At 52.0% G+C, this 57671-nt stretch carries 43 protein-coding genes, 2 tRNA genes and 1 other RNA gene (2 of these 46 cut by a window edge); 38 read left to right on the top strand and 8 right to left on the bottom strand.

The features are described 5' to 3' along the window. The 4 genes from RIN67_RS09430 to RIN67_RS13395 form a co-directional block, all read left to right on the top strand. Positions 1-75: the 3' portion of a family 43 glycosylhydrolase gene (locus RIN67_RS09430; protein ID WP_264999364.1), read on the top strand. Its footprint begins 1731 nt before the window's first position; 75 of the gene's 1806 nt are visible here — the last part of the coding sequence; the start codon falls outside the window, past its left edge; it ends in the stop codon at positions 73-75. Between the two features lie 48 nt (positions 76-123). Further along, positions 124-978 (top strand): alpha/beta hydrolase, encoded by an 855-nt coding sequence (locus RIN67_RS09425; RefSeq protein ID WP_264999363.1) that lies wholly within the window; start codon positions 124-126, stop codon positions 976-978. Between the two features lie 108 nt (positions 979-1086). Continuing rightward, the gene (locus RIN67_RS09420) at positions 1087-1800 is read left to right on the top strand and encodes an alpha/beta hydrolase family protein (protein ID WP_313872920.1); all 714 of its coding nucleotides are present in this window, start codon (positions 1087-1089) and stop codon (positions 1798-1800) included. Between the two features lie 248 nt (positions 1801-2048). Then, positions 2049-2135 (top strand): type I toxin-antitoxin system Fst family toxin, encoded by an 87-nt coding sequence (locus RIN67_RS13395; RefSeq protein WP_156153279.1) that lies wholly within the window; start codon positions 2049-2051, stop codon positions 2133-2135. 386 nt (positions 2136-2521) lie between these two features. On the opposite strand, the gene ssrA is transcribed toward RIN67_RS13395, so the two are convergent. Then, positions 2522-2893: a transfer-messenger RNA gene (gene ssrA / locus RIN67_RS09415) on the bottom strand. A gap of 263 nt (positions 2894-3156) precedes the next feature. Between ssrA and RIN67_RS09410 the strand changes: the two genes are divergently transcribed. The 6 genes from RIN67_RS09410 to RIN67_RS09385 all read left to right on the top strand — a co-directional run bounded on the left by RIN67_RS09410 (position 3157) and on the right by RIN67_RS09385 (position 11970). Next, entirely contained in the window at positions 3157-3891 is a 735-nt protein-coding gene (locus tag RIN67_RS09410) for a response regulator transcription factor (protein WP_264999361.1), read from the top strand. Then, entirely contained in the window at positions 3888-5354 is a 1467-nt protein-coding gene (locus RIN67_RS09405; protein ID WP_024747735.1) for a sensor histidine kinase, read from the top strand. The genes RIN67_RS09410 and RIN67_RS09405 overlap by 4 nt, the downstream gene beginning before the upstream one ends. Positions 5355-5397: 43 nt before the next feature. Continuing rightward, positions 5398-6546, top strand: a complete 1149-nt coding sequence (locus RIN67_RS09400) for a class I SAM-dependent methyltransferase (protein WP_264999359.1) — start codon at positions 5398-5400, stop codon at positions 6544-6546. A 192-nt stretch (positions 6547-6738) separates the two neighbouring features. Beyond that, the gene (locus RIN67_RS09395; protein ID WP_056943919.1) at positions 6739-7608 is read left to right on the top strand and encodes a GRP family sugar transporter; all 870 of its coding nucleotides are present in this window, start codon (positions 6739-6741) and stop codon (positions 7606-7608) included. Positions 7609-7741: 133 nt separating this feature from the next. Beyond that, the gene (locus tag RIN67_RS09390; RefSeq protein ID WP_264999358.1) at positions 7742-9088 is read left to right on the top strand and encodes a glucose-6-phosphate isomerase; all 1347 of its coding nucleotides are present in this window, start codon (positions 7742-7744) and stop codon (positions 9086-9088) included. Positions 9089-9489: 401 nt separating this feature from the next. Then, on the top strand, positions 9490-11970 hold the full coding sequence (locus RIN67_RS09385; RefSeq protein ID WP_313825905.1) for a mucin-binding protein: 2481 nt from the start codon (positions 9490-9492) through the stop codon (positions 11968-11970). 146 nt (positions 11971-12116) lie between these two features. Here RIN67_RS09385 and RIN67_RS09380 read toward each other — a convergent pair. Beyond that, positions 12117-12189, bottom strand: a tRNA-Glu gene (locus RIN67_RS09380). 170 nt (positions 12190-12359) lie between these two features. On the opposite strand from RIN67_RS09380, the gene RIN67_RS09375 reads away from it, so the two are divergent. The 11 genes from RIN67_RS09375 (at position 12360) to RIN67_RS09325 (ending at position 29484) form a co-directional block, all read left to right on the top strand. After that, a tRNA-Gln gene (locus RIN67_RS09375) sits at positions 12360-12431 on the top strand. Between the two features lie 589 nt (positions 12432-13020). After that, on the top strand, positions 13021-13464 hold the full coding sequence (locus RIN67_RS09370; RefSeq protein ID WP_264999356.1) for a hypothetical protein: 444 nt from the start codon (positions 13021-13023) through the stop codon (positions 13462-13464). A gap of 22 nt (positions 13465-13486) precedes the next feature. Beyond that, positions 13487-18922 (top strand): MBG domain-containing protein, encoded by a 5436-nt coding sequence (locus RIN67_RS09365; RefSeq protein WP_264999355.1) that lies wholly within the window; start codon positions 13487-13489, stop codon positions 18920-18922. Positions 18923-19149: 227 nt separating this feature from the next. Continuing rightward, positions 19150-19956 (top strand): aldo/keto reductase, encoded by an 807-nt coding sequence (locus RIN67_RS09360; protein ID WP_264999354.1) that lies wholly within the window; start codon positions 19150-19152, stop codon positions 19954-19956. 294 nt (positions 19957-20250) lie between these two features. Beyond that, positions 20251-21576, top strand: a complete 1326-nt coding sequence (locus tag RIN67_RS09355; protein WP_264999353.1) for an AAA family ATPase — start codon at positions 20251-20253, stop codon at positions 21574-21576. 148 nt (positions 21577-21724) lie between these two features. Next, complete coding sequence (locus tag RIN67_RS09350; RefSeq protein WP_264999352.1) at positions 21725-22183, top strand: RloB family protein; 459 nt, start codon at positions 21725-21727, stop codon at positions 22181-22183. Between the two features lie 185 nt (positions 22184-22368). Further along, positions 22369-23031 (top strand): TetR/AcrR family transcriptional regulator, encoded by a 663-nt coding sequence (locus RIN67_RS09345; RefSeq protein WP_313825907.1) that lies wholly within the window; start codon positions 22369-22371, stop codon positions 23029-23031. Further along, positions 23028-24815, top strand: a complete 1788-nt coding sequence (gene lepA / locus RIN67_RS09340) for a translation elongation factor 4 (protein WP_264999350.1) — start codon at positions 23028-23030, stop codon at positions 24813-24815. The genes RIN67_RS09345 and lepA overlap by 4 nt, the downstream gene beginning before the upstream one ends. A 479-nt stretch (positions 24816-25294) precedes the next feature. Next, positions 25295-26023, top strand: coding sequence for a GntR family transcriptional regulator (locus RIN67_RS09335; protein ID WP_264999349.1), 729 nt, complete (start codon positions 25295-25297; stop codon positions 26021-26023). 234 nt (positions 26024-26257) lie between these two features. Then, on the top strand, positions 26258-28717 hold the full coding sequence (locus RIN67_RS09330) for a phosphoketolase family protein (RefSeq protein ID WP_264999348.1): 2460 nt from the start codon (positions 26258-26260) through the stop codon (positions 28715-28717). Between the two features lie 215 nt (positions 28718-28932). Further along, positions 28933-29484 carry an NADPH-dependent FMN reductase gene (locus tag RIN67_RS09325; RefSeq protein ID WP_264999347.1) on the top strand — a complete coding sequence of 184 codons (552 nt, stop codon included), beginning with the start codon at positions 28933-28935 and terminating at the stop codon, positions 29482-29484. Between the two features lie 54 nt (positions 29485-29538). Here RIN67_RS09325 and RIN67_RS09320 read toward each other — a convergent pair whose 3' ends face one another. After that, entirely contained in the window at positions 29539-30096 is a 558-nt protein-coding gene (locus RIN67_RS09320; RefSeq protein WP_264999346.1) for a TetR/AcrR family transcriptional regulator, read from the bottom strand. Between the two features lie 157 nt (positions 30097-30253). Between RIN67_RS09320 and RIN67_RS09315 the strand changes: the two genes are divergently transcribed. After that, positions 30254-32236, top strand: a complete 1983-nt coding sequence (locus RIN67_RS09315) for an ABC transporter ATP-binding protein/permease (protein WP_313825908.1) — start codon at positions 30254-30256, stop codon at positions 32234-32236. Positions 32237-32335: 99 nt separating this feature from the next. On the opposite strand, the gene RIN67_RS09310 is transcribed toward RIN67_RS09315, so the two are convergent. Further along, positions 32336-32800: a MarR family winged helix-turn-helix transcriptional regulator gene (locus RIN67_RS09310; protein ID WP_264999344.1), complete on the bottom strand. Its 465-nt coding sequence runs from the start codon at positions 32798-32800 to the stop codon at positions 32336-32338. Positions 32801-32970: 170 nt separating this feature from the next. Here RIN67_RS09310 and RIN67_RS09305 point away from each other — a divergent pair, with 170 nt between their 5' ends. From RIN67_RS09305 to RIN67_RS09275, 7 genes are all read left to right on the top strand, one after another. After that, entirely contained in the window at positions 32971-33684 is a 714-nt protein-coding gene (locus RIN67_RS09305) for an MFS transporter (RefSeq protein ID WP_264999343.1), read from the top strand. A gap of 30 nt (positions 33685-33714) precedes the next feature. After that, a complete protein-coding gene (locus RIN67_RS09300; protein WP_264999403.1) occupies positions 33715-34380 on the top strand; it encodes an MFS transporter in 666 nt (221 codons plus the stop codon). A 73-nt stretch (positions 34381-34453) separates the two neighbouring features. Then, positions 34454-35845, top strand: coding sequence for a DUF2252 domain-containing protein (locus tag RIN67_RS09295; RefSeq protein WP_056943940.1), 1392 nt, complete (start codon positions 34454-34456; stop codon positions 35843-35845). A 348-nt stretch (positions 35846-36193) separates the two neighbouring features. Then, positions 36194-36727 (top strand): hypothetical protein, encoded by a 534-nt coding sequence (locus RIN67_RS09290; RefSeq protein ID WP_264999342.1) that lies wholly within the window; start codon positions 36194-36196, stop codon positions 36725-36727. Positions 36728-36812: 85 nt separating this feature from the next. After that, positions 36813-37439: a sugar O-acetyltransferase gene (locus RIN67_RS09285; RefSeq protein ID WP_264999341.1), complete on the top strand. Its 627-nt coding sequence runs from the start codon at positions 36813-36815 to the stop codon at positions 37437-37439. Further along, positions 37423-39636: an alpha-galactosidase gene (locus RIN67_RS09280; RefSeq protein WP_264999340.1), complete on the top strand. Its 2214-nt coding sequence runs from the start codon at positions 37423-37425 to the stop codon at positions 39634-39636. The genes RIN67_RS09285 and RIN67_RS09280 overlap by 17 nt, the downstream gene beginning before the upstream one ends. Before the next feature lie 389 nt (positions 39637-40025). After that, positions 40026-41975, top strand: a complete 1950-nt coding sequence (locus RIN67_RS09275) for a glycoside-pentoside-hexuronide (GPH):cation symporter (RefSeq protein ID WP_264999339.1) — start codon at positions 40026-40028, stop codon at positions 41973-41975. Between the two features lie 527 nt (positions 41976-42502). On the opposite strand, the gene RIN67_RS09270 is transcribed toward RIN67_RS09275, so the two are convergent. Further along, positions 42503-42817: a hypothetical protein gene (locus RIN67_RS09270; protein ID WP_024747769.1), complete on the bottom strand. Its 315-nt coding sequence runs from the start codon at positions 42815-42817 to the stop codon at positions 42503-42505. A gap of 221 nt (positions 42818-43038) precedes the next feature. Next, positions 43039-43986: an NAD(P)-dependent oxidoreductase gene (locus tag RIN67_RS09265; RefSeq protein WP_264999338.1), complete on the bottom strand. Its 948-nt coding sequence runs from the start codon at positions 43984-43986 to the stop codon at positions 43039-43041. A gap of 751 nt (positions 43987-44737) precedes the next feature. Between RIN67_RS09265 and RIN67_RS09260 the strand changes: the two genes are divergently transcribed. Both RIN67_RS09260 and cydB read left to right on the top strand, forming a co-directional pair. Next, the gene (locus RIN67_RS09260; RefSeq protein WP_264999337.1) at positions 44738-46189 is read left to right on the top strand and encodes a cytochrome ubiquinol oxidase subunit I; all 1452 of its coding nucleotides are present in this window, start codon (positions 44738-44740) and stop codon (positions 46187-46189) included. Continuing rightward, positions 46182-47192 (top strand): cytochrome d ubiquinol oxidase subunit II, encoded by a 1011-nt coding sequence (gene cydB / locus RIN67_RS09255; RefSeq protein ID WP_264999336.1) that lies wholly within the window; start codon positions 46182-46184, stop codon positions 47190-47192. Before RIN67_RS09260 ends, cydB begins: the two co-directional genes overlap by 8 nt. A gap of 147 nt (positions 47193-47339) precedes the next feature. Here the strand turns inward: cydB and RIN67_RS09250 are convergent, their stop codons facing one another. Both RIN67_RS09250 and RIN67_RS09245 read right to left on the bottom strand, forming a co-directional pair. Further along, complete coding sequence (locus RIN67_RS09250) at positions 47340-47840, bottom strand: DUF4411 family protein (RefSeq protein WP_264999335.1); 501 nt, start codon at positions 47838-47840, stop codon at positions 47340-47342. A 4-nt stretch (positions 47841-47844) separates the two neighbouring features. Then, positions 47845-48990, bottom strand: a complete 1146-nt coding sequence (locus RIN67_RS09245) for an ImmA/IrrE family metallo-endopeptidase (RefSeq protein WP_264999334.1) — start codon at positions 48988-48990, stop codon at positions 47845-47847. Between the two features lie 546 nt (positions 48991-49536). On the opposite strand from RIN67_RS09245, the gene RIN67_RS09240 reads away from it, so the two are divergent. The 7 genes from RIN67_RS09240 to RIN67_RS09210 form a co-directional block, all read left to right on the top strand. Then, a complete protein-coding gene (locus tag RIN67_RS09240) occupies positions 49537-50343 on the top strand; it encodes a homoserine O-acetyltransferase/O-succinyltransferase family protein (RefSeq protein WP_313825909.1) in 807 nt (268 codons plus the stop codon). Positions 50344-50364: 21 nt separating this feature from the next. After that, entirely contained in the window at positions 50365-51282 is a 918-nt protein-coding gene (gene cysK, locus RIN67_RS09235; RefSeq protein ID WP_024747774.1) for a cysteine synthase A, read from the top strand. 174 nt (positions 51283-51456) lie between these two features. Beyond that, positions 51457-53193, top strand: coding sequence for a thiol reductant ABC exporter subunit CydD (gene cydD / locus RIN67_RS09230; protein WP_313825910.1), 1737 nt, complete (start codon positions 51457-51459; stop codon positions 53191-53193). Further along, entirely contained in the window at positions 53190-54935 is a 1746-nt protein-coding gene (gene cydC, locus RIN67_RS09225; RefSeq protein ID WP_264999331.1) for a thiol reductant ABC exporter subunit CydC, read from the top strand. The genes cydD and cydC overlap by 4 nt, the downstream gene beginning before the upstream one ends. Positions 54936-55204: 269 nt before the next feature. Continuing rightward, positions 55205-56209 (top strand): dTDP-glucose 4,6-dehydratase, encoded by a 1005-nt coding sequence (gene rfbB, locus RIN67_RS09220; RefSeq protein WP_264999330.1) that lies wholly within the window; start codon positions 55205-55207, stop codon positions 56207-56209. A 19-nt stretch (positions 56210-56228) separates the two neighbouring features. Next, entirely contained in the window at positions 56229-56966 is a 738-nt protein-coding gene (locus RIN67_RS09215) for a hypothetical protein (protein ID WP_264999329.1), read from the top strand. A 447-nt stretch (positions 56967-57413) separates the two neighbouring features. Beyond that, positions 57414-57671, top strand: partial view of a YveK family protein gene (locus RIN67_RS09210; RefSeq protein WP_264999328.1) — the beginning only. 543 nt of this gene lie beyond the right edge of the window; the window shows 258 of its 801 coding nt (coding positions 1-258); its start codon is at positions 57414-57416; the stop codon falls past the right edge of the window.

Below are 57671 nucleotides of genomic sequence, written 5' to 3'. Positions count from 1 at the left end.
GGGCTGACAGAAGCGTTGGATTTAGCACCAGAACTCGTTAACGTAAATACGCAAGTGCGGATTGATTCCCGATAGAGTGGTAAGAAGTAGTTTGTCGAAGATGTGAAAAAAGAGGGTAGTTCAATGCTTAAAAGTCAGTTACCGATGAATGAACATTATGCGGGGTTATATTCTGTGATGCAAGATATTCCCTACTGCCACGATAGTAAAGGGCCTGAGCAAACGCTAGATTTAATTGTTCCTTGGCAGGTGTCGCTGGAAGATCCCACGGATAAGACTTATCCATTGATCGTCTTTGTCCAGGGAAGTGGGTGGCAACTAGCGGATAATGGTTTTGAGGTCGTTCAGTTGGCAGAAATGGCTAAGAAGGGATACATTGTGGCCATGGTTAGACACCGCAACGCCTTTAAAAACAATCCTTTTCCGGATTACCTAATGGATGTTAAATGTGCCATTCGTTTCTTAAGGGCTCACGCCAAGAAGTACTGTATTAATCCGGAACAAGTAATCGGGTTAGGTACCTCTTCTGGTGGTAATGCCGTACAATTGGTTGGTTTAACGGCGGATGACCCGCAATATGAAACATCTGATTATTCTGATTTTTCGGATAAGGTTGATGTGGTCATTAGTTGCTTTGGCGTGTCGAACGTAGTGGCAATTAAGGATCAAGATGAATTTGTTGAAGTCACGCAGAAACTAGAAAATAGTCGCTATTCCAATACGCTAGAACAGATGAGTCCCTTCTTTCAAGTTCGGCCTGGGCGAAATTATCCACCATTTTTACTGATGCATGGGTCTGAGGATACGCTGGTACCCTACAACCAGATGCCAGAAATGGCTTTGCGTTTGGACAGTGATGGTTATGAAGTTGAGACAGTGACGGTCGTGGGTGCCGATCATGAGAGTAACTTTTGGAGTCAGCAGGTCTGGGACAAGATTTTAAACTTTATAACGACACATCTACCTGTTAAGCAGTGATGGCATTATGATAGAAGGTCGAAAACGATGATTAAATGGGTGTCGACTGAAATTGATGGACTGACATTACGGGGAACGGCTTATATCCCGGAAAATGGGCAGTAACCGTTGCCGACTGTACTGATGTTCCATGGCTTTTCGTCGAATCGGGATGAAGCGTTTGGTTCCTTTGTTCAAATGAGCCGTAAGCTGAATCATCATGGCATTGCAGCGGTGGCCTTTGATTATGGATGTCACGGTGAAAGTGATGGCGAGTTTATTGATTTCACATTTACGCAAGAGCTTAGAGAAAGTATGAAGCTGGTAAGCTTTGTTGAATCGTTAGATTTTGTGGATGAAAACCGGCTGGCGTTGCTAGGAATGAGTTTAGGAGGCGTCGCCGCTAGTATGACGGCCGGAAAGCTTCCTCAGGATATTAGGGCCCTGTGCATGTGGTCGCCTGCTGCAGTTTTTGTTGATGAGATTGTAAAGCAGCATGTTTTACAAGGACGATCGACTGAACGGGTCGCTCGGTCGGGGTATTTCGACTTTAATAGTTTGAAATTGAGTCCCGCATTCTTTGATGACTTAAAGAATATCCACATTTACCAAACAGCGGCGCAGTACTCAGGACCAGTGGCGATTATTCACGGTGATGCGGATAGTATTGCACCGATTGCATATTCGGAGAAGTATCAGAGAATCTATCGGCAAGGGGCAAATTTAGTGGAAGTTCCGGGTGCCACTCATGCTTGGAACTCCGTACCGGTCAAAACGATGCTTCTTGAGGAAACACTACGATTCTTTTCGAAGACGTTATTGGCGGATGACAGGATAGATTAGTGTGTACAATGAACGGCTATTTTTGGTGATTTTGGTAATCATCAGAAGTAGCCGTTTGTACTGTGTTTAAAGAAGACTCCTGCAAAGAGGTTACGCCTTAGACCAATCATCAAATGGCGCAAACTTTTCTTGTCGCTTTTGAATCGAAAGCGTAAAGAGGAGCCACTCTGATTGTCCGGGATAAACTTTTTAAGCATAATTGAAGGGTTGCCTAACCCACACTAGCAACAGTGGGGAGGTGAATCCTTATGATACAATCTTTTTTTGCGCCACTTGTTGTTGGCATCCTGATTGCTTTATTTACGGACTGGTTAGACCGTAGGCGACACAGGTAGTCTTAGGCACAGCTAACCCACCCGTTTATAGCAATTACATAGACGTATAAAAAAGCCCCTGGCTACTGGGATAGTCAGGGGCTTTGGTGAATCCAATGGTACAATCTTTTCTTGTACCTTTAGTATATCACAACTGATATATATATCAATTGTGATAGGTCCTAATGGGGGGATGTTGCTGTAGTCAGAATAGTGCCTAAATAAAAACTGCTAGCCGTTAAGCTAACAGTTCGTTATCCCTACCACCGTTGGTTAATTTGTTGTTTCGTGAATGCCATTTTGAATGTCATTGAATGCCATTTAAAATGATTATGTGAAACCCGCCAAAATTATCAACGTTGATTTATCAGTGTTTTGAAGCCCCCTGCAGGAGCCTAAAACCTTATCAATGGAGCTGGCGGGGATTGAACCCGCGTCCTAGCATATCGCCACCCCAGCCTCTACACTCATAGGCAGACTACTTAAGTTTTCACCCAACAACCTGCCGCCTGTCAGGGCCAACATGCTGAGCTAACCTGATTCATCTCTTTTGAACAGCTTCAGGTGGGAGCCAGTCAACGTAACCCGTTAAATTTAGGACCCAGATCTAACCCGCGGGTAAGGCTAGGAGGATCTACGTTAAGCGCCTATTAAGCAGCTAAAGCGTAAGAATTGTTATTATTTTTTGCAGTTATAATTAAACTGGACCTTTTAACGTAGATGCCGCTACGGAGTGCAACCAAGGCTCGACCTATACCAGTCGAATCCAGAACAGCCCCAAAACGATACTAATCTAGTCTACCATATCTCAGCCACCCTGCAAAATATTTCGCATTTTCCGGCCTAAATAAAAGAAATTCCACCCCAAGCAGTATAGTATAATAGGTAACTACGGAGCCTATAGCAATAATGCAGCAAAAGTTACAGAAACTTCATGGTTCTATCACGGAGCTTTCTGATTCACCTGTTAACTTCAGGACAATATGACTCACGAACTTTTGGCTGGCTCCGAATACCGGTGAGGTCACTTTGGAGGTCACACATGAAGTTATTAATGATTGAGGATAACCACTCAGTATCGCAAATGATGTCGATGTTTTTTAAGAAGGAACAGTGGGACGTCTCGTTCGCCTACGATGGCAACGAGGCCGTTGAGATGTTCGCCGCGATGCCGAACGACTGGGACATGGTCACCTTAGACCTGAACCTGCCCGGCTTGGACGGGATGCAGGTCAGTGCCGAGATTCGAAAGCTCTCACCGACCGTGCCCATCATCATGTTGACGGCGCGCGATTCGGAAAGCGACCAGGTCTTGGGACTAGAGATGGGGGCTGACGACTACGTTACCAAACCATTCAGTCCAATCACGCTGATTGCGCGCATCAAGGCCTTACACCGGCGGGCGGAATTGGCCCCCGTATCGAAGGTCCAAGAGCCCCAATCCCTGGATGACACGGAGTCCTTTGACGTGGTCACGGAGCACTTCAAGTTAAACACCAAGACGCGTGAAGCGTACTTAAACGATCGCCAGATCGAGGACCTGACGCCTAAGGAATTCGACTTGTTGAAGACGTTGGCCCAGAAGCCCCGTCAGGTATTCTCCCGGGAACAGCTCCTCCAGTTGGTCTGGGATTACGAGTACTACGGCGATGAGCGGACGGTCGACGCCCACATCAAGAAGTTGCGACAGAAAATCGAGAAAGTGGGGCCACAGATTATCCAAACCGTTTGGGGCGTGGGTTATAAATTCGATGATAGTGGAGCCGATTCCAAATGAAACTAATGTATCAACAGATGTTGGGCTTTTTTGCCGCCATTACCATCATCTTGGTGTTATTAGGCGTGTCCTACACCCAGATGACCCGGCACATGGTCTACAGCAACACCTGGAACACCCTGGAGAAGTACTCCAACAGTCTGATTGAACAGTCCTTGCGAATCAGCGCGGAGAATCCCAAACAAGTCAATTTTGATACCACGGCGCTAGAAAACAGCGAACAATTGCTACAAAATCAGGCCGTCAGCGTCACCATTTATAGTGCCAAGAACCAGATTGTCTTTCCGGACAACGTCTATCAGCAGTCCATTAACCAGAAGGACTGGAACAAGATGAAGAATAACCGGATCATCCACAAGGTGGTCGACCGCCGAATGCGGAACAAGAACGGGCGGGTGACGCCAGCCGTGACCGAAGTCATGAAACCTTACTTCTATAACCATAAGCTGGTAGCGGTGGTGGTCATGGGGGCCTTTGTCTCGGATATCAATACCAACATCAACCAGATTAACCGGAACCTGATTCGGGCGTTGTTCGTCTCGATTCTGGTGGCCATCGTGGCCAGCTACATCCTGGCTCGGTATTACACCTCGCGGATCAATCGGCTGCGGAAGGCCACGAACCAGGTCGCCCAGGGGGACTATGACGTCCAGATGGCCAGTCGCAATCGGGACGAAATTGATGATTTGATCAACGATTTCAACGGGATGACCCATTCACTGAAGGATTCCCAAGAGGAGATTCAGCGGCAAGAACAGCGCCGGCGGGAGTTCATGGCCAACGCGTCCCACGAGATGCGTACGCCGTTGACCACCATCAACGGGCTACTAGAGGGCCTGGCTTACGACGCGATTCCGGAAGAAAGTAAGGAAGAGAGTATCGACCTAATGCGTAGCGAGACCAGCCGGTTGATTCGTCTGGTCAACGAGAACCTGGACTACGAGAAGATTCGCTCGAACCAGATTTCGTTGAATTTACATGAGTTTAACGCCGTCGATGCCCTGCATAACATTGTGGAGCAGTTGAAGCAAAAGGCCGATGACAGTCAGGATACGCTGGAGCTGCAGGCACCGGAAGAAATTGCCGTGTATGCCGACTATGACCGGTTTGTCCAGATCATGTTCAACATCACCCAGAACGCCATTCAGTTCACCCAGCAAGGGCACATCACGATTACCGCCCAGCGTGGGTATGAGGAGGCCATCATCAAGGTCGCCGACACCGGGATGGGGATGAGTGACGAGCAACTCCAGAACATCTGGGAACGCTACTACAAGGCCGATCCGTCACGGAAGAACACCAAGTACGGCGAGTCCGGTCTGGGCTTATCGATCGTCCACCAGCTGGTTCAGCTACACCACGGGAAGATTAGCGTGGACAGCAAGCAGGGCGTGGGGACCACGTTTACCGTGATTTTCCCCGACCAACACCAGACAAATGTCGACCGCGCCAAGACGGACTAGCATGAACATGGTACAATAGGGAGCACAATTAAGGAGGATTCACTTGAAACGTATACAAATTACCGGGAAATCTGTCCGGAAGTTCGAAGACGGGTATCCCGTCGTCAACATCACTGATTTAGAGAATCGCCAGGACTTTGAGGATGGCGCGTGGGTACAACTAGAGAACCACGGCCATTTCGTGGCGACCGCTTATTTTGCCAAACAACACCGGGGGGCCGGCTACGTGCTGAGCCTACGGGAAAATGAACCCATCGACGAACGGTTCTTCGCCAGCAAGTTCCGCGCGGCCCAAGCCAAGCGTGCTGCCATTAACGTTGGGGAAGCCTACCGCTTCTTTAACGACGTGGGGGATGGCCTAGGTGGTCTGATCATCGACGTCTATCAAGGTATCTACGTCTTCCGCTGGCAAAACGCGGCGTTGAAGCGTCAAGCGCGGTTGATTTACGCGGGCTTCCAGCGGGTCATGGGGCAAAACCTGACCGTCTTAGCCGCAACGCCTGGTCAAGAGGCCTTGCAAGTGGTCACAGGGAAGCTGCCTCAGGATCCTGTCACCATTACCGAAGCGGGGGTGGCCTATCCGGTCGACCTGACCGTTAGTCGCCAACAGTTGGCCTTAGAGTTCCGGGACGAACGGGCTTGGGCTCGCGAGAACAGCGCTCAGCAGCGCATCTTGAACCTGTACAGTGCGGAGACGGGGGTCGTGACCGCGGCCATGGCCGGCGACGCCACGGAAGCCGTCACGGTCGACCCGACCAACCGGGCTACCACGGCCTTACAGGCGCAATTGGCGGCCAATAACCTGGACCAAGCGGCGGTCGAGATGCGGACTATGGACGTGGCCAACTACTTGGATTACGCCATTAAGCACGAGTTGACTTTCGACACGGTCTTTGTGAATCCGCCAGCGTTCATTCGCGGGAAGAAGCACCGCTTCGACCTAGACCAAGATCTGGGGGCCTTATTGACCCAAGTCCTTCAGGTGACGCATCCGGGCTCACAGGTACTGGTCACCACGACGGCACCGGGCTACTCATTAAAGAAACTCCGGACGACTGTTAGTGAAGTTGCCCAAAATTATACCGGTCATGTAAATGTTTCCATGGACTTTCACTCCCCAGCCGACTTTATGACCAATTCGGCCGACCGGCAGAGTGAAGCACTCAAGGGGTTACATTTGGTTATCGGGTAATTGTTTGTGAATGAAAGCGTGTGAAAACAACCTAATGAACAGTGAACAAGTGGCTAGACCATTGATAGTTCACTGTTTTTTTTATCAGAAATAGTTTACTTTTAGAACCAGAACCCTTAAACTTATTCTTGTAAACAAAAAGCGTTTACAAAAACAAACGGCATAATTAAAATGAGAGTAGAGGGATTTACAATGGGAATTTTACTAGCTTTGATTCCAGCACTTTGCTGGGGAAGCATCGGGTTGATCAGTGGCCGCTTGGGCGGAACGTCGTATCAACAAACGTTAGGAATGACGGCCGGAGCCGTTTTATTCGGGATTTTTTCGCTGGTATATTTCCACGTTCAACTATCGGGTATCGCAATGCTGGTTGGGATTGCGTCTGGTCTCTGCTGGGCCGTGGGGCAATTTGAACAGTTCCAATCCATGAAGTTCATCGGCATCTCCCGGACGGTCCCGATTTCGACCGGGTTACAGTTGGCCGGGACCGCGTTAGCCGGGGTCTTGCTCTTCCACGAATGGAAAACCAGTACCATGGTGATGACGGGGACCATCGCGGTCATCATCTTGATTGCCGGGGCCGCTTTGACGTCCTTGCGCGATAAAAGTGCGGGCGTCAATAGTGAGCACATTGAAGCGGGTCGCGGGGCTACGGCCATCGCCATCTCGACGGTAGGTTACATCCTGTACACGGTGATTGTGAACATGTCGGGATTGGACTCCAAGTTGATCCTGTTCCCCCAATCCATTGGGATGATTCTGGGGGCGTTGATCTTCATCCTGTTGTCGAAGGAGAACCGGAAGAAGGTTTGGCACGTGGCCACAGCCAAGAACGTGCTGACCGGTCTGGTCTGGGGCATTGGGAACTTCTTCATGTTCATGGCGATTCCGTCCGTGGGGTTGGCAATCAGCTACTCACTGGCCCAATGTGGGATCGTGATTTCCACCTTCGGGAGCATCTGGCTCTTGGGTGAAAAGAAGACAAATCGCGAAATGGTCTACACGGTAATTGGCTCACTTTTAGTCATTGCAGGTGGGGTCACTTTAGGATTGATGAAATAGGATAAACGGGCTGATGACGGGCGTTGTCGGCCTTTTTATTATCACATTTTTTATGGACTAGACCATTTACATTTAAGAGAATTGCGTTATAATGGACTAGTCGAATAATATTAAAAAGTGAGGTTTTCTAACTATGGCACATATCGCCTTTGATCGTTCAAAGTTAGGTCCATTTGTTCATGATAATGAACTGGGAGAAATGCAGGCTATGGTGACTGCTGCGGATACTGAATTGCGGCAAGGCACCGGGGCCGGCAGTGATTTCCGGGACTGGTTAACGTTGCCCCATGACTATGACAAGGCTGAATTTGCCCGGATCAAGGCTGCGGCCAAGAAGATTCGGGAAGACTCCGAAGTCTTAGTGGTCATCGGTATCGGTGGCTCCTACTTAGGTGCCAAGATGGCGGTGGACTTCTTACACAGTACCTTCTTCAACAGTCTGCCAGCTGACCAACGGAAGGGTCCCCAGATTCTGTTCGCTGGGAACTCCATTAGTGCCGACTACGTCCACGATCTCTTGAACTTCGTGGGTGACCGGGACTTCTCCATCAACATCATCTCGAAGTCCGGGACGACGACGGAACCTTCCATCGCCTTCCGGGTCTTCAAGGAGAAGCTGATCAAGAAGTATGGTGAAGCCGAAGCCAACAAGCGGATCTACGCCACCACGGATGCCAAGCGCGGTGCGTTGAAGACCGAAGCTGACGCTGCCGGCTACGAGACCTTCGTGATTCCCGATGGTGTGGGTGGCCGTTACTCCGTTCTGTGTCCAGTGGGTCTGTTGCCCATCGCTGCTTCTGGTGCCGACATTGACCAGTTGATGCAGGGGGCTGCTGATGCTGCTGATGAATACACCAACCCAGATTTGACGAAGAACGAAGCTTACCAATACGCCGCTTTACGGAACATCTTGTACCGTAAGGGCTACGGGGTTGAATTGTTAGAAAACTACGAGCCACGGTTAGCCGCCTTCGCCGAATGGTGGAAGCAATTGACCGGTGAGTCCGAAGGGAAAGACGGTAAGGGGATCTATCCATCATCCGCTAACTTCAGTACGGACTTGCACTCCTTTGGCCAATACATCCAAGAGGGACAACGGAAGCTGATGGAAACGGTTGTGATGGTGGACAAGCCAGAACATGACGTGGACATTCCTAAGGAAGCCGATAACTTAGACGGGTTAGGTTACTTGGAAGGCCGGACCATGGGCTTTGCCAACACCAAGGCCTTTGAAGGGGTCATCTTAGCCCACACGGACGGCGGTGTGCCGAACATGAGCGTGCACATTCCTAATCAAAGCGAATACACGTTAGGCTACTTGATTTACTTCTTCGAAGTGGCTATCGCCATTTCTGGTTACCTGAACGGCATCAACCCGTTCAACCAACCAGGGGTTGAAGCTTACAAGACCAACATGTTTGCGCTATTAGGCAAGCCTGGTTTTGAAGACCTGGGTAAGCAATTAAACGAACGGCTATAAGCCAAAATGATTATCAGAGGGTTCGGAGCGTGAGTTCCGAACCTTTTTTTTGGTTAAATTAGCTAGTATCGGTTTTGCACAGATTGACGAAAGTGTTCTGGACCAATTTGGCTTTCGCCATCTTTAAAGGGAGAATCAGGTGGCGTTGGTTGGGATGGGCAACGGACTAACTTCTTGATTAGTAAGGTGTTTGACGTAACTGGAGGAGATTGATGGAAAAACTAATCGAAAGATGATTTTGCGATTAAAAAGGCTGGCTTTTTAGGTTATATAGTGTATAATTTCAGATGAACAAGGGTTTAACTACTAAATGTTGAATCAAACTTGTTTTTATGATTAAAGATGTAAGGGCTTACTTAGCGGTAGTGATTGCGGTACAGGTGAATGAGGAGGACGCGACCATGACGATGACTAAACGCACAACGCATAAGTGGTGGCTTTATTCGGGAACGGCTTTAGCGCTTTTGAGCTGGTCACTGGGGGAGACTTCGGCCCAGGCTGACACACAGGAGCCGACAGCCACGGCTGAATCGGTGACGACAACGGATAATTCGTTACAGGAATCCACGGCAACGCTAAGCCAACCGACCACGGCGACGGATGACACGGTAGCGGGGACGGATCAGACGCCGACTAACGGTGCCAACCAAGCCTCAGAGTCAACGGACTCTACCTTGCCGGTGACGGATACAGACACGGATTTAGAGACGGAAACGCCACCGGTGACGGACCAGTCGACGACGCAAGGAACGGCTGAAACGGTTCCGCCAGTTGAGCCGGATGCCGACCAAACAAAGGATGACTCTGAGGTAGAGAAGACTGAATCTACGCTGGAAACGGAGTCGACCACGTCATCGGTCACCACCGATGACCAGTTAACGGAGACTAAAACGGATGCGGGCCATCAGGCGGCGCCGGCGACGGTATCAGCGACCACGCCGCAAAAGCGGAGCGCATCACCGGAAATTGATCCTGACGCAGATTTGAGTGACCAGTTTAAGGATGCCAACTTGCTGGCGGCGGTTCGCAAGAGTTTGAATTTGACGGCTGATCAGGTCCTGACGTTAAAGGATATTCAGAATTTTTGGGGAGTGGCCCAAGTCAAAGCAAACGGTTTTGGCAAAGTGACGGATTTGAGTGGTTTAGAACTGCTGGGGAATTTAACGGAAAAAGCGACGGTCTCGGTGGAGATGACGCTGGGAAATTCGCTGGCGGAGATTCCTAATTTAGATTTAACCCCGCTATTGGCACTGAAGGATCTAACCCACTTATCGATTAAGACCAATTACTGGGGTGCCATGACGGATGACCAGCTCCACGTCCTGGCACAGGTGGATGCCCACTATATGCAAAACTTGGACTTCTCTTCGGAAGATAACGCACAAAAGAACCTAACCGGGATGACAAGTCATCAGTTAGGCATCTTGGCGCCGATGATTGCTACGGTTGTGGATAGTGATTATAAATACCCACATGCGATTACGCTAGACGGCAACTCAATCGATGACTGGAGTTCATTAGGGATCATTAAGCACGTTTCGCGGTACGGCGCTGTAATTACGGGGTGGTTGCAGTACGTTCAAGTCGATAACCCCGTAGCGGTGGGGCCGGACGGAACGGTCCAGACTAACCATCCCACGATTGATATGTGGGGACGGCCCATCCTAGATAAGATTGCTTACCGTGATGCGGACGGGAAGATTCAGTTTGCTCAGGACCAAAAATTAGTAAATCCGGATTTGACTGGTGACCAAGTAGTTTACGGTCAGCTGGGTTGGCAGTCTCAGTACGTTTACCGGTTTGCCGGGACGGTGGACCCGAACGGTGTTGATTTAGGCGGTAATTTGACCTTTATCGCTGGAACCACGATGTATCAAAAAATCGGGGCGACCCAGGGACAGACCGTCACCGTTCATTATCAAGACGATACGACCGGCGACCTGCTGGCGAGCACCGAGCTGAATGGGGACCTCGGAACGACTAGCGACTACCAGACGGGGACCACGATTCAATCGTATCTGGATCAGGGCTACGAACTGGTCAGCGACGAGTATCCGACCGCAGGAGCGGTCTTTGGGGATACGGCGCAAAGCTTTACCGTGCACCTCAAACACGCCATCACGGCGCTGGATAACCGGAAAACGGTGACGCAGTGGATCCATTACCAATACGCGGATGGCACGGAAGCAGCCCCAACTTATACGGCTTGGGTCACCTTTATTCGGCAGGGTCAACGCGATGCGGTGACGGGGGAGACCCAGTGGCAAGACTGGCACCCGATTAGTACCACCACGACGTTGCCTGACCGGACCTCACCCGTAATTGATGGGTACACGGCCGACCAGTTGACGGTCACCGGTTTAACAGCAACCCCGAGTGGGGAAGACCAGACTACGTGGGTCACCTACGCGGCCACACCGGTTGATCCAGAGCCGGAGCCAGAGCCGGAACCAGAACCAGAGCCGGAACCAGAGCCGGAGCCAGAACCAGAACCGGAGCCAGAGCCGGAACCAGAACCAGAACCAGAACCAGAACCAACGCCGGAGCCGACCCCAGCACCAACGCCGGGACCGGACACTTCGGGGAGTGGTGACTTGGAATCTGGCATGACGAACGTCGTAAAACCTGCTCAGCCAGGCGTAGCTGGTCCAATTGTTACGCAGGGCGGCGCTGCGGCACAGGGGATTGCGACGGGGAAGACACCACTGGGCCAATCAGTGGCACAACCCCAATCGCAGTCGGCGACCTTGAAGACTAACGCGGATGAGACGACGTTGCCGCAAACCGACGAACAGACCACTCACGGTTGGTTACTTGGCGGCTTAGGCTTACTCCTGGCGAGTTTAGGTGGCTTCCAATGGCGTAAACGTGATCGGCAATAGTTTAGAGAGAATTTGTCACTTGAACCAAACCAGATAGAATAGCGCAAAGAGCTCGTAACCGTTGGGGTTGCGGGCTTTTTACGTGTTGATTGGACAGAAAAAAACCACCACGTTTTTAAACGTGGTGGTTAACCGTTAATCGTTGATAGCCCATACGGGGCTCGAACCCGTAGCTCCGCCTTGAGAGGGCGACGTCTTAAACCAGTTTGACCAATGGGCAATAATGGTAACTAGCAATATCTAATTTACCCTTTTACCTGATAATTGTCAACAGCTCTTTAGCAAATAATTTCGATAAGTTTTTACAGGAAATTTTTGCTAGAAAACCGGTTGACACCAAAACGCAAACAGGGTAATATGAAATAGTTGCTTACGAGCGATAGAATCATTGGGCATTCGCCAAATGGTAAGGCACCGGACTCTGAATCCGTAATTTACTGGTTCGATCCCAGTATGCCCAATCATGGTAAAGCGGGAGTCGCCACTCAGATGCGTTAGTATCTGGGGGCGACTTTTTTGTTGAGTTGGACCAAGTTGGCTAGAAGAAGGGCAGAAGCTACAAGCGAAAAAAGTTGCGGATTCCCGTAACCCCTTGAGCCTTACGGGAACCTGCTGGTTTTAAGAAACGATTCTCGCCACTGATAGTTTATTAATTAGAGAATCCACTAATTTTTAGGATGACAAGATTGACTGAAAAGCAAGCCTTTTCAGTCAATTTTTTGATTGGCGCATTTTTCTGAGAAAGTTAAGGGTTACTTGGCAAGTTAACATGGCTGTCGATGCTCAAGGGTAGCTTGAGGGAAAAGGTCGGCAATCAGGGGCTTAAGATCACGGTAAATTTCGGGAAGAAGGGTGACAAACTAAGTGATTCGTTACATAAATCGTTGAAACACTAGTCCTATTGATTGCGTTTTTTATTAACATTATACTAAAAATATCCGAGATGGATTAGGCGCTGATTCTCAGTACGGTGGAGCCTTTAATGAAAGCGAATTCTTAAAAGTGGCTGGGGATGGCGCCTGTCAACGCAAGGTTGAGGAGGTGGTTAACGTGCATGATCCTTATCAAGTGGCATATGCGCAGACGGTGGCGACGATTGCGACCCGTATTCAGGATCTGCAAAAGACCCTGTTGGCGCTACAAAAAACCTGTGATTTACCAGAGAAATGGTGGTCGAGAGTCTATATGAAACGCCAGGCCATCCCAACAGATAGGACGGCGAAAAATGAGCTGTACGTCGAGTCGCAGTGGCGGCTCAATTATTTAATTGATTTAACCCTGTACTTAGAACGGGACCAAGTGAACGCGCTCCCCGAAGAACTTAACGCGTTTTTTCGTAAGCGGGACCTCTATTGGTGGCAAAGTGCCCTCAGTCTGATGGGGAGCTTGCCCTACCTTGAACGGGAATTGGTGGCGCCAGCTTACTATGAGTTGGCCGAACAAGTCGAGTCAACCCCTGTGCGCCACCGGCACCCAGCCACACCAAATACATAACAAACCGAAGAAGGTTGTAAACATGAAACAACGAGTGAGAAACCAAACCACTAAGAAGGCGTTTATCCTGTACAAGGGACGTACGGGATGGCGACTTAAAACCCGAATTTTTGGCGGTCTGATGGTCGGGTTAGCCGCCTTTACCCTGGCAGATAGTGGACAATTGACTACCGGTCATGCGGCAACGACCGTTGAGGAGACTCCAGCGACCGGGACAACGGTCATCCCGGCAAAGACTTCGCAAAGTCCCAACGCCAGGTTGGCGACGACCGAAGCTACAACAACGGGACAGACGGAGACTGTCAATCCAGCACCAGTGACGGCAGCATCGCCGAATCCGGCGGCAACCCCCGAATCAGCTCCGGTTACCGAATCAACGCCGGTTACGGAAACGACCCCGACGACCCCAACGACGTACCCGGTCTTGTCCCAGGACCAGAGCGTCAACATCGGGGTCGACCAATCACAGGTATCCTTGACGGCGCAACAGATTGCGGACCACTTTACGGCGAAGGTCGAGAATCGTGGGGGAAGCGATCAGGATGACAACCCGACCCAGAATACGGTGACGCAGAAGATTGGGGCGGACGGGACGATCGACCTAACCAGTAACGCGGCGCACGACTACTACGGCGCGTACGGTAAGACCACGATTCAGGGGCATCAGGCGGCTCACGTGTCGTTTGAACACGAAATTGACTTTAGTCATAACTTCTCGATGTCGGGGGCGCTGGGAATCGGGAGTAAGACTTCTGGCGGGGCCGATAGTGTGGGCTTTATTTTCGCGCCGGGTGACCCGGCCAAGGCCACCCAGGGGGGCTCAGGGGGTCAACTGGGCTTAGGCGGTCTGAGTAATGCCTTCGGGTTCGTCTTTGACGAGTACAACAATGTCTCCGAATACCACGACCCCAGTTCGCAGCCCTACATTGGCTGGCGGACCACGGATAGTAACGGGAACCTTCAGTCGGCAGCTTCAACGGATTGGAAAGCGGCTAGCCAGGTGGAGTTGAACGACCGACGGACGAACACCTTGAACGACTTTACCATGGACTATGATGCGAAGTCCCAGTTATTGACGGTGGTGTTGAAGAACGGCATCTTTTCGCGGCATATTGAGGATGTTAGCACGGGGTATTCGATTTCGGTAGCTGCTTCGACGGGGGGCAGCTGGAATGACTATTCCGCTAGGATTGATAAATTCAGTTACACCCCCAAAACGATTCCACTGACCGTGCACATGGTCGATTCGGCGGATCAAGGCGCGTTATTGGATAACGCGAACGTGGAAGCCATTGCCAACATTGGGGATACCGTTTCGGTCTTCTCCACGCAAGCCGCGGCCCAACGCGCGGTCGCCGCCGGGGAAGTCGACCCGACCCTGGTGTCGATCCTTCCTACGGATTCAGCGGGCAACGTCTACGTTATCGATGGGAGCCAAGTGGTGGCTAATCAAAATGGGACGGCGCATTCTGTGGGGGGAAGTGCCTATCAAGACGTCGCGGATGATACATACTACACCTATGTGGTGACCGACGATGACAGTCAACAGGTCACGGTTCCGGTCCGGTTAGCGTACACGGCTGAAGTCACGCCGGTCGATGCCCAGACCCAGCAACCGATTGCGGGCTTACAACCCGTGACGGTCACCACAGTGGCGGGGGAACCGGCTTTGGTCCAGATCCCGGGATATACGCCAACCAAAGTGGTTTTGGCGGCGCCTAAGGATGGGCAAAGTGTGGCCCATGATCAACTGGCGGTCGATCAGACCACCACTGCAGCGACGGACGAAACCACGGATACGCAGGCCCAAGCTTTAGGGCACTACTACACCAGTCAGGGAACCACGGTGGACGGCCAAACGGTGGTCGGGACTGCGACCGTGGGGACGGGGCAGGCCATTGACCAGGCGTTGAACCAACAGCCGTTGGTCGATGCCAACCAGCAGCCGGTCATTAGTGGGACGGCGACGACAGGGATTACTAACCAAGACTATTACTGGTCAGCGACGGGGAGCGCCCAGGCGACGGATTCGACGGACGCCCAAGCGCCGCAAAAAGCAACTAACTTACTGGTGCCAACCACGCAGACCTTAAAGTCTTGGGCGGATAAGGCTAGTGCCAATCAGCAGCAAGCCGATGATTATCAGAAACAGGCTCGGGAGATTTACAACCAGTTCAGTGCCCTCAACGGTTTATCTCAGGCCCAACAGGCCGATGCTGCGACCTTGTATAACAATATTTCGGACATCTATCAAGACGTTTACGACAGTAACGCGGTGGCCATCACCGATTTTGGGACGGCACAAACGGTTACGGTAGCCGCCGACATCGTGCAGGACGGACAAGCGGGTTATGCGGCCTTGAAAAAAGCCCAAGACCTGCTGGGTGATTTTGAGGTGAGTCTGGGTAAGTTGACCACCACTAACAATCACGCACAAGACAGTTTGGCGACGATTGTGACGCAGCCCGTGACGTATGGTCAGCCCGTTAAACGGCCCACGGTCCATCTGGGGGATGGTTTCGGGAAGGTTCAAGCGGATCAGCTTCAGGACGATGACTTTGTCTACTATAGCGATCAGGACCTGAAAACACCGGTCACCCCAGTTAACGCGGGGACGTACGTGGTGAAGTTGACGGATAAGGGACGGGCCTACATGAAGAGTTTGGCCCCGGATAACCCGTATGCGGGCCTGTTTGTGTCGAGCATCTTAACGATCAATCCCAAAACGGTAACGGCTCAGGCTAACCCTAGCACCATTGTTTATGGGGATGCCCCGGTCTTAAGCGGGACGTATGGACAAGTCACGGACACTACGTCAGGAGACTTTGAAGTCGTTGATCCGGATACCCAGCAGGTGGTCACCGACCTAACCCAGCTACAAGTTGGCCCGACCTATCAGGTGCGATACACGGCTCAAGCTCAAGCTAAGCTGGCACAGGCGGGCAATTATGCCGTGACGGGCTTTACGCCAGGAACCCTGACGGTCACGCCCCGGGCAATCACGGTCTCGGCGAATAATCATACCAAGACTTACGGTACCGCCGATGATCCGGAATTGGACTGGGCCATCACCGACGGCCAACTGCAGAATGGCGATCAACTTGAGAATTTAGGCGTGACGCTCACGCGAACCCCGGGTGAAGCAGCGGGCGAGTACCAGATTGAGGCTCAGAAAGCAGCGACTAACCAGAATTACACGGTCAGAGTAACGCCCGGGACGTTTACGATTGCCAAACGCAACGTAACCCTGACGATTCAAACGCAACACAAGTTTTATGGGGACGCGGACCCGACACCCGACCTTGAATTGGCTGCGGGAACGTCCTTAGCACCGGGCGACCAGCTGGCAGACTTAAACCTCCAGTTCCAGCGAGACCAAGGTGAAGCCGCGCGGCAAAAGTACACCATTATCGGGAATGCGGACAATAAAAATTACAACATCACCATTCAGTGGGGAGGCTTGATCATTGATCCGCGACCAGTGATTGTCGCCGCTGCGCCCCAAGAAAAAGTATACGGTGATACGGACCCGACCCCCGTAATTCAGCTGGATGGCGATTCGACCTTGGTTGCGGGGGACACCCTGGCGGACTTAGGCGTGCAGGTCACCCGCGCTTCTGGCGAGGATGTCGGGACTTATCAGCTGAGCGATCAGAGCACGAATCATAATCCAAATTATGACCTGACGGTGACGCCGGGGACACTAAAGATTCTACCCCGACTGGTGACCGTCATTGCGGCGGATGCGGAAAAAAACTACGGTGACGCTGACCCAGTGTTGACCCTAACGCCGGAAGCCACCAAAGAGCTGGTCAACCAAGATACCTTGGATGCGTTGCACGTGACGCTGAAACGTGACCAGGGAGAGACGGTACAGCCGAATGGGTACACGATTCGTGGGACCAGTACTAGCCAGAATTATCAGGTCACGATTCAGGATGGGAAATTTAGTATTTTGCCGCGTAAGGTTACGGTTTACGTAGCAGATCATCAAAGCAAGGTTTACGGCACAGCTGACCCCGTCTTGAAGCTGCGGGATGACGCGCATCAAGTCCTAGTGGGCCAAGATACCCTGAAGGACCTAGGCGTTACTTTGACTCGGCAGGCTGGCGAGGATGTCACCGCGGCAGGTTACCAGATTACCAATTCGCGAACGGAGAAGTCGCAGAATTACAAGGTCGACGTGATACCAGGTTACTTCCAGATTACGCCTAGGGTGGCCACGGCAACAATTACGTCGTTAAAGGCAGTTTACGGAAATCCCGTGACGTTACAGGGAACCAGTAGTTTACCCGGTAAGTTTGCGCATTTCCAGCCCACTGACCTGGAGCTAGTTGATCAAGCAGGGCAGGTGGTGCTGCCAACCAAGCTTAACGCAGGCACCTACACCATCCGGTTAACCGCCACAGCTAAACAACGCTTGCAAGACCAGGCCAACTATTATCTGGATAAATTTCCGGTGGGACAGTTAGTGGTGACCCCGCGGCCGGTAACTTTGCAGATTGAGAATCAACAAAAATTCGTCGGTGAAGCTGACCCGCAAGAACAAGCACGGGTAACGGCTGGCAATTTAGCGGAGACGGATACGATTAATGATTTAGGGTTAATGTTTGCGCTACCGGAACATGTGGCGGTGGGAACCTACCCCATCACTGCGACCGCTAAAACCCCGAACTACTTGATCCGGGTAGTGCCGGGACAACTAAAGGTCTTGGGACGAACGGTTGACGCGTTGGGTGACGTGACCACCACGGAGAAGGCGGCTAGTGGTGAAGTCGTCAACGTCACGGAGCAGTGGCCCGACCACAGCGTGACAGTTTATACGTATGATCCAGCGACTCGGCAAGCTACAGTAAGTGAACTTGTCCAGGGGAAAGTCGTAAAGACCCAGCCAGTTAACTTGCAGGGAGAAACGATTGTGAACGATGGCACGGGAGCTTTGACGGTGTTGGACATTCATGATTTGACCCAGCCAGTGATTGCCCATTACCCGGCACAGGTCTGGCAACCCGCGACGCCGGACCAGTTGGCGGGAACGACTGGTCAACCTACGGGAACGGAGACTAGTACACCACCGATGATGTCCGAAGTTGGTGCGCCAAGCGTTGATGAGACACCAGCGCCGGCTGCTGAGCCGGTGGTTACGCCGAAAGCCACGGCACCAACGAAAACGCAGAAATCAACGGACCATTCGCGAGTAACGGTAACGCCAATGGCAGTGACCGGTACACCCGTGACGTCAACGGGGAAACAGTCGTCAGAAACGGTGGCAGCGGATCAGTCAGCGCAGGTACCTGCGAGAACGCGTTCGACGGCGACTGCCACGACCGCGACGAACCATATGGCCACGGCGCAGTTACCGCAGACCGATGAACAGCCGACTAACTGGTTAACGATTCTAGGTGGGGTGCTCCTCGCCGCTATCGTTTGGCCGATTGGGTGGTTGCGACGCCATTAACCAAGGTGCTTAGAATTTAGTGGTAAGTGAAAAGGAGTACTCATGAGCTGGATTGGCTCAGGAGCGCTCCTTTTTGGGGTGAACGAGGGGGGAGGATTGGTTAAGGAGAGACTAAGAGTCAGCGATGACCAGAATTGAGAGAATGTATGCTAAACTAAATAAATATAACGGTTATGGATCATGTTAGTGCCGTAACCGCACAACGCTTAAAATTTGGAGGCTATCACATGCAAACGAAAACGTTAAGCAACGGTGTAACGATTCCCATGTTAGGTTTTGGCACCTATCAGATTAAGAACAGTGACGTAAGCGAGGCCATCAAGGGGGCCATGGCTGCCGGCTACCGGCACTACGACTGTGCCCACATCTACGGCAACGAAGCCGCCATTGGTGAGGCGTTTCAAGCATCCGGCGTTAAGCGCGAAGACTTGTTCATCACCTCGAAGGTCTGGAACGCTGACCAAGGTTACGACAAGACGTTAGCGGCCTTTGAACAGACGGCCAAGGACCTGCAGACGGACTACTTGGACCTGTACCTAATTCACTGGCCGAACGAAAAGAACTTCGACCTGACGTTGGATACTTGGCGGGCCCTGGAAACCCTCTACAAGCAAAAGAAGGTCCGGGCCATCGGGGTCTCCAACTTCTCCGAAGACCAATTGAACCAGGTCTTTGATATGGCCGAAGTTCGGCCAATGGTCAACCAGATTGAACGGCACCCGTACAAGGTCCAAGCAGAACTGGGCCAGTTCGATGTCGATCACGATATTGTCAATGAAGGCTACTCCCCAATTGGGCACGGCCACATGATTTTGGAAGATCCTAAGATTAACCAGATTGCCCAAGCTCACGGTAAGACGCCGGCGCAAGTCGTCTTACGGTGGCAAATCGACACGGGCTTTGTGATCTTCCCGAAGTCTTCTAAGGTCGCCCGGGTTCAAGAAAACTTTGACATCTTTGATTTCGAGTTGAGTGCCGATGAGATCAAGACCATCAACGCTTTGGACCAAGATAAGCACTTGAACTACGATTAAGCGAGACCAATCGGCCACCTAGGCGTTTGACCTAGGAACTAAATCGAAAATAAAGCTTGGGAATCCGGCAAAGCTATGCTATACTACTTGGCATGGCGTTACCTACATTCCAAAGATCCAAGGTAATTCCTGTCGCCGCGAGTGCTTGCCAGCCTCGCGGTTTTTTTTGGCTTAAAATAGGTTAAAACGATTGATAAATTGCCGATATTGATAGTTGCCAACACTTTTCCGTTGTTAAGTGAGCTTAAATTCGTTAAACTGAAATCACTAAATGACGGATGGGTAGGTGGTAAGATGCTGGTCAGCTTCAGTCTTGAGAATTACCGTTCTTATCGTAAAAAGGCTGTTTTATCCATGGAGCCTGGTGAACGCCTGAGAAAGTACGCTAAAGAGAACACGTTGGGAATCGCAGGAACGACCGAGAAGTTTCTAAAAAGTGTTGCGCTGTTTGGGGCTAACGGGTCCGGTAAGAGTACCGTGGTTAAGGGACTAGAATTAATGCGGGAAATGGTCTTGCGACCGACTCAAGATATTGGTCAGCCGCTACCCTTTGAACCGTTTCGATTGGATGAGGTTTCTGAGAGACAACCAACACGCTTTGAAGCCGTCTTTGTCAAAGCGGACGTTAAATACATCTATTGCTTTGCGTATACTGAGAGTCGGGTGGTCGCGGAAACGCTGCAAGAACGTCGTTTATCAGGAACAAGGTCTAAAACGAAAACCATTTTTCAACGGACCGCTGATGGGGTGCGACCAGTTCCAAAAGGTCAGGGTAAAGCAGTGAAGGGAACCCGTCCAAATAGTTTGCTGCTCTATTCGCTGCAGGCCAACAACTTTACACCCGCAGTTCAAGTCTTCGACTGGTTTCGCAATGACCTGATTGTTTTTGATCAGCAAGTGGACTTTACAATTTTTGACAATGGCTTGTTGAACGACGAACGTGTCAAAAAAGAGTTGAATAATTTCTTACGTGCTGCGGATATTAATATTGTGGGGCTAGGTTATCGAGAGGTTGCGGTTCCGAAAACGACGACACAGCTTCTAGAGAAGTTTTGGCAGTTGTATGGTGCGACGGAGATTCCAGCGAAGCAACCAATTGAAACCAGTCAACGCTTTCTATACACGATTCGTAAACGATACGATGAGCAGGGAAGACGAATTAGTGACGCTGAGATTCCATTGAGCGCGGAATCAACCGGAACGCAGCGCGTCGTATTGATTGCCTTGGCAATGATTAGTTCGCAGATCCAGGGAAATCAGAAAACGGTGGTCTTTGATGAATTTGAAGAGGGATTGCATGTTGAGATGGCAGTTGGGCTGTTGAATCTGTTTAATTCCGTTAAAAATCAGAATCAATTTATCTTGGCTACGCATCAGTTGGAGTTGTTGGATGCTCGAATTCGAACGGATCAAATCTATTTCACTGAGAAAAACTATCGTGGGGAAAGCGACTTGTACGCACTCTTTGATTATGGGGCTTCAGTAGCTCGCTCAGACGTTGCCTTTTCCAAGCGATACATTAAGGGGCAGTTTGGTGCGATTCCGGTCATCAATTTAGAAAACTTTCACGCTGATTTGAACCAGTTCAAAGACGAAGGGAATTTGGGGGAATATGAGTAGACGCCAGTCGCGCCAACGGCAATTGAAGAGGGAAAAGATTATTTTCGTTGAAGGTGACACCGAAGAATATTACTTTAATATGCTGAGGCAACGTTATCATGGTGGCAACGTTAAAGTGAAAATCTAAAATAAGAGCGGTCTAAAGGCGGTGACCTTAGTTGATGAGGCCATTTCATGGTTAGCGAATCATCGGGCGTTTACCGGTGATGCCTATGTCTGTTTTGATAATGATGATCAGTCTGAGGAATTACTGATTAAAAGTTTTAATCGGGCTAGAAAAAACAATATTCACATGATTTATTCGGATATCTGTATAGAGGATTGGCTATTGATGCACTTTACGCCAGTTCAAGGAGGCCCTAGCAATTGGCGACAGAAGTCTTGGCTTTTTCGTCAATTAGAGAAGCATTTAAACATCACGGATTATCCAGGTCATAAGGGGAGCGATTTGACGGCCTGGTATGAGGACCGGATTCTTGATGCGGATCGATACTGCCGGCAGTTGACGGGAAATCGACCGTTGGATGGAGTAGTTCTTGGGAAAAAACAGGTTTACACCAATTTTAATCAGGCTATTCGGGGGATTTTTGAACTTGAGACCTTTTAATCATTAGTGGCGGTCGTACTCTGGTTGAAAGGGGAGTACCGTTATCGGTTGGTCGAATATGGCCTGTCGCCGCGAGTGCTTGCCAGCCTCGCGGTTTTTATTTGGCTTAAAATTGACCACTGGTTATTTTTGCAGTATGCTATTTAAAAATAACCAGTGGTCAGTTTTGACAGAAAGGAATCCTCATGGCGAATATCTATACACCAGATCAGAAGCATGCCAAGCGTCAAGCCATCATGCAGGCGGCGGTCGAATTGTTTGCTCACCAGAGCTATCCCGAGATCACCATGCAACAAATTGCGGAAGTGGTCGGGTGCTCCAAGGGGACGACCTTCCGGTACTTTGCAACTAAGGAAGACCTGTTCATGAGCATTCTTTTAGAGGACTATCGCGATTACTTTGAACGGCTTTTGACGAAGCTAACCCCCACGACGCGCCTCACAGCAGCAGACTACGTTGACTGGATGACGGCCCAGACCAAAGAGCTGATCTTGCACCACAGCGTCTTGGTTCGTTTGAACGCGATTCGTGGACCGATTCTGGAGGGAAAAGCCAACATGGCGGAGACCGTCGCGCGGCGGAACGCTCTGTACGCGGTCAGTCGACAACTAGGGGAGCGACTGGAGACCTGTACCCAACAGTTGTTGACCCAGTCACAGTTTAGCCACCTCTTCATTGTCCAAAGTGCAATGATCAGCGGGTTGATGAACATGGCGTCGTTGGCCAGCTTTAACCATGCGACGTTAGCGGTCAGTTATCCGGACTTTGAGATTGATCTGGTTCCGGAAGCCCAGCAACAGACCCGGTTTTACCTCACTCAGTATTTAAAGGAGTTTTCTCAAAAATGAAGCAAGCAAACATTCGAAACTTTGCCATTATTGCCCACATTGATCATGGGAAGTCGACCCTGGCGGACCAGATTATGGCGCTCACGCAAACCGTGAGTGAACGGGAGCAACACGCCCAACTGTTAGATGACATGGCCGTCGAGCAGGCCCACGGGGTCACCGTTAAAGCGCGGACCGTCCGGAATTTTTACCACGCTGAGGACGGACAGGAGTACGAGTATAACCTGATTGATACACCCGGACACGTCGACTTTAGTTACGAGGTCGCTAAGAGCCTGGCGGCGACGGAGGGAGCACTGCTCTTAGTCGATGCCACCCAGGGGGTGCAGGCCCAGACGATTGCGAATTACCGAATCGCTAAGGAACGGCACTTACCCTTGATTCCGGTGCTCAATAAGGTCGATATGGCCGCAGCGGATATCGACGCCGCTTTAGCACAGCTACACGACTTGGACGCGGCCTTTACTCCGGAGGCCACGTTATTGATCTCGGCCAAGACCGGGCAGGGGGTCCCCGCGGTGTTAGAGGCCATCAAAGATCGGTTACCGGCGCCTAGTGGGGCGACCCAGGCACCATTGAAGGCCTTGGTGTTTGACTCGTTGTACGACCCTTACCAGGGCGTGATCGCGTACGTGCGCCTGATGGATGGCCAGCTTAAGGACCAGGAAAACTTACGGTTGATGCAGGCGGACCAGGCCTTTAAGGCTAAGGCAATCGGGATCTTCACGCCGAACATGCATCCCCAGTCGCAGCTGACGACGGGGGATGTGGGGTACGTGGTCACGGGGATTAAAGACCCCAAGCAGGTGCGGGTCGGGGAGACGTTGACCGCCCAAGACCAGCCGACCTCAACCCCCTTGGCAGGCTACCAACCGGCAAGACCCATGGTGTTTGCGGGCCTGTATCCCCAAAATAATGATTACCCGGCCCTGAAAGAGGCCATTCAGAAGTTGGGGTTGAACGATCCGTCGTTTTCCTACACCGAAGAGCGGTCGGAGGCGTTGGGAGTCGGGTTCCGGTGCGGCTTTTTGGGCGCCTTTCACCTGCAGATTATTCGCGAACGGTTGCACGACGAATACGGGGTGGACGTGTTGACCACGGCCCCGAACGTGACCTATCACGTGCAGCTTAAGAATGGCCAGCAGATGGTGGTCAATAATCCCGTTCAGTTTCCGGCGTTTAGCTTGATTGAGTCGGTCGCGGAGCCTTTCGTACAGGCGGCCATCACTATGCCTAGTGAGAGCTTGAATGCCGTGCTCAAGTTAACGGAACAACACAAGGGAATGCTGACGGACCTAGGAAATCAGGGTGACTTGGTGGTGGCGACCGTCAAGATGCCGTTATCGGAGGTGGCTTACCACTTCTTCTCGGAACTGAAGTCGGTCTCGCACGGGTTCGCCAGCTTGAGTACCAGGTTCTTGGACGATGAGATCAGTGACTTGGTGAAGATTGAAGTTGACATGAACTATGCGCCAGTCGATGCGTTAGCGTTTGTGGTCCACCGCGAGGATGCGCCGATGATGACCCAGAAATTAGTGGGTCAGCTGAAGGTCACGGTTCCCCGGCAGCTTTACCCGACACCGGTCCAGGCACGCGTCGAGGGTAAGGTCTTAGCCCGTGTCGACGTGCCACCCCTGCGAAAGAACGCGGCGGTTAACGGGGAAGCTCACAGTGTGTCCAAAAAAGCGGCATTATTGCGACGCCAGAGTGCCAATAAGCGCCGGGCCACGCAGAACGCGGTGAAGTTACCCCAGAGCGTGTTTAATGCGGTTTTGGAGTTGTAAATCAAAACAAGGATTAACAAATAGACGAAGCTCAAAGTATCTACTAACAATGGGTAGTTATTTTGAGCTTTTTGTCTAGTCTTGCGGTAAAGCTGAGTTCCTAAGCGCTATTGCACCATTCCCAAGCCCCTTTCCTTGAATCCCGCCGCAGTTTGTGATAAGTTTACACCGTAAATTGTGTTTAGCAATAAACAAATTTATAACGGAACGGCCCCGGCATCAACTATAGGGTGCGGGTCCGTTTTAGGGCGGTCTGGTTGGTAGGCAATCTCAGGGAGCTGGGTGAGGACCTTCAAAGATAAGCAGCAGGTTGTGGCGCAAATTGAAGTCAGTTTGAACGGTCGCGCGGATAAAAAGTGGTTATAGTGAGGAATTTTTGCAAATTGGTGCGGTCCACATTATAAAAAAGTCCCGCTTAGCGTGTTTTTCTGGTATACTGTCACAATTGTTAGTATTGCTAAGCCTTTAGGAGTGTGCCGATGGCAGATTTAGTCTATCAACATGTGATGCGTGACTTAAAGACGCGCATTCGGCATGGAGAGTTTAAAACCAAAAAATTACCAGATGAACGCAGCCTCAGCGAGAGCTACCAGGTGAGCCGTAGCACAATCAAGCGGGCCATGGGCGTCCTCGTGGACCAAGGCATCATCTTCAAGAAGCGGGGGTCCGGGACCTTCATCAACCCGTTGTACCTGAAGGACCAGTCGGCCTTTCGGTATGAGGGGAAGAACCTGGGGATTACGGATAGCTTTCAGATCGATGGGGAGCGGCCTAAGATTAAATTGTTAGACTACCAAGTCATCCGAGCGACCCCCGAACTGCAGCAGGACCTCTTCTTAAAGGAAGACGAGTTCGTGTACCAGATCAAGCGGCTGCGTTCGGTCGACGACCAGCCGGTGATTATCGAGACGGGGTATATTCCCATCAAGATCGTCCCCACGTTGACGGCCGAAGTCGTGCAGAGATCCATTTTCAATTACATTCAGGAAGCCCAGGGGCGGGCCGTCAACAAGTCCTTCTTGTCGATCCGGGCCCAACCTTCGAACGCCGAAGACCAGGATCTCCTGGCACTGGCGCCTAACGAACCGGTCGGGGTCATGGAAGGGATTTTCTTCCTCGACGACGGCACGCCGTTTGAAGTTTCCAACATGCACCTTCATTACAAGTACCTCAAATATGGCACGTTTGTGAATTTAAATGAGGATTAGGGCATTTTTTTCTGGAACCCGTTTCAGGAAAAGCCGTATCCTATCAGACCGCGGATGGTGTCAGGTCAATTTTAAAATTTTGGGATAAGTTTTTTTAAAATTGGACCGTATCAATTTACAAAGTAGTTGACTTTTCTCAAAAAGTCCGTATTATTAGAGAAAGTAAATTGATCTTATGTGATTTACGAACGCATTGTAACGATGTTAGTTACCCAACGAAGGAGTGTAAAATTCATGGCAGTAGATTTCGATTCCAAATCCTACTTGGAAAAAGTTGACGCCTGGTGGCGCGCAACGACCTACCTTTCTGGTGGGATGATTTTCCTGAAGGACAACCCACTGTTCTCAGTTACCAACACACCAATTAAAAAAGACGACGTTAAGGTTAAGCCTATCGGGCACTGGGGAACTATCTCCGGTCAAACCTTCTTATACGCTCACGCAAACCGTCTGATCAACAAGTACGGTTTGAACATGTTCTACATCGGTGGCCCTGGTCACGGTGGCCAAGTTATGGTAACCAACTCCTACTTGGACGGAACTTACACGGATGCATTCCCAGAAATCACCCAAGACCTTGAAGGTATGGCTCGCTTGTACAAGCGCTTCTCCTTCCCAGGCGGGATCGGTTCTCACATGACCGCTCAAACGCCAGGTTCTCTGCATGAAGGTGGAGAATTAGGTTACTCTCTGTCTCACGCGGTTGGTGCCGTGTTAGACAACCCAGACCAAGTGGCCTTCACGGTCGTTGGTGATGGGGAAGAAGAAACTGGTCCAGCCATGACGGCTTGGAACTCCATCAAGTTCTTGAACCCTAAGAACGACGGTGCCGTATTACCAATCCTTGACTTGAACGGGTTCAAGATTTCTAACCCAACGATCTTCTCACGGATGAGTGACGACAAGATCGCTAAGTTCTTCGAAGGTTTAGGTTGGTCACCACGGTTCATCGAAAACGATGATATCCATGACTACATGACTTACCATGAAAAGGCCGCTGCTGTCTTTGACCAAGCAGTTGCTGATATTCAACAAATCCAAAAAGATGCTCGCGAAAACGGCAAGTACGAAGATGGCGAAATTGCACCATGGCCAGTCGTTATTGCACGTTTACCAAAGGGTTGGGGTGGTCCTAAGCAAAACCCAGCCGGCGAACCAATTGAAAACTCATTCCGTGCGCACCAAGTTCCGCTTGGTCTGTCACAAAACAACTTCGACGAACTTCCAGAATTCGAAGCTTGGATGAAGTCATACAAGCCAGAAGAATTATTCAACACGGATGGAACGTTGAAGGCAGAAGTTGCCGACTTTGCACCTAAGGGTGACAAGCGGATGGCAGCGAACCCAATTGCCAACGGTGGCCGTCGTCGTGGCGAAAAGCCAGCAATGTTAGACTTACCAGACTGGAAGTCCTTTGCTAACGACATCAACGCTGACAACCGTGGGACGAACTTACCAGATGGTAAGCAAAACATGGACATGAACGTGTTATCACAATTCTTCGCCGGTGTTGCGACGAAGAACCCAACGTCATTCCGGATCTTCGGACCTGACGAAACCATGTCCAACCGTCTCTGGGACATGTTCAAGATCACGAACCGTCAATGGATGAGTAAGGTCAAGGAACCAAATGACCAATACGAAGCACCAGAAGGCCGGATCTTGGATGCTCAATTATCCGAACATCAAGCTGAAGGTTGGTTGGAAGCTTACACGTTAACTGGTCGTCAAGGGGTCTTCACTTCTTACGAATCATTCTTACGTGTTGTAGATTCCATGATTACCCAACACTTCAAGTGGATCCGTCAAGCTGCCGCTGAAGACTGGCGCAATGATTACCCATCATTGAACTTGATCTCCACGTCAACTGTGTTCCAACAAGACCACAACGGTTACACCCACCAAGATCCAGGTATCTTGACTCACTTGGCTGAAAAGAAGTCTGACTTCATTCGCCAATACCTGCCAGCTGATGGGAACACCTTGTTAGCTGTCTTCAGCCGTGCTTTCCAAGACCGTCAAAAGGTTAACCACATCGTGGCTTCTAAGCAACCACGTCAACAATGGTTCTCCGTTGATGAAGCTGAAGAATTGGCTACTAAGGGAATCAAGGCTATCGACTGGGCTTCCACTGTTGCTGAAGGTGAAGATGCTGATATCGTCTTCGCTTCTGCCGGTGTTGAACCAACCATCGAAACCTTGGCTGCTGTTGACTTGATCAACGATGCCTTCCCAGCTGTTAAGATGCGTTACGTCAACGTTGTCGAATTAGGTCGTCTTCAAAAGAAGAATGGCCCTCTGAACGCAGAACGTGCTTTGTCTGATGACGAATTCAGTTCTCTGTTCGGTGAATCCGGCACGCCAGTTGTCTTTGGCTTCCACGGCTACGAAGACTTAGTAGAATCAATCTTCTACGAACGTCAACACTTAGGCTTACACGTCCACGGTTACCGTGAAGATGGTGACATCACCACGGCCTACGACATGCGGGTCTACTCCGAACTTGACCGCTTCCACCAAGCTAAGGATGCTGTTAGCGTCTTAGTGAACAAGGGTGTGGTTGACGAAGCTGCTGCTAAGGCCTTCGACAAGAAGATGGATGACATCTTAGCTAAGCACTTCAAGGTTACCCGTGACGAAGGTCATGATATTGAAGAATTCACGAAGTGGCAATGGACGCCATTGAAGAAGTAATCTTCGATTAACCTTTAATGAATTAAACGAAAAAAGCTCGAGACTGCGGTCTCGGGCTTTTTTTGCATAACTAAGCGGTGGGACGTCATTAAGTAAAATGCGGTCGTTAAGCTCAAAAAAATGAACTTATCCATCAAATACGTTGACGGCAACATAAACTTGCCCTATACTCTTTTATGTTGTTGGCAACATAAAAATAAAAAGATGGTGAAGTTATGAAAAAAGTATTAATGATGGTCGGTTCACTCCGAAAAGAATCCTTCAATCGGAGCGTGGCAAATGTAATTGTCCGGGAATTGCAGCGACGTGACTGGCAAACGGAATTTGCGGTACTCGATGATCTGCCGTTAATGAATCAGGATATTGAATTTCCAACACCGACTAACGTCATGCGGTTACGGGAGCAAGTTAAGACAGCTGATGCGTTGTGGATCGTTAGTCCTGAGTATAACGAAATGATTCCCGGTGTTCTGAAGAATGCATTAGATTGGTTATCGCGGCCAACGAAGGCGGGTGTCTTTGGTGCTCCCGACTTCATTCAAGACTTCCCAGTTGTTCTCAGTGGTGCGGGAGGCCGTAAGGGAGCTAAGGTGGGGTTGGCACATCTGATGACCCTGACTAAGTTTATGGGGATGCGGCCATTACCCGATTCAGTTGGACTACGAGTTCCCATGGCAGCCTTTCAGACGAATCGTTTTGACCTAGACGGTGACCAAAAAGCAGCTATCATAGCGCAAATTGCGCAACTGCAGTCCGCAGTAAAATAAGCAAATGCCCCCTACCAGAGTGACGAATAGTCAACCTGGTAGGGGGCATTTAGATTAATGGGTTGTAAGTTCTGGTGGATCTGGAATATCAGTGGGTCCTTGATGCATGATGGTCATGATTAACCGAGCTAGTTCGGCAGGGGATTCTGGCATTCCTAAGTCTAGCCAGTGACGACAAATGCTACTGATGCCATTGGAGTAAAAGGTGAGTTCGTATTGTTCCTGATGACTAGCGGCATCCGGAAGTGCTTGTCGGTGTTGGAAAAATTTTTCGAGTAAACTTGAATTTTGGCGCATAAGTAAGGCCCGCATTAATGGCGCGTTTTTCTGAAAAGTGGTCAAGATTGCGGTTAAAAATTGGGTTGGTTTTTGGCGATCAAAAAGTGGAAGGTTATCCAGCATTTGCTGAAAAAAGGCATCCTGAATTTGATTAAAACAGTCGAAGGGGTCTTGAAAGTAACGGTAGAAAGTTCCGCGGTTCACGTCCGCAGCTTCACAGATTGCGGTGACTGTAATTTTTTCCAATGGGTGATGTTGTAGTAGTGCGATTAAAGATTCTTCAATCACGTGGATTGTGTATTGGGTACGACGATTATTTTTAATACCAGCCATTTGAGGTCCTCCTGACATAAAAACAACACTTTAGCGGTGAACTGTTGTATTCATCCCAAATTTGGTTGAATTGTGGATTGCATGCAGTTGTACGCTTCGTTATTATTTAAACACGTTGTACGATAAATGTCACGATAAATAAAGGAAGTGCCAGTAAATGAGTTTTTTAAGTCTAACTGATATTCACAAATCATACTATCTAGAGAAGCAAGAGTTTCCGGTAATCAAGGGCGTTACATTGGACTTTGAACTGGGAGAATTTGTTTCGATACTAGGCGAATCAGGTGGTGGTAAATCGACATTGATGAACATTATTGGTGGATTAGATCGTAACTTTACAGGACAAGTGACCTTGCAAGGCCAGCCAATGGATCATCATGATGAGGCGGCCATGAACCGGTATCGGCGAGACACTGTGGGGTACATCTATCAATCATATAATTTAATCAGTCATTTAACGGTATTAGACAATGTTTTGGTCCCCTTAGACATGAGCACGTTGTCTAAGGCGGACAGGCGAGAACGCGCACAACAATTACTGGCGCGAGTGGGATTGGCACAACAAGGACATAAGTATCCTAGTCAACTCTCAGGTGGTCAGAAACAGCGGGTGGCGATTGCACGAGCATTAGCCAGTGATCCACAGGTCATCATTGCCGATGAACCAACTGGGGCTTTGGACTCAGAGAATACGGCGGCGGTATTGAAGATTTTGGATGAGATTGCGGCTGAGGGAAAGTTGGTTATTGCGGTGACCCATTCGCAAGCCGTAGCGGATGCGGGAACTCGGATTGTTCACCTGGCAGATGGCCAAATTGACCGGGATACGCAAGTGCGACCGGCTTATCAAGCGACCGTTGCATCGCAACCTAAGTCACGTAAACTACCATTCTGGGCTAACGTTAAGAATGCACTTAAACATCTGCGATATTCTTGGAAAACGAGTAGTTTGATTACAATTGGTACAGCAATCGGATTATTCGCGGTGATTCTTTTCTCTGGATTAGGTAATGGTATTGGTGGATACATTAATAAACAGATTACGGACGTTGCCAATCCACGGGTCGTCACGGTCTCTAAGAAGCAAAAAACGACAACCCAATTGCCTGGTGGTAGTTCCAATCCGATGGCCACGGTTTTAGCATCCATGTCGACGACGAAGCCAACTATTACGACGGCCGAACAAGCGCGAGTTGCTCGAATGGACCATGTTCAGCGGGTTCAACCTACCTATACACTCTCTAATGTTAAGGTCAACTATGGGCGACACCAAACAACTATCGCTTCACTCGGTAATTGGACAGATGCGTCAACGGCGTCGTCGGTTAAGGTGGGCCATACACCGAAGCAAGGTGAAATTGTCTTAGATGAAACGGCAGTGGCCAAAAAATTGCAAAAGAAAAACTGGCGGCAATTAGTTGGCAAGAAGGTACGGTTGACTTACACGACTACGGAACATCAGCAGAAGAAAACCATGAAAATTCGGGTAAAGGTCGCGGGAATTGGTAAAAGTACTACTCAGGCTGCAGTAACTGGCGTGAATACTCAGACATTGATTGCGGGATTGAAAACTGCCGGTATGACAACTAAACCAACGAGTCTGACGGTTAAGGTCGATCAGATGACGAATGTAAAGGCTGTCCAAAATAAGATCAAGGCGTTACAAGTGCAACGAAAGAAGGTCTTTACGACAACTTCGATTGCTAGCATGATTACGACGTTACAGACGTATGTCCATCTGGCTTCATCTTTACTTTCGGTAATTGCGGCAATTTCGTTGCTTGTTTCGGCCATGATGATCATTGTTACGATGTATATGGCAGTTAGTGCGCGAACTAAGGAGATTGGAATTTTACGGGCTTTAGGTGAAAGTCGTCATGACATCCGACTATTGTTTCTAAGTGAATCGTTAGTGATTGGATTGCTGAGTGCGGTCGTGGCCACCGGATTAGCGTTTGGCCTGGGAGCGGTGGCCAATCACCTATTACTTGGCCTAGCCAGTTACAAGTTTGTCCAAATTAGTGGCGGAAATGTTGCGCTAATTTTTGGCCTGGCCATTATTATTTCGTTACTGGCGGCAATTTGGCCGGCGCGCCACGCCGCTCGGTTGAATCCAATTGAGGCGTTGAGTGCGGAATGATTTAAGATAGAAAAAAATAGGCGTATAAGTGATCAAGAAAAAGCATCCAGGAAGAATTCGTTTTGATGAAAAACGAGTCTGCTTGGATGCTTTTTGAGGTTAAGATTTAGGCGCGGAGTCAGCTGGAGCCTGGTCCGCTTGATTAAAGGTGGCGGTGATGTGGTGCATAAGTTGCAGATAACTGGTTTGTTCTGCGGGGGTCAATGTCTGGAAGCCTAATTGTTCAACTGAAGTCCAAATTTCGCTGACTTGTTGGGCAAGATGACGACCCTTGGATGTAAGAGAGACCAGCGTTGCCCGGCGATCGACCGTTGATTTATGGGTGGTGACAATCGCATTGCGTTGAAGACGAGAGACGGATTTGGTGACCGTCGAGTGATCAATCCCTAGGGCGTTGACCAGATCATTTTGGAGACAATCATCGTGGTCTAACAATTCAAGCAAGATAACGTCCTGTCCTGGGTATAGACCGAGCGCACGTATTCGCTTAGTCGTGATGGAGCGATGACTGAGAACGAGGTTGATAATGGCGGATTCTAATGGAAACTTTTCTTCAATGGACACAAGGTTACCCCCTTAAGGTGCATGTTAGGTTGTCGACCACTTAATTATAGGCAGTCACTCCCCAAAAGGCAATCGTCTTTTTGAGAATATAAGTTGCCGGCAACGTAAAAATGTGTTAACTTTTATGTTGCCGGTAACGTAAATGCAGAATTGAAAGAGAAGGCGATTAAATGACAACGAAATTAGGAATTGATGTTAACGGAAAGCCGTATCATCGGTGGTTTTTAATTTTATCTGTATTATTGGGTGGATTTATGACGGTATTGACAGAAACTCTGTTAAATAATGGATTACCGACGATTAGTCGTAGCCTCCATGTTGGTATGTCAACGGTTCAGTGGCTATCTACGGGCTACCTGCTAGCGATTGGGATTATGGTGCCCATCTCAGCTTTACTGCTGTATAAGTTTAGCTCGAAGGCGCTCTATCTAAGTGCTTTAGGCATCTTCTTGGTGGGGACGGTCTTGGCCTACCTGGCGCCCAACTTCAGCTTACTATTAGTGGGACGGATCATTCAGGCCATTAGTGTGGGTATTATCATGCCCTTTATGCAAAACATTATGGTCATGATCTTTCCGGCCAATCAACGAGGTATGGCTATGGGACTGACAGGAATCGTAGTGGGATTGGCACCCGCAATTAGACCAACTTTATCTGGTTGGATCGTTGATCATGCGTCGTGGCGTGACCTGTTCGGCATCTTGATTCCCGTCACGGTCATAGTCATCGTCTTGGCGGCTTTGGGGATGCGTAAGCTGATTGTGACAACTTCCCCCAAGTTGGATGTTCGGTCGGTCCTCTATTCAACAGTTGGTTTCGGTGGTATCTTGTATGGCTTTTCAACACTGAGTGATCAACAGTTGGGCGTGAGTTTGACGGCCTGATTAGTTGGAATTCTGGGTGTTTATGGGTTGGTGAAACGTCAGCTTAAGATGGCCGCTCCGCTGTTGGACGTCCGGGTCTTCCAGTCGAAAATCTTTACGCGGACCACGTGGCTTAGTAGTTTAAGTAATATGTCGTTACTTGGAATGCAACTATTGGTACCATTGTACCTTCAAAGCGTTTTCCGAGTGTCCGCGTTGACTTCTGGACTCATGATGCTACCCGGAGCCTTGATGATGGCAATTATGAATCCCATTGCAGGAAAGTTATTTGACCGTTTTGGGATTCGTAAGCTGGCAATTGCTGGTTTTGCGCTCTTTACCCTGGCAACGGTCCCGTTTGTTTGCTTTACGCCGAAGACTTCGCTTGTATTGGTCACCATAACTTATGCGATTTGGATGGCGGGGATTTCTTTAGTGGTCATGCAGGTTGCTACGGCGGGAATTAATGATTTGAAAACGAGTCAGATTGCCCATGGTAATGCCATCAACACGATGGCCCGACAGGTAGCCGCCGCCATTGCAACGGCACTGCTGATCTCGATTTCAACACTAGGTACGCAATGGTCGCAGGCTACCTCACCCGTTTTGCAGCAATTGCTGGGGTACCGTCTGGCATTTGGCACAGTAGTTCTGATCTCTATCATTGCTTGGGTGATGACGTTTGGATTACGGAGTCGGTCAGCTACTAAGCACTAAACGCGAATTTATCCCTGTCACGATACCCTTCGTGGAGTAGAATAGGGGGTAACGAACACGAGGAGGTGGCGTCATGACGCCAGCAAAATTCAGTACGGGACGGGTCCAGGTCGATAAGACGGTCTCGGAATTGCGGGCAATGGGGAAAGCCGCCCGCGCAAAGGTCTCCTTCGAGGACCTGGGGCGGTTCCAGCCCACCGGACGCGATAGTCGGCCCATGATGGACCAGGTCCGGCGGATGTTGATTCCCGAACTATTACCCGAACGGACCCGCCGGATGGGGGCTTCACCCTTTGCCTTCTTCCGGGGGACGGCCGAACTGATGGAGGCGGACTTGGATACCCAGCTGAACACGGGGATCCTCACGTTTACCTGCGGGGATGCGCACATTGGGAACTTCGGGTTCTACGCGTCACCCGAACGGCGCTTGTTGTTCGACCTGAATGACTTTGACGAAGCCGGCATTGCGCCTTGGGAGTGGGACCTCAAGCGCCTGTTAGTCAGCGTGGTCTTAGCCGGTCGGGCGAACGGGTTCAAGGAAAAGAAGCTCAAGGAGTGCTTGCCCGAGGTCGCCAATAGTTACCGCAAGAGCATCAAGAAGATGTTCGACCAGACCACGCTGGACCGCTTCTACCCGTTGAACGACGTGGAGAAGCTGGTTCAGGCCAGTGCCTTGGATCAGGATAATTACCAATTGTTGATGAACATCATTAACCACGCCAACAAACGCGATTCGGAACAGGTGGTCCGTAAGTTCACCACCCTGGATCAGCGTGGGGGCCTGTGTTTCCGGGAAAACGCACCGCGCACCACCCACGTGAGTGACGACTTCACCCAAAACGTGAGTGCCTACTTCGGCGCTTACCGGGCCACCCTGCGGCCGGATGTGAACTTGCTGTTGTCGCAGTACCACATCACCGACGTGGTCCGCCACAGTGTCGGCGTGGGGAGCTTCGGGTCACGTTGCTATTTGATCCTACTGACCGCTATCGATGGGTCGCATCTAGTGCTGCAGGTCAAAGAAGCCTTGCCGACTCGCCGGCGGGGAAGTCAACGCAGTACCCGCTTGACCGCAGCCTTCGAACAGACAGAAGGGCAACGAATCGTGGATTCCCAAAAGATCCTGCAGTCGGCCTCGGATTCCTTCCTGGGGTACTTCAGCGGGAAGCAACGCAGCTTCTACGTGCGTCAGTTCCGCGACATGAAAGAGTCCGTGGACCTGACCCAACTGGATTGGGACCAGTTCCAGACCTACGCGCGGACCTGCGCGTGGACACTGGCCATCGCCCACGCCCAGAGCCCAACCGCGGCCATGATCCGCGGCTACATTGGGGGCGGGGGAAAGACCCTCGACGCTCAGCTGGCCAACTTTGCCTTCGCTTATGCGGACCAAGTCGCCGCAGACTACACCGCGTTTTGCGACTACCGCTTAAGCGACCAGGATCAACCCGTGACCACCAATTAAACCATAACCGTCAGGAGATACTGTGATATTCCTGGCGGTTTTTTGTTGCGCTGAGAGGCTGAAAGCCCAGCCTGAAAACTTTCTTAAAATGAAAATTTACTAAAATTAGAAGGAATTCGGCAAAACGACCGACTAAGCTTACGAAAAACCAATTAATTTATGAAAACGGATGGTAGCAATTCTGATCGCCATCGATGGTGCGGACAAAGGGTGGTTTCCCGAAACTCTTTTCATTTTCTTTCAATTTCTAGCCGCTAATTAAGTTTAAAATTAAGCCTTTTCATTTCAAAACTAATTGGTATACTTATCACGTAATGAATTGCGTCAGGATGTTTGGGGGTCAACGAGATGACAGCGTACACCAGTGAAGACTTTCAGATTGATCAGTTTTGGTTGGCGGCTTTCAGCGCCCAAGCGGAGCCACGGCCGACTACGGTAGTCGACGCTTCCGGCCAACGGTATTTCCGGGACCGGTTTGAGAGTTCAGCCGAATATAACTATTTTTATAACGAGTCGCTAATCGCCTATTATCATCACCAATTGCGGTTAGCCAAACGGGCAGAATGTCTGGTAAAACGTCAATTGGTCTACCTGAAGAATTTACATTCGGGGACCCTAATTGTTGAACCGGCTTCGGTGATGCCTCGATCCCAGGGGCGGGGCGTGATGGTCACCCGCCGGCCAGTCTCGGCCACCCAGCGCCAGCAGTTATGCACGACGCTGGCGGAACAATTACAGGAGATCCAGGCGACTCAAGCGCAGGAACAGGCGGCCTTGGCGCACCAAATCGATGAGATGCGTTGCCTTTTAGCCCAACTGTACGCGCAGGGGATCGACCCGGGTGACTTCGTCCCATTGGTGGCCCGGGAGCCCAGTGTTTAGATTCATACATAATTAATCGAGGAGATGTTGACTTATCACGTTACGACACTTAACCGACATCACCCCGGCGGAGAACCGCCAGCGGATGTTAGCCGGTCAGCTCTACGACCCCAGCGAGGCCAGTCTGATGGCCGAACAGACCCGCTACCAGGCGGCTCTGGCCGAGTATAACCAGTTACCCTTTACCGATATCGCCGGTCGGAGTCGGTGGCTCCAAGCACACCTCGCAACGGTGGGGCCGGACTGTTACTTAGAACAACCATTTTATGCCAACTGGGGTGGCCACCACGTCCATCTGGGGGCGGGGGTCTACGCCAACTTTCATTTAACGCTGGTCGACGACGGTGATATCTTCATCGGCGACCACACCATGTTGGGGCCCAACGTGACGTTAGCCACGGCGGGTCACCCGGTCGAGCCCCAGCTGCGCCGGCGCGCCTACCAGTATAATCGCCCGATTCATTTAGGCGAAAATGTCTGGTTGGGGGCCAACGTTACGGTCTTGCCCGGCGTCACCATTGGCGAGAATACCGTGGTGGGCGCCGGCAGCCTGGTCACTAAGGACCTGCCGGCCAACGTGGTCGCTTATGGGACCCCCGCCACCGTGCAGCGGCCCATCGATGATCGCGACCGGCGCACCTATTATCAACAGGAAACCATTGATTTAGAGATTCCAAGTCAGGAGGAACGTCACCATGTCGATCACCATTAATCCAGCGGCCACGGTCTTTCATCTCCAGACCGACCACACCAGCTATATCGTTGAAATACTGCCTAACCAGACCTTAGGACAGGTCTACTACGGCGACCGGATTCCCGTCAAAGACGCCTATCCCAACCTCACCGCGCGCGAGGAGCGGGGCGGGACCCCGACTTGGCATGACGACCTGCCGGACTTTCAACCGGAACTGGTCAAGACCGAGTACGCGAGCTTTGGGAAGGGAGATTACCGCTACCCGGCCTTTCAGCTGACGCAGCCCAATGGTAGTCGGATTTCCGAATTCGTCTACCAAGACTATCAGCTGACGGCGGGCAAGCAGCGGTTGCCCAAGTTGCCATCGACCTTCGACGACACCCAAGATGATGCACAGACGTTGACCATCACCTTGAAGGACCGGTTGACGGGGGTCTTACAACACCTAAACTACGCGGTCTTCCCGCACCAGGACGTGATCGTCCGCAGTGCGACTTTCGAAAACCCGACGGCCACGGCGGTCACCCTGAACACCGCTTACAGCGCCCAGCTGGATCTGCCGGATGACCGGTACGATTTCCTCCAGTTCGCCGGCGATTGGGCCCGGGAACGGCACCTGTACCGCAACCGACTGCGGCCGGGCAGTCAGAGCATCGCCAGTCTCCGCGGCGCCTCGAGTGCCCAGGAGAACCCGTTCATGATGCTGGCCCGACCGGAGACCACCGAGACCCAGGGGAGCGCCTATGGCCTGAACCTGGTGTACTCGGGGAACTTCAACGATAGCGTTGAGGTCAACCAGTTCGCCACCAGCCGAGTCTTAATCGGGATCAACCCGACCGAGTTCGCCTGGAACCTGGGACCAGAGAGCACCTTCCAGACGCCGGAAGCCATCTTGAGCTATACGTCGGCGGGACTCAACCAGTTGTCCCAGCAAATGGGGGACTTCTACCAGCACCACTTGGTAAATTCGAAGTTTGCCAACCAGGAGCGTCCGGTCTTAATCAATAACTGGGAAGCCACTTACTTTGATTTCGATGAAGCCAAACTCATGACCATCGTCCGGCAGGCCCACGACCTGGGAATCGACATGTTCGTCTTGGATGACGGCTGGTTCGGCCACCGTAACGACGACACCACGTCGCTAGGCGATTGGGTCACCAATCAGCCTAAGTTCCCGCAGGGCTTGCCGCACTTCTGTGACCAGGTCCACGCGCTAGATATGCAGCTGGGACTGTGGTTTGAACCGGAAATGGTCTCCAAGGACAGCGACCTCTACCGGGCCCATCCGGATTGGCTGATTGGCGACCCGCATGCTGAGCTGACACCTAGCCGGCACCAGTTCGTCTTGGACATGTCCCGTAAAGACGTGGTCGACTATCTGGCACAACGGATCAGTCAAATCATCGATGAGACCCACCTAGATTACATCAAGTGGGACATGAATCGGAACATCACCGAAGCCTTCAGCCATCAGCTGGAAGCGACCAGCCAACTGGAGTTAGCGCACCGTTATATCCTGGGGGTCTACGATCTGTATGACCGGTTGACGCAGGCTTACCCGGACGTTTTGTTCGAGTCCTGCGCGTCCGGGGGCGGACGGTTCGACTTGGGGATGATGTACTACGCTCCCCAAGCTTGGACCAGCGACGATACGGATGCCGTGGAGCGTTTGAAGATCCAGTACGGCACGTCGTACGGGTACCCGCAAGCCATGATGGGCGCCCACGTCTCCGCGGTGCCGAACGAGCAGAACGGGCGAATCACGTCACTGACTACCCGGGGTGCGGTCGCCTTCTTCGGGGACCTGGGTTACGAGTTAGACATCACCCAGATGACGCCGGACGAGTTGCAGCAGATCAAGGAACAGGTGGCCTTTTACCACCAGTACCGGCGGCTCTTCCAGTTCGGTAAATTCTACCGGATCGACAGTCCGTTTGCCGGTGATGGCAACCTGACCAGCTGGGGCGTGGTGGCGCCCGACCAGTCTCAAGGCATCTTCGGGCGGTACCAATTGTTGAATCACCCTAACGCGCCGTACCAGCGCCAGTTCTTCCAGGGGCTGGATCCTAAACGGCAGTACAGGGTCAACGGCGGGGCAGAACACTTCTCTGGGACCGAGCTGATGGCGGCAGGGTACTTCGTGCCGTCCGTGAAGCCGGCCAAGGGATATTCCAGCGACTTCAGCGCCCAGTTGTTCATCGTCGAAGCGGTTTAGCATTGGCGGAGGTCAGCGCCTTACCGGACTAGAACAGTTGGTTAGCCAGCGGATGACCAGTGAGCCTGATTCTAGTGATTCCTGGAGCGGCAGACCTGTATTGAAAATGGTGATCTTATCAGGTTTAATACTTGGGTTTGCCTTCCCAGGTCGTTAGGCATCAGCTGAGCGTTTTCGTGAGCCGTGAGGGTGCCCAGACAGGGCTCAGCCGACTTAGAATAAGGCCCAGCTTCGAGACCGCTCTGTGGCTCGAAGTGGTGCCTGCGGCGTTCCAACCCTGTCTGGACGCCCGGTAAGGCGGATGTACCATGCAGTATCAGTTACACAATAAAATCAATAAGATGATTCGGCTGCGCAATGCGGTCGAATAGAATGGTGAGGCGAGTAACATGGTCAATCAACAGCAACCGGAAGCCGCAGAGAGCAAGTCCCGGCAGTTAGTTTCCCGGTTATCCTATTCATTTGGGGCGTTTGGACACGATGCCTTTTATTCAACGTTGTCCACGTACTTTATTATGTTTGTCACGGCGCACCTGTTCGATAAGACGGATGGGGCGCAAAGTAAGATGATTGCGGCTATCACGGCGATCATCTTCGTCCTGCGGTTCGTGGAATTAGCCATTGATCCGCTGATTGGGAACGCCATCGACAACACCCGGTCGAAGTGGGGCCACTTCAAGCCCTGGATCATTGCCGGGGGGACGATTGGGTCCGTGGTTTTAGCCATCCTGTTCACCAACATGGGGGGCTTGAACACCAAGAACCCGATTCTGTACTTAATTCTGTTTGCGATTCTGTACATCACCATGGACATCTTCTACTCCTTCAAGGACGTGGGGTTCTGGTCCATGATTCCGGCGATTTCGTTTGACTCGGTCGAACGGGAAAAGACCGCGACTTACGCCCGGGTCGGTTCGACCATCGGGGCCAACATCGTGGGGGTCGTAGTCACGCCTATCGTGGTCTTCTTCTCCGTGAACGCCAACCACGGTCAAGGGGATACGCGCGGGTGGTTCGCCTTTGGGCTAATCATCGCACTGCTCTCCTGGATCTCCGCCATCGTGGTGGGGCTGGGGACTAAGGAAAATGATTCCGAGTTGCGGAAGAACACCGAAAAGACCACGGTGCGCGGGGTCTTCAAGGTCTTGGGCCGTAATGACCAGCTGATGTGGCTGTCGCTGACCTACGGACTCTACACGTCCGGGATCGCCATCACCAACGCCATGGAATTCTACTACTTTACTTATATTCTGGGGAAACCCGGGCAATTCAGTCTGTTGGCGACGTTAAACGCCGTGATCGGGGTCTTCTCCGTCTTGGCCTTCCCACCCCTAGCGCGGAAGTTCAGTCGGCGGAAAGTCTTCTTCCTCTCGATTGCCATCATGCTAGTCTCGCTGGCTTGCTTCACGGTCGCCGGGGACTCCCTGCCGATGGTCTTGTTCTCTGCGGTCCTGTTCTTCATTCCACAACCGCTGATTTTCTTGGTAGTCTTGATGATTCTGAGTGACTCCGTGGAATACGGGCAATTGAAGTTCGGGCACCGGGACGAATCCCTGACCCTGTCCGTCCGGCCATTGCTGGATAAATTAGGGGGCGCGATTTCCAACGGGATCGTGGGAATCGCCGCAGTTCTAGCTGGAATGACCACGGGGGCAACGGCCGGCGATATTACCGGTCACGGCCAATTGGTCTTCAAGCTCTTCATGTTCGGGTTACCGACGCTGCTGGTCCTGGCAGGGACCTTCATCTTCTTCAAGAAGGTTACGCTGGATGAAAAGCAGCACGCCCAAATCGTGGACGAGTTGGAAAAGACTTGGCACGAACACCTGGACACTAACCAGAATCCCGAGGATATCCAACAAGAACTTGCCGGTACCACGACGGTTCAGGTTCCCGTGAGTGGGGAACTGGTCTCCTTACAGCAAGTGGCGGAACAGAGCTTCGCTTCGGGGAAGATGGGCGAAGGGTTCGCCATTAAGCCTAGTGACGGTGAGGTCTGTGCGCCGTTCGACGGAGTGGTCGAGGCGACCTTTCCGACCCGCCACGCGATTGGGTTACGGTCGGATAACGGGGTCTTGTTACTGATCCATATTGGGGTCGACACAGTCACCATGCAGGGGACCGGGTTCGTCCAATACGTGACAGAGGGCGAGCACGTCACGGCCGGACAGAAGTTGATTGAGTTCTGGGCCCCAGCCATTCACAAGGCGGGCCTGGACGATACCGTGATGGTGGTGGTCACCAACCACGGCGACTTGGCACCATTCAAACCAGCGAAGACGACCGGTGAGGTCCACCAAGGCGACCCAATCTTAGATTTGACGTTAAAAACTGAATAGTTAACGGTTAAGCACTGGAGAGACAATCCGTTTCTCCGGTGTTTTTTAGCTATGATAAAAGGCCCGCAAACACGTGAGTTTGCGGGCCTGGCTTTGTTAAATGAAAGAAATTGGCACTTTTAAGCAACTATTGTGGTTTTACTCGCCTTACCGGGCGGTCAGACAGAGCTGGAACGCCGTGGGCACCACTTCGAGCCACAGGGCGGTCTCAAAGCTGGGCCTTATTCTAAGTCGGCTGAGGAACGCCAACTAAGAATAATTTCACGGCTGAGCCCTGTCTGGCCACCCTCACGGCTTACACAGTAATGGTCATCAATACAGGTTAGTTGAGCACTAACGTAAGGTCCCGGTGGCCGCTAGAGCTCAGCCAGTGAAATTGGCGTTGGCTGAGTGGTTTTCTCAGCCTAGGCCAAGGCCGAGTTTCAAGATTCGCGGGTTGGGCGAAGCTTGAAATCGTGCCCACAGGCGTCACGGCTCTAGCGGTTACCGGGACCGAATTCATTTGCAATTTAACCTCAAAACAAGTTCTAGAATTGATGCAGGAAAATGGAATCCGCGTCTACGTCGGTGTGGAAGACCTCGTCGGCGTCGGAGAGTTGGAGGATGTTCTGCGGCTGGTGAGCTTCCTCGCCGGAACAATCCTTCAAAGCCAGGAATTGGTGAGATTTGGAGTAGAGTACGACGGAACAATCGGCCGGATCACGGCGTTGTGGATCGTAGTTCACACAGACCAGTTGTTGAACGAACGGCTCATTGATAAACGGTGAAATAATCGTCATTGCCCGCTTCTTAAACGTTGGTTGACTAAACGTGGTCCCCATCACGATAGTTTTGTGTCTCATTGTTATCTCCCCCTTGTAGTTTTAGCCTAGCACGAGTAAGGGGGTAAGGCGAGGCGGCCAATTTAGAATTCATGGCTAGCTTACAATCCTTAATTATTTGGAGACAACTAACTTTACCAGGTGACCTAAAAAAGGCCTGGGACAAAATTCCCAGACCTCCTTTGTTCTTGCTAATAACGTTAATGCTCACTGGCTAATCGCCTTTTGTCCCACTCTTAGACTTAATACCCGCGTTGAGGGTCGACTTGGTTCACGGCCAAGTGGCCATCGGCGAGGTAGCTGGTGAGGTTCTGGTAGAAGAGTTCGAAGATGGGCCGGTTGTTGGCCACGGAGAATCCAGTCTGGTGCGGCGTGATTAAGACGTTAGCGTAGTCCCAGAGCTTGGATTCACGAGGAAGGGGTTCGGTCTCGAAGACGTCTAAAGCGGCGTTTAGAACTTCCCGTTTGTCTAAGGCCTGCATCAACGCAGTGGTGTTCACGGAACTGCCCCGGCCGACGTTGACGAAGACCCGTAAGCCGGTCAACTGTTGGAAGAAGGCGGCGTTGAAGTAGTGGATGGTCGCGTCGGTCGCCGGCATGTTGTTGATCACGATGTCGGCGTCCTTTAAGAGTTCGGCGTCGTGATCCAGGCTGACGGTCTGCTGGAAGCCGTCGACGGGGTGCCCCGTACGGTTGACCCCGTAAGGTGCGTTGCCAAAACCGCGGAGGAGCTTCGCGATGGCCTGACCGATGCTCCCGGTCCCGTAGATGACCACTCGTTGTTCGGACAGGCTATGCAGGTCGTTACGGTTCGGTTGTTGCCAGAAGTGGCCGGCTTGGTTTTGAACGGCCCCGTCGAAGCCCCGCAGGAAGTAGAGCAGGTACCCGATGGTGGATTCGGCGATGGCCGGAGAGTAGACGCCACTGGCGTTGGTCAGGGCCACTTGGTGTTCGGCCAACCAGTCGAGCGGCAGGTAGTCGATACCGGCACTAAAGGTCTGAATCCAGTGGACCTGGTTGCGGGGGTCCTTTAAGACCTGATCACCCAGTGCGCTCCAGCCGAAGATGCTGGTGATGGGCCCGGTGGCGTCCTGGTAGGTGTCGGGCGTGTAGAACTCTGCGTCCAGCGCGTCCAAGCGATGCCGCTGGTCCGGGGTCAGGGGATAAAGTAATAAGATACGTTCCGTCATGAAAAAGACCTCCTTGAGGGTAAAATTGACTGTCCCTAGTGTAGCACGTCTCCCGCCATTTACCGTACCATTTAGTGGGGAAAATCAGGTTTAACCGCTCAGCAAACGGGGGATGGTGCATCCGCTTACCCATACGCCTTACCGGACCGGAGTAAAGGGGGACAACTGACGGATGCAGACGGCCCCAACAGCCGATTGGCAGGGCCGTGACGCCAGTGGGCACGACTTTGAGCTTCGCTAAACCCGCGAATCTCAAAGCTCGGCATTAGCCTAAGGCCAGAAACCCTCTGGCCTAACGCTAATGTCACCGGCTGGGCCCTATCGGCTGTTGGGGCCTAACGGTAGTGGGAAAGTCATTTCAAACGGTTAGTCAATTTCATCACCAGTGTGAGCCGAGAGGGTGGCCAGACAGGGCTCAGCCGTGAAATTATTCTTAGTTGGCGTTCCTCAGCCGGCTTAGAATAAGGCCCAGCTTCGAGACCGCTCTGTGGCTCGAAGTGGTGCCCACGGCGTTCCAGCCCTGTCTGGCCGCCCGGTAAGGCGGATGCCCCCCACCACAGAAGCCTAGTAGCACACTTCTGCGAATATGTTACTTAGTTGAGTTGCCTTAATGCTAAAAAAATAGACAGAAAAAGAAGCTTTTGCGCAAAACATCAAGGTGAATCATTGAATATTGGCTTATCACTCGATATAATGAGGATAAGCTAGCAATTATTTATTCATACACATAACGTTTGGGGAGGTTAGAACAATGCTTAATGTTGGTCTAGATATTCTAGGCTTAGCACGATTCCAATTCGGGATGACGACCGTTTTCCATTTCTTCTTTGTTCCGTTTTCCATCGGGTTGGCCTTTGTCGTTGCCGTCATGGAAACGATGTACGCCGTTAAAGGCGACGAAGACTACAAGAAGATGGCCCAGTTCTGGGGCAAGATTTTCCTGTATAGCTTCGCCGTAGGGGTCGTGACCGGGATCATCCAAGAATTCCAATTTGGGATGAACTGGTCGGAATACTCACGGTTCATGGGGGACATCTTCGGGGCGCCGTTAGCCATCGAAGCGTTAGCCGCGTTCTTCATGGAATCCACGTTCATCGGCATGTGGATGTTTACTTGGGACCGCTTCAATAAGTGGGTCCACACGTTATTTATTTGGTTAGTTATGTTTGGGTCTTCTCTATCAGCACTATGGATTTTGGCCGCGAATAGTTTCATGCAGAACCCATTGGGCTACATCATTAACAAGCAGACCGGCCACGTACAGATGGTCGACTTCGGTGCCATCGTGGGGAACCCCCAACTTTGGAACGAATTCCCCCACGTTATTTTCGGGGCATTTGTAACCGCTGCCTTTGTCATCGCGGGTTGCTCCGCTTGGCGGTTGCTGAAGAAGGACCACGTCACGTTCTACCGGAAGTCCCTGCAGGTGGCCTTGGTCATCGGCTTGATCTTCTCGTTAGGCTCCATTGCCAGTGGGGACACGCAGATGCGTTACCTACTGAATAACCAGCCGATGAAGGTCGGGGCCATGGAAGGGCTCTACAAGAACTCGACGGAAAAAGGTGAATGGACGGCCATTGCGGGCTTCGATACCAAGGCGCACAAGACCACCTGGTCCGTGGATGTTCCGTATGTTTTGAACTTATTGAGTTACCATAAATTGACCGGGACCGTGACTGGGATGAACCAGGCCAATAAAGAGTTGCACGCCAAGTACGATAAGAAATTCGGTAAAGACATCAACTACTACGTGCCAACCAACACCTTATTCTGGAGCTTCCGGATCATGTCCGGTGCCGCCGCGTTATTTGCCTTGCTTGCCGTGGTTGGACTGATTATGAACCGTAAGAAGTCGCAAGCCATTATGAAGCAGCGCTGGTTCCTGTACATCATGGGGATCTGCCTGTGGCTACCATTTATCGTGAACACCTGTGGTTGGTTCATCACGGAATTCGGTCGGTACCCGTGGGTGGTTTACGGCCTGTTGACCATCGCGGACGCGGTATCGCCAAACGTTTCCGTGGCTTCGCTGCTGACCTCAAACATTATCTACTTCCTGATGTTTGCCGGCATGGGAGTCGTCATGATTGTCCTGAGTCACCGGACTCTAAAGGCCGGACCGGACGCGGACAATACCGACGGCTATGCGGCCAGTGACACTGACATTGATCCTTACTCGAAGGGGGCGTTCAACCATGACTAACTTACAATTACTCTGGTTTATCCTTATTGGCGTCCTGTTCAGTGGTTTCTTCTTCCTCGAAGGGTTCGACTTCGGGGTCGGCATGCTGATCAAGAGCTTCGCCCGTAATGATGCGGAACGGGACGTCGTGATTCGGACGATTGGCCCGCACTGGGACGGCAACGAAGTCTGGCTGATCACGGCCGGCGGGGCGATGTTTGCTTCGTTCCCGATGTGGTATGCCACGTTGTTCTCTGGGTTCTACCTGGTCTTGTTCCTGATTCTGGCCGCGCTGATTTTCCGGGGCGTGTCCTTCGAGTTCCGGGCGAACATGCGGACGCAGACCTGGAAGACCTTCTGGGAATGGGCCGGTACCATTGGAAGTGGTTGTGCGGCGTTCCTCTTCGGGATGCTGTTCACGGCCATGATCAAGGGGATGCCGATTGACCAAAATGGTGATATGACCGCGCACTTCACGGACTACGTTAACCTGTTCTCCATCGTAGGTGGGGTTGCCGTGACCGTCTTATGTTTGGTCCACGGCTTGAACTTCATCCGGTTGAAGACCGAAGGCGGCCTGCGTGACCGGGCCCGGGCTTGGAACAAGATTCTCTACCCGGTTCTGTTCGCCGGGGAAGTGGTCTTCGCCATCCTGCTGTTCGTCTACACCGACTTCTTCCAGAAGAAGCCACTGAGCACCACGGTTATCGTGGCCTTCCTGGTCGTGGTCACCGCGTTGGCCTACTGGGGTGTCCTGGGTAACCACGAGTGGTTATCCTTCGTGGGCAGTGGTTTGTCGTTGATTAGCGTGGTCGTCTTGATCTTCAACGGGTTGTTCCCGCGGGTCATGGTCGCCAATAATCCGGCGTACAGCCTGTTGATTAAGAACTCGTCGAATTCGCCGTACACGCTGCATCTGATGACCATTCTGACCTTCTCCATCTTGCCGATTGTCCTGGTCTACTTCATCTGGAGTTACTGGGTCTTCTACAAGCGGTTGGCGTCACCCAAGCAGAGTGCTTAACATGTAAATTGAAAACTTCTGAGAACCGTTCTGACCAGGTAGGTTGGGGCGGTTCTTTTTGGGTTGGGAGATGTTTAGGGGCTGTGCAATTGTCAGTTCAGCGCCATTAAAAAAGAGACAAGCAGGTTGGCTTGTCTCTGGTCATGACTATAACGATAAGTGTAGTTGGGATAGCAGTTCATAGAGCGGTATGGTGGTGACACCAAACTGATGCGCAACGGCGGCAATCTTAGGCTCCTTACCAGAAAAAACACCAATGCTAGGCATTGTCACGTGTCCGTTTCCGTCCATTGTCACAATAGATTGATGATGAATTTGAGCTGTAGCAATCAGCCAAGGATCAGCCTTGTAGGGAGATTGCCACTGGGCAATTCCTGCAGGATTCCAACGCTGCGATACGGAAATCCAGTTCATGATTTCGCGATAGACTTGGATGGTCGCATCGTCAGGTTGAATCTGTTGAGTTTTGAAGGTTTGATGAGTCCAATTGACAAGTTGCTGAGGATATTGGATTTCATCGTAGACAAAGGTTGTCATTTTCACATTGGGTGCAGTTGCCAGAAAGGTCCAAACGGATTTAAAGACCTCAGGCCGGTACCATTTCTTATGCGCGTCAATTAATGAGTTTGAGTCCAATAAATAGTCCATATTCTCACGCCAATCCTAAAATTCGGTCTACTGTGGCATCGTAAGTTTTTAGCGAGACACCTAGCATGGAAGCAGCTGAAGTGATTGCCAGTTGACCGCTTGCTTCATGATTGATGACAGCGTTAGCGAAGCGGCGGTCTACTCGTGAAAGGGCAGTGTTGTAAAAGTCACCGCCAGTTGATTTGGGTTTTCTTTTTAGACCAGTAGCCTGTTCCTTCTCAGCCCAGTCGATGAGTCGATCGTCATAGAGGTGCATTGACTTTAGCTGGATAGCTGTGGCGACAAGGCTGGTATGGAATCGCCGGGAGAGAAATTTGAGATTAGCCGAGGCAGGTTGTTTCGGCGCCAAACTAGCTTTTACAGCAGTCGGCGGCATTAAGACATTGATGGTCACCCGATTGATCCACCGCTCATTTTGAAGAGCCGTATCTGGAGCAACGTTAAGCACTTCGCTTTGCCCCAATAACACGTGGATGAATTCATGGAGTAGTGAAAAAATCTTAGCTTTCTTACTATCAGCGCTATTAATAAAGATGAGGGGGACGACCGGATCAATCAGCACAAAAGCCCGAAACTCGGTCACATCAAGGGGACGGTGAGTATTAGTACCCACAATACCATTTTGCATGACCATGATGCCTAAGGCGCTAATTTTAGTCCGTAGTAGTGTGAAAAAGTCTTCATCGGTCATTGAAGTTCCTAGTGATTCGGACAGGGTTAGCAGATTTAAGACGGTAGTTGCTACGGTGGTTGGACTCATCTTGAGGTTAACTTGATGTAAAAGACCAAAGCGATGATGTTCATTTTGGTTCAACAGATCATCTTTCATCCAAGCTTGTCTAGATTCCATCATGTGGATGGTGTCGATTAGACGTCGGCTTGGCTGAACTGAGGCATTGTTGACTGTTCTGAATTTAACGAAGGTATTCTCTTCGCGGGGAACTTCTGTCCCAAAGAAGTAGTTAAAGGGAATATGGGTGTCTTGGCTAAATCGTTGGAGCTGTTTAAACGTGGGATTGTCATGACTGTCGGAATTACGCCATGCATCCACTGGGTACTTTTGAGCTAACTCCGAACGACTCTTTTCGCCATGTTCAATAGCCCAATCTAAAATTTTAGGATTGACGGGAACTCGAGGACTTTGCGTCATGAAAATCACCTCCTGATAATCAACTTCATTCTATCATATTCTGTGAGGAGGCCTTAACTAATTGTTAGGTGTTAATCAATTTTGGAAGACCTTATTCTTGGTTTTTGGAACCTACATTAGACTGCCTTGCATATCATCGTCCAATCATACCTTCATGTTTTTGAAGGCGTTTTTGAAACGGCCAACTGTCGTTATATTCATCCGACTGTAAGCCGAGAGGACGGCCAGACAAGGCTCAGCCGTGAAATTATTCTTAGTTGGCGTTCCTCAGCCAGCTTAGAATAAGGTCCAGCTTCGAGACCGCCCTGTGGCTCGAAGTGGTGCCCACGGCGTTCCAGCCTTGTCTGGCCGTCCGGTAAGGCGCTGATAAAACCTGAATGAAGAAAGTCACAAGCCCAAGACCAGCATCGCGGGTTATTTTGTGGTTAAATAGAAACATAACACTAAAGTTTAGTAAGTAAATAGGTTGCCTTACAGTAACTCTAAGGCAGTATACTAATATTAGCCTGATGAAATGGTTGGTCGGAGAAGGAGGGTGACCGCAGTATGCAAGCCTTACACATCGGGATTCTGAATATCATGCACGACAAGGAGGCCACCAGTCAGCGGTTCCACCGGGTCTTGAGTACGCCGGAACAGCCCGTGGTCATTCACGAGTACTATCCCCGGCAACACTACGCGGGGCGGCCGGTCCCGGGTTCAGTGGCCCGCCTGATGCAGCCGCTAGACTTGTCGGCGGTGGCCCAATTAGACGGGTTCATCGTGACCGGGGCGCCTATCGAGACGATTCCGTTTTCCCAGATTACCTACATTCAGGAGCTCCGGGACCTCATGGCGACGTTAGCGAGCCACCAGATTCCCCAACTGTACCTGTGCTGGGGCGCGATGGCTGCGTTGAATCACTTCTACGGGATCACCAAGCACCGGTTGCCCCACAAGCTGTTCGGCGTTTACCCGCACCAGATTCTGCAGGAGACGCCGCTGCTAGCGGGACTGACGCCTGGTTTTGTGGCACCGCATGCCCGTTACGCCGAGATGGACACCGACCAGCTGGCCGCGACCCCGGACCTGCGGGTGGATGCCGTGACCACGGCGGGAGACCTGTTTTTGGTGGAGAACGGCCACCAGCGGCAGACCTTCATGTTTGCCCATTTGGAGTATGACCGCTGGGCGCTGGTCCACGAGTACCACCGCGAGCTCCTCGCGCACCCCGAGCGGACCTATCATCCGGCGGAAAACGACTTCGAGCCCACCACCATGGCGGTGCCACCATTTGCGTGGCAGACCAGTCAACACCGGTTCTTTACCAATTGGTTGGCTCAGGTTGCCCAGTGGCGGGCAGTCCAGGTTTGAAAAATGAAAGGAGTTTTTAGATTGGTTGCAAATTCGATTACAGAGTTAATTGGCAATACCCCTCTACTCAAGCTGAAGCGGGTGGTCCCCGAGGGGGCGGCCGACGTCTTAGTCAAGCTGGAGTTCTTCAACCCGGGCGGCTCCATCAAGGACCGTATCGCTCTAGGCATGATCAACGCCGCTGAGGCTTCCGGTCAGTTGAAGCCGGGGGGGACCATCGTGGAACCCACCAGTGGTAACACCGGGATTGGGTTGGCGTTAGTGGCGGCGGCCAAGGGTTACCACCTGATCATCACCATGCCCGAGACCATGAGTAAGGAACGCCGGGCCCTGATTCAGGGGTACGGGACGGAACTGATTTTGACGCCGGGCGCCGACGGGATGCCTGGGGCCATCAAGAAGGCCCAAGAACTGGCTAAGGCCCACGGTTACTTCCTGCCCATGCAGTTCGATAACGCTGCTAACCCCGCGGCCCAGGAAAAGACCACGGGTGAGGAGATTCTAAAGGCCTTAGACGGCCAAGCACCGGACGCCTTTATCGCCGGGGTCGGCACTGGTGGGACCCTGACCGGTGTGGGTCGGGCCTTACGGGCGGCGGATCCCCAGACGTTGATCTACGCCTTGGAAGCCGCTGAGTCACCACTGCTGAAGGAAGGCCATGGCGGCAAGCACAAGATTCAAGGAATCTCTGCCGGGTTCGTGCCTAAGGTCTTGGATACCAAGCTGTACAACGACATCGTCGAAGTTACCAGTGACCAAGCCATCGACATGGCGCGGCGGGTTAGCCGCGAAGAGGGCTTCCTCCCTGGGATTTCGGCCGGTGCCAACATCTTCGGCGCCATCGAAATCGCCAAGCAATTGGGCGCGGGCAAGACCGTAGTCACGGTCGCGCCGGATAACGGGGAACGTTACCTGTCCACGGACCTGTTTGACTTTTAACTAAAAATCAGAATTCGGACCAGCCTATCGCTAACGCGGGGGGCTGGTCTTTTTGCGTGGCAGTACCGGCTAAGACGGTTAGGCGGGGGCTGAATTGCGGGGTGTGAAAAGTCGCAACTTCAGAATGAAAGCAGTATCATTAAAGGCATAAGCAGTTTAACTGGGGGGATTCATGTGATTGATCAACGTGTGTTTAAATTTCCGGGTGTCCGGCGCCTGACCCTGTGGTTGGGTCTCCTGACGCTGGTCCAGGCGGTCCTGGTGATCCTGCAGGCCAAGTACCTGTCGGTGGCCATCGTCCACCTCTGGAAGATGCAGCCGATTGGGACTATCGTGGTGCCGCTGGCGTTGTTCGGGGTGGTCTTCTTGGGCCGCCATCTGGTGACGCTGGCCAAGAACTGGGTGACCTACCCGTTCGTGGAGACCACCACCAAGCAGTTGCGTAAGCGGTTCATGGCTAAGCTCTTCGACTTGGGGCCCAGCGTGGTGGCCCAACAAGGGACCGGGAACGTGGTCACCATGGGGTTGGAAGGTATCGACAAGATTCAGACCTACCTGATGATGATTGTCGGCAAGGTCTTGGACCTGTCGATCACGCCTTGGCTGGTCCTGCTATACATTGCCACGATTCAGTGGAAGGAAGCCCTGTTCTTGCTGGTGATCTACCCGCTGATCATCCTGTTCATGGTGATCTTGGGTCTGGCCGCACAAGCCAAGGCCGACCGGCAGTACGCGGGGTACCAGCGGCTGTCGAACCACTTCGTCGACACCTTGCGGGGGTTGCCGACGCTAAAGCAATTGGGATTAAATGAGACCTATGCTGGTAACGTCTACGAGGTCAGTGAGGACTACCGCAAGAAGACCATGGCCACGTTGACCATCGCCATGACCTCGACCTTCGCGCTGGACTTCTTCACCACCCTGTCGATCGCCATCATCGCGGTCTTCTTAGGGTTCGGCTTGATGGACAACACGATTCAGCTCTTGCCTGCGCTGATTATCTTGACGCTGGCACCGGACTACTTTGCACCGATTCGAAACTTCGCTAACGACTACCACGCCACACTGAACGGGAAGAACGCCCTGACGGCGGTGCTGGACATCTTGAGTCGGCCGACCCCGACGGACCGCAAGCTCTTAGCGCCTAGCGACCCGGTCTGGACGCCGGCCGATGGGCTGAGCATCCAGCACGTCAACGTGGGGTACGATGCGGACCACGCCACGTTGCAGGATATTAATTTTCAGGTCAAAGGTTTCCAAAAGGTCGGCATCATCGGGGCCTCGGGTTCCGGGAAATCGACGCTGATCAACACCTTAAGTGGGTTCTTGAGCCCCCAAGATGGGCAGATCACGGTCCGGGGCACTCAAGCACCGCACTTAGACCAACAGGCTTGGCAACGCAGCTTCGTATACATTCCCCAAGCCCCATACTTATTCCACGCCAGCCTGCGGGACAACCTGGCCTTCTACACGCCGGACGCCACTGACGAAGCCGTCCGGCAAGCGGCCGACCGTGCGGGCTTGAGCGACTGGATTGCGACGTTGCCCGACGGCTTAGCCACCCAGATTGGGGAAGGTGCCCGGGGCGTCTCCGGTGGGCAGGCCCAACGAATCGCGTTGGCCCGGGCCTTTCTGGACGATTCTCGGCGGATCTTGCTCTTTGACGAACCTACCGCGCACCTGGACATCGAGACCGAAATCGAGTTGAAGCAGGCCATGTTGCCGGTCTTCGACCACCACCTGGTCTTCTTCGCGACTCACCGGTTGCACTGGATGAACGAGATGGACTATATCCTGGTCCTGGACCACGGGCGACTCGTGGAACAGGGGACACCAGCAGAACTTCAGGCCAAAAACGGCGCGTACGTGCGGTTGCGGTCTGAAATGGCAGGGGAGGCGCCAGAAGTATGAAAGGATTTTTCAAAACGTTTGAACACGACCACTGGGTCATGCCATATCTCAAGAAGTACCGGGGCTTATTGACACTGGTGCTCTTCTTGGGCTTCATGACCTTCTTCTGTGGCGGGGCGTTGATGTTCAACTCCGGCTACCTGATCAGCCGTGCGGCGACCCACCCGTTTAACATCTTAATGATCTACGTCCCCATCGTCTTAGCCCGGGCGTTCGGAATCGGGCGGCCAGCCTTCCGGTACGCGGAACGCCTGACCAGCCATAATTGGGTCCTGCGCATCGTCTCGGACTTTCGCAAGCGGTTATACCAGTCCGTGGAGAAACAGGCGGTGGCGATTCGCCAGACCCATCAGACGGGGGATGTCTTGAGCATCCTGGCCGAGGACATCGACCACATCGAGAACCTCTACCTGCGGACGGTCTTTCCGTTAGTGATCGGCTGGCTGCTGTACCTGTTCATCGTGATCGGCATTGGCTACTTCAACTGGGCGTTCGGCCTGTTGATGCTGCTGTTACTGGGGGTCATCGTAGTAGTGATGCCGCTGTTATCGGTGGCGGTCAACGGCCGGCGGGAGTTCCAGGCCCGGCAGATTCAACGGCGCTTCTACACCCAATTGACGGATGCCGTCTTGGGACTGGGCGACTGGTTGATTTCCGGTCGGCGCCAGGACTTCTTGCAACGCCAAGACCAGCCCATCGATGATATCGCAGCCTTGCGCCGGGGCGACCACTACTTCCAGTGGTGGCGGAACTTGGCCATCCAAGTGGTCTTCGGGGCGGCCGTCATCTTGCTGGTCTGGTGGGCCGGGGTGACTTTCACCCATAACCAGGCGGAGAGTAACTGGGTCGCGGCCTTCGGGTTGGCCCTGTTCCCGACCATCGAGCCCTTCGCGGACATGAGCCAGGGGGTCAGTGAGTGGCCGGTCTACCGGGATTCCATCGACCGGGTCAACCGGCTGGACGAACACGAACCGGTGAAGGCCGCGCAACGGACCATCGACCTGCCGGCCACGCTGGCCGTGGACCAGGTGCAGTTCACCTATCCGGGCGCGCAACGCCAGGTGATCCAAGACCTCTCGCTGACGGTCAAGCCGGGTGAGAAGCTGGCGCTGTTGGGCCCCAGTGGGACCGGGAAGAGTACCCTGTTGAAGCTGATTTTGGGGGATGAAGCCCCCACGAACGGGCAGGTCACGTTAAATGGCGTGCCGGTCGCGCAGTTGCAGGATCAGCGGGCCCAGCTCTTCGGGGTCTTGGACCAACAACCATACTTGTTCAACACCACGGTGATGAACAACGTGCGGCTGGGGAATTTGAACGCGACCGATGAGCAGGTCCACGCGGCCATCAAAGCCGTGGAGCTGGACCAGTTGATTGGCAACTTGCCGGACGGGTACAACACCCAGGTCCAAGAGGCCGGGAGCCGCTTCTCCGGGGGTGAACGGCAGCGGTTGTCGCTGGCCCGAATCCTTTTGCAGGACGCACCAATCATCATCTTGGATGAGCCGACCGTGAGTCTGGACCCGATTACTGAAAAACACTTGCTGGATACGGTCTTTGACGTTTTGCACGACAAGACCATTATCTGGGTGACCCACCACCTGGCGGGCATCGAACACGTCAACCAGGTGCGCTTCATCGAACACGGCCACTTCGACATGCAGGGAACGCCACAGGAGCTGTACCGGGATAACGCCCGGTTCCGCGCCCTGTACGACCTGGACCGGGGTGAAACCACGAAATAAATTGGGAGGAGTCTGGGATCAAACGCCCAGGCTTTTTTTCTTATGTTCTTGAATGATACCGTGCTGAAACGTGGGACCAAAGGCAGTCAGTTCCGCTTAACCCCGTCAGTCAGATCATCCAACCCCGGGATGATCTGGCTGACGACGTTAATGCTCACTGACTAATCGCCTTTGGCCCCACTCTCCTCAGTTTGGCGTACCAGCAGACGCGACCAAGAAAACGCTATATAATAGGATTAATAAATAATGGGAGAGAGGGGGTAGCGACCATGCAACGACTTTTAGTGACCGGCGGGGCCGGCTTTATCGGGGCCAACTTTGTTCGGTACCTGGTGGCCCAGCACCCGGAGGTCCGTAAAATCATCGTGCTGGATAAGCTGACCTATGCGGGGAACCGCGCCAACCTGGCGGGTTTACCGGCGGACCGGGTCCAGTTGGTGGTGGGTGACGTCTGTGACGCGCCCCTGGTCGACCGGTTGGTGGCCCAGGTGGATGCGGTGGTCCACTACGCGGCGGAAAGTCACAACGACCGGTCGCTGGTGGACCCGGACCCGTTCGTACGGACCAACATTCTGGGGACCTACACCCTGTTACAGGCGTGTCGTAAATACGACGTGCGCTTCCACCAGGTTTCGACGGATGAAGTCTACGGCGACCTGCCGTTGACCGGAACAGCGGCCTTTACGCCGACGTCGCGGTACCAGCCGAGCAGTCCGTATTCGGCGACCAAGGCTAGTGCGGACCTGTTGGTGGGGGCCTGGGTCCGGTCGTTTGGTCTCCGAGCGACGATTTCCAACTGTTCGAATAACTATGGCCCTTACCAGTACGTCGAGAAGTTTATTCCCCGGCAGATCACCAACCTCTTAAGTGGACGGCGGCCCAAGCTCTACGGGACCGGGCGCAACGTCCGGGACTGGATCCACGTGGCGGACCATTCGCGGGCGGTGTGGTTGATCCTGACCCGGGGCCGGATTGGGCAGACTTACCTGATTGGCGCTCAGGGGGAGCACACCAACCGGGAAGTCTTGGAAATGATTTTGACGGCGATGGGCCAGCCCAAAGACGCCTACGACCAGGTACGTGACCGATTGGGCCACGACCAGCGGTACGCGATTGACGCCACTAAATTACGGGAAGAACTAGGCTGGCGGCCACAGTATACCGATTTTGCGGCGGGACTGCGCCAGACAATTGCCTGGTACCGCGACCATCCGGAGTGGTGGCAGGAGGCTAAGGCCCGCGTTGAGGCGACGTACGCCCGGCACGGACAGTGATTAGAGAAGGGGAATGACAATGGGAACCATTGAACACACGATTTTTGACACGGAACGGGCGCAGCGGTCGGTAGGTGGCGTCTACCCCATGGGGACGTTCGTCAATCTGACGCCTAGCGATTTTGACCAGACCAGGACGCAACTGTATCCCACCCGGGAGAGTCTGGGGTTCTTGAACGCTTTGCGGGAACGGCGGGGGACCCCCGTTCTCACGCCGACGTTCTTTAGGAGTCATCCTAACCGCAACCGGTTCATAACCAATACTCGTGGGACGGTCCAGGAACTGACGGACCGGTATCACCGGGCATTCAAGGTCTCGGCGCAGGGTGCGGAGTTGTTGGACCCTTGGGGCAATACGGCCAGTAACCATACTCTGGAGTTGACGGAGGTGGTGGATGACCAGGGGAGCCTGTACTACGTGTTCGCGGGCGGCTTCCCGATGATTGAGTGTAAGAGTGACCAGTTGGTGAATTACCGTCAGAACCCGTATCACCAGAACGTCTTCACGTTGAATCCCATGGGAGGAATCATCTACCATGAGGCCAGCTTGCAGGCTCTGGTGCTAGCATTGGCCCAGGATTATTTCCACCGCGAGTTGACCCCAGACCAGATTGTGGACCACACCAAGCTCCAGGTGGTGACCAGTCCGTTCTACCGGCAAGGCGGTCTCATGGTGAAGCAGGGCACCAGCCCGATTCGTCGGTTAGCGACCGTGATCAAGGTGGCGGCGACTTGGACGCCGATTGAGACGCTATAAGAAATAGACTCAGCCCGGAGATGTGGCCGAGCTTTTTTAGGTTCTGGACATAATTGATTGGGTACTTAGCTATGAGCAGGGGACTTTTTAAGGGAAGATGTCCCTTATGTTGTCAGTAGGGAAGGGTTATGCTGGTAGAGAATGGAGGGAGTTGGGGTAAAAAATGAACTTATTTGTTTTTTAGATAATTTGATACATATTTGTAAATAAGCTGTCATATTCGGCGACTGAAAACCTTAAGAAAACGAAAAGAACCGCGCGGTTGAGCCCTCTTTAATTTAGGGTAGTTTGAACAAAGAACTAACGTCTCATTAAGAATGGTTAAAGAAACTGTATTGTTTGCAACTGGTAACAGTGTTATGATTTCTTCAGTAATTAAATGATAATAGGTGTGTAATTTGATTGTTAACACCATTGTTGATACGTTATCAGATGCGGAGGAAACAGATGGATTCGGAACAAACAATTAGTGTGGGGCAAATTTTAGGTATCCTACGGAAGCGTCTTAAAGTAATTGTCTTGACGACGTTAGTGGTCACGATTGCGGCGGGCTTCGTGACTTTTTTTGTGATGACCCCGAAGTATGAAGCAACCACAGAGTTACTGGTCAACCGGAAGTTATCAGCGAATATGCAAGGCGCGGCCTTACAGCAAAATCAAGCAGATGTGCAGATGATTAGTACCTATAAGGATATTATGACCAGT

The organism is Levilactobacillus namurensis, assembly GCF_032197885.1.
Lineage (GTDB): Bacteria > Bacillota > Bacilli > Lactobacillales > Lactobacillaceae > Levilactobacillus > Levilactobacillus namurensis_A.
Note: the sequence above shows the minus strand (reverse complement) of the source record. Positions and strands in the feature narration are given on the sequence as shown.

Bases quoted from the DNA above. Each gene is read 5' to 3' on its own strand.
- RIN67_RS09425 (WP_264999363.1), top strand. From the start codon at position 124: ATGCTTAAAAGTCAGTTACCGATGAATGAACATTATGCGGGGTTATAT.
- RIN67_RS13395 (WP_156153279.1), top strand. From the start codon at position 2,049: ATGATACAATCTTTTTTTGCGCCACTTGTTGTTGGCATCCTGATTGCT.
- RIN67_RS09410 (WP_264999361.1), top strand. From the start codon at position 3,157: ATGAAGTTATTAATGATTGAGGATAACCACTCAGTATCGCAAATGATG.
- RIN67_RS09405 (WP_024747735.1), top strand. From the start codon at position 3,888: ATGAAACTAATGTATCAACAGATGTTGGGCTTTTTTGCCGCCATTACC.
- RIN67_RS09395 (WP_056943919.1), top strand. From the start codon at position 6,739: ATGGGAATTTTACTAGCTTTGATTCCAGCACTTTGCTGGGGAAGCATC.
- RIN67_RS09390 (WP_264999358.1), top strand. From the start codon at position 7,742: ATGGCACATATCGCCTTTGATCGTTCAAAGTTAGGTCCATTTGTTCAT.
- RIN67_RS09385 (WP_313825905.1), top strand. From the start codon at position 9,490: ATGACGATGACTAAACGCACAACGCATAAGTGGTGGCTTTATTCGGGA.
- RIN67_RS09365 (WP_264999355.1), top strand. From the start codon at position 13,487: ATGAAACAACGAGTGAGAAACCAAACCACTAAGAAGGCGTTTATCCTG.
- RIN67_RS09360 (WP_264999354.1), top strand. From the start codon at position 19,150: ATGCAAACGAAAACGTTAAGCAACGGTGTAACGATTCCCATGTTAGGT.
- RIN67_RS09355 (WP_264999353.1), top strand. From the start codon at position 20,251: ATGCTGGTCAGCTTCAGTCTTGAGAATTACCGTTCTTATCGTAAAAAG.
- RIN67_RS09345 (WP_313825907.1), top strand. From the start codon at position 22,369: ATGGCGAATATCTATACACCAGATCAGAAGCATGCCAAGCGTCAAGCC.
- lepA (WP_264999350.1), top strand. From the start codon at position 23,028: ATGAAGCAAGCAAACATTCGAAACTTTGCCATTATTGCCCACATTGAT.
- RIN67_RS09335 (WP_264999349.1), top strand. From the start codon at position 25,295: ATGGCAGATTTAGTCTATCAACATGTGATGCGTGACTTAAAGACGCGC.
- RIN67_RS09330 (WP_264999348.1), top strand. From the start codon at position 26,258: ATGGCAGTAGATTTCGATTCCAAATCCTACTTGGAAAAAGTTGACGCC.
- RIN67_RS09325 (WP_264999347.1), top strand. From the start codon at position 28,933: ATGAAAAAAGTATTAATGATGGTCGGTTCACTCCGAAAAGAATCCTTC.
- RIN67_RS09320 (WP_264999346.1), bottom strand. From the start codon at position 30,096: ATGGCTGGTATTAAAAATAATCGTCGTACCCAATACACAATCCACGTG.
- RIN67_RS09315 (WP_313825908.1), top strand. From the start codon at position 30,254: ATGAGTTTTTTAAGTCTAACTGATATTCACAAATCATACTATCTAGAG.
- RIN67_RS09305 (WP_264999343.1), top strand. From the start codon at position 32,971: ATGACAACGAAATTAGGAATTGATGTTAACGGAAAGCCGTATCATCGG.
- RIN67_RS09295 (WP_056943940.1), top strand. From the start codon at position 34,454: ATGACGCCAGCAAAATTCAGTACGGGACGGGTCCAGGTCGATAAGACG.
- RIN67_RS09290 (WP_264999342.1), top strand. From the start codon at position 36,194: ATGACAGCGTACACCAGTGAAGACTTTCAGATTGATCAGTTTTGGTTG.
- RIN67_RS09285 (WP_264999341.1), top strand. From the start codon at position 36,813: ATGTTAGCCGGTCAGCTCTACGACCCCAGCGAGGCCAGTCTGATGGCC.
- RIN67_RS09280 (WP_264999340.1), top strand. From the start codon at position 37,423: ATGTCGATCACCATTAATCCAGCGGCCACGGTCTTTCATCTCCAGACC.
- RIN67_RS09275 (WP_264999339.1), top strand. From the start codon at position 40,026: ATGGTCAATCAACAGCAACCGGAAGCCGCAGAGAGCAAGTCCCGGCAG.
- RIN67_RS09270 (WP_024747769.1), bottom strand. From the start codon at position 42,817: ATGAGACACAAAACTATCGTGATGGGGACCACGTTTAGTCAACCAACG.
- RIN67_RS09265 (WP_264999338.1), bottom strand. From the start codon at position 43,986: ATGACGGAACGTATCTTATTACTTTATCCCCTGACCCCGGACCAGCGG.
- RIN67_RS09260 (WP_264999337.1), top strand. From the start codon at position 44,738: ATGCTTAATGTTGGTCTAGATATTCTAGGCTTAGCACGATTCCAATTC.
- cydB (WP_264999336.1), top strand. From the start codon at position 46,182: ATGACTAACTTACAATTACTCTGGTTTATCCTTATTGGCGTCCTGTTC.
- RIN67_RS09250 (WP_264999335.1), bottom strand. From the start codon at position 47,840: ATGGACTATTTATTGGACTCAAACTCATTAATTGACGCGCATAAGAAA.
- RIN67_RS09245 (WP_264999334.1), bottom strand. From the start codon at position 48,990: ATGACGCAAAGTCCTCGAGTTCCCGTCAATCCTAAAATTTTAGATTGG.
- RIN67_RS09240 (WP_313825909.1), top strand. From the start codon at position 49,537: ATGCAAGCCTTACACATCGGGATTCTGAATATCATGCACGACAAGGAG.
- cydC (WP_264999331.1), top strand. From the start codon at position 53,190: ATGAAAGGATTTTTCAAAACGTTTGAACACGACCACTGGGTCATGCCA.
- rfbB (WP_264999330.1), top strand. From the start codon at position 55,205: ATGCAACGACTTTTAGTGACCGGCGGGGCCGGCTTTATCGGGGCCAAC.
- RIN67_RS09215 (WP_264999329.1), top strand. From the start codon at position 56,229: ATGGGAACCATTGAACACACGATTTTTGACACGGAACGGGCGCAGCGG.